Origin of the sequence: Enhygromyxa salina (assembly GCF_002994635.1) — a bacterium.
In the GTDB taxonomy this organism is placed as follows: Bacteria; Myxococcota_A; Polyangia; order Nannocystales; family Nannocystaceae; genus Plesiocystis; species Plesiocystis salina_B.
In genome coordinates this window covers 1-57671 of sequence record NZ_PVNL01000111.1, presented here as the reverse complement: position 1 = coordinate 57671, position 57671 = coordinate 1, and the positions used below count along the sequence as shown (strand labels likewise).

General features: G+C 66.6%; 46 protein-coding genes and 1 pseudogene. 18 read left to right on the top strand and 29 right to left on the bottom strand.

Going from position 1 to position 57671, the window contains the following annotated elements; all coding sequences use genetic code 11:
* Positions 1 to 57: 57 nt before the first annotated feature.
* Together ENSA7_RS27680 and ENSA7_RS27675 are read right to left on the bottom strand one after the other, a co-directional pair.
* On the bottom strand, positions 58 to 1305 hold the full coding sequence (locus tag ENSA7_RS27680; RefSeq protein ID WP_106092369.1) for an RNA polymerase sigma factor: 1248 nt from the start codon (positions 1303 to 1305) through the stop codon (positions 58 to 60).
* Positions 1306 to 1458: 153 nt separating this feature from the next.
* The gene (locus ENSA7_RS27675) at positions 1459 to 1851 is read right to left on the bottom strand and encodes a hypothetical protein (protein WP_106092368.1); all 393 of its coding nucleotides are present in this window, start codon (positions 1849 to 1851) and stop codon (positions 1459 to 1461) included.
* A gap of 120 nt (positions 1852 to 1971) precedes the next feature.
* Here ENSA7_RS27675 and ENSA7_RS27670 point away from each other — a divergent pair, with 120 nt between their 5' ends.
* Positions 1972 to 2418 (top strand): deoxycytidylate deaminase, encoded by a 447-nt coding sequence (locus tag ENSA7_RS27670; RefSeq protein ID WP_106092367.1) that lies wholly within the window; start codon positions 1972 to 1974, stop codon positions 2416 to 2418.
* An 11-nt stretch (positions 2419 to 2429) separates the two neighbouring features.
* Here ENSA7_RS27670 and ENSA7_RS27665 read toward each other — a convergent pair whose 3' ends face one another.
* From ENSA7_RS27665 to ENSA7_RS27655, 3 genes are read right to left on the bottom strand one after another with little or no spacing between them, the layout of a single operon-like run.
* Positions 2430 to 3371: a hypothetical protein gene (locus ENSA7_RS27665; protein ID WP_106092366.1), complete on the bottom strand. Its 942-nt coding sequence runs from the start codon at positions 3369 to 3371 to the stop codon at positions 2430 to 2432.
* Positions 3372 to 3407: 36 nt separating this feature from the next.
* Positions 3408 to 4790: a ferritin-like domain-containing protein gene (locus tag ENSA7_RS27660; RefSeq protein ID WP_146158205.1), complete on the bottom strand. Its 1383-nt coding sequence runs from the start codon at positions 4788 to 4790 to the stop codon at positions 3408 to 3410.
* Between the two features lie 57 nt (positions 4791 to 4847).
* Complete coding sequence (locus ENSA7_RS27655) at positions 4848 to 5441, bottom strand: DNA-3-methyladenine glycosylase (protein ID WP_106092364.1); 594 nt, start codon at positions 5439 to 5441, stop codon at positions 4848 to 4850.
* A 215-nt stretch (positions 5442 to 5656) separates the two neighbouring features.
* On the opposite strand from ENSA7_RS27655, the gene ENSA7_RS27645 reads away from it, so the two are divergent.
* The gene (locus ENSA7_RS27645; protein WP_181234179.1) at positions 5657 to 7231 is read left to right on the top strand and encodes an Ig-like domain-containing protein; all 1575 of its coding nucleotides are present in this window, start codon (positions 5657 to 5659) and stop codon (positions 7229 to 7231) included.
* A gap of 96 nt (positions 7232 to 7327) precedes the next feature.
* Here ENSA7_RS27645 and ENSA7_RS27640 read toward each other — a convergent pair whose 3' ends face one another.
* The gene (locus ENSA7_RS27640) at positions 7328 to 7951 is read right to left on the bottom strand and encodes a hypothetical protein (RefSeq protein ID WP_146158204.1); all 624 of its coding nucleotides are present in this window, start codon (positions 7949 to 7951) and stop codon (positions 7328 to 7330) included.
* Positions 7952 to 8050: 99 nt separating this feature from the next.
* Positions 8051 to 9736 (bottom strand): metallophosphoesterase family protein, encoded by a 1686-nt coding sequence (locus tag ENSA7_RS27635; protein WP_106092360.1) that lies wholly within the window; start codon positions 9734 to 9736, stop codon positions 8051 to 8053.
* A 221-nt stretch (positions 9737 to 9957) separates the two neighbouring features.
* Here ENSA7_RS27635 and ENSA7_RS27630 point away from each other — a divergent pair, with 221 nt between their 5' ends.
* From ENSA7_RS27630 to ENSA7_RS27615, 4 genes are read left to right on the top strand one after another with little or no spacing between them, the layout of a single operon-like run.
* Positions 9958 to 10728 (top strand): hypothetical protein, encoded by a 771-nt coding sequence (locus ENSA7_RS27630; RefSeq protein WP_106092359.1) that lies wholly within the window; start codon positions 9958 to 9960, stop codon positions 10726 to 10728.
* Positions 10729 to 10753: 25 nt separating this feature from the next.
* A complete protein-coding gene (locus ENSA7_RS27625) occupies positions 10754 to 12187 on the top strand; it encodes a GH3 auxin-responsive promoter family protein (RefSeq protein WP_146158203.1) in 1434 nt (477 codons plus the stop codon).
* Positions 12188 to 12190: 3 nt separating this feature from the next.
* On the top strand, positions 12191 to 12751 hold the full coding sequence (locus ENSA7_RS27620) for a TetR/AcrR family transcriptional regulator (RefSeq protein ID WP_106092357.1): 561 nt from the start codon (positions 12191 to 12193) through the stop codon (positions 12749 to 12751).
* A gap of 46 nt (positions 12752 to 12797) precedes the next feature.
* Positions 12798 to 13355 carry an ERG2 family protein gene (locus tag ENSA7_RS27615; protein ID WP_181234178.1) on the top strand — a complete coding sequence of 186 codons (558 nt, stop codon included), beginning with the start codon at positions 12798 to 12800 and terminating at the stop codon, positions 13353 to 13355.
* Between the two features lie 12 nt (positions 13356 to 13367).
* Here ENSA7_RS27615 and ENSA7_RS27610 read toward each other — a convergent pair whose 3' ends face one another.
* Positions 13368 to 15431 carry a choice-of-anchor L domain-containing protein gene (locus ENSA7_RS27610; RefSeq protein WP_181234177.1) on the bottom strand — a complete coding sequence of 688 codons (2064 nt, stop codon included), beginning with the start codon at positions 15429 to 15431 and terminating at the stop codon, positions 13368 to 13370.
* Positions 15432 to 15638: 207 nt separating this feature from the next.
* Between ENSA7_RS27610 and ENSA7_RS27600 the strand changes: the two genes are divergently transcribed.
* Together ENSA7_RS27600 and ENSA7_RS27595 are read left to right on the top strand one after the other, a co-directional pair.
* A complete protein-coding gene (locus ENSA7_RS27600; RefSeq protein ID WP_106092353.1) occupies positions 15639 to 16268 on the top strand; it encodes an adenylate kinase in 630 nt (209 codons plus the stop codon).
* 65 nt (positions 16269 to 16333) lie between these two features.
* Complete coding sequence (locus ENSA7_RS27595; RefSeq protein ID WP_106092352.1) at positions 16334 to 17353, top strand: pirin family protein; 1020 nt, start codon at positions 16334 to 16336, stop codon at positions 17351 to 17353.
* A gap of 270 nt (positions 17354 to 17623) precedes the next feature.
* Here ENSA7_RS27595 and ENSA7_RS42560 read toward each other — a convergent pair whose 3' ends face one another.
* The 14 genes from ENSA7_RS42560 to ENSA7_RS27535 all read right to left on the bottom strand — a co-directional run bounded on the left by ENSA7_RS42560 (position 17624) and on the right by ENSA7_RS27535 (position 38802).
* Positions 17624 to 18184: a hypothetical protein gene (locus ENSA7_RS42560; RefSeq protein ID WP_146158201.1), complete on the bottom strand. Its 561-nt coding sequence runs from the start codon at positions 18182 to 18184 to the stop codon at positions 17624 to 17626.
* Between the two features lie 105 nt (positions 18185 to 18289).
* Positions 18290 to 18790, bottom strand: coding sequence for a hypothetical protein (locus ENSA7_RS27585; protein WP_146158200.1), 501 nt, complete (start codon positions 18788 to 18790; stop codon positions 18290 to 18292).
* Between the two features lie 341 nt (positions 18791 to 19131).
* Positions 19132 to 20280 carry an RHS repeat protein gene (locus ENSA7_RS27580; protein ID WP_106092349.1) on the bottom strand — a complete coding sequence of 383 codons (1149 nt, stop codon included), beginning with the start codon at positions 20278 to 20280 and terminating at the stop codon, positions 19132 to 19134.
* A gap of 264 nt (positions 20281 to 20544) precedes the next feature.
* A complete protein-coding gene (locus ENSA7_RS46355; RefSeq protein ID WP_443655665.1) occupies positions 20545 to 20988 on the bottom strand; it encodes a DUF7919 family protein in 444 nt (147 codons plus the stop codon).
* A gap of 12 nt (positions 20989 to 21000) precedes the next feature.
* Complete coding sequence (locus ENSA7_RS27575) at positions 21001 to 23364, bottom strand: RHS repeat-associated core domain-containing protein (protein WP_244923930.1); 2364 nt, start codon at positions 23362 to 23364, stop codon at positions 21001 to 21003.
* Positions 23365 to 23891: 527 nt separating this feature from the next.
* Positions 23892 to 24650: an IS21-like element helper ATPase IstB gene (gene istB / locus ENSA7_RS44260; RefSeq protein ID WP_181234176.1), complete on the bottom strand. Its 759-nt coding sequence runs from the start codon at positions 24648 to 24650 to the stop codon at positions 23892 to 23894.
* On the bottom strand, positions 24647 to 26098 hold the full coding sequence (gene istA, locus ENSA7_RS27565) for an IS21 family transposase (RefSeq protein ID WP_146158199.1): 1452 nt from the start codon (positions 26096 to 26098) through the stop codon (positions 24647 to 24649). Before istA ends, istB begins: the two co-directional genes overlap by 4 nt.
* Positions 26099 to 26489: 391 nt before the next feature.
* Complete coding sequence (locus ENSA7_RS46200; protein ID WP_106092346.1) at positions 26490 to 26936, bottom strand: SitI3 family protein; 447 nt, start codon at positions 26934 to 26936, stop codon at positions 26490 to 26492.
* 8 nt (positions 26937 to 26944) lie between these two features.
* Positions 26945 to 32497: a toxin TcdB middle/C-terminal domain-containing protein gene (locus ENSA7_RS27555; protein ID WP_181234175.1), complete on the bottom strand. Its 5553-nt coding sequence runs from the start codon at positions 32495 to 32497 to the stop codon at positions 26945 to 26947.
* A 215-nt stretch (positions 32498 to 32712) separates the two neighbouring features.
* Positions 32713 to 33618, bottom strand: coding sequence for a formylglycine-generating enzyme family protein (locus ENSA7_RS46195; RefSeq protein WP_106092344.1), 906 nt, complete (start codon positions 33616 to 33618; stop codon positions 32713 to 32715).
* Positions 33619 to 33630: 12 nt separating this feature from the next.
* Positions 33631 to 36195 carry an RHS repeat-associated core domain-containing protein gene (locus tag ENSA7_RS27545; protein ID WP_181234173.1) on the bottom strand — a complete coding sequence of 855 codons (2565 nt, stop codon included), beginning with the start codon at positions 36193 to 36195 and terminating at the stop codon, positions 33631 to 33633.
* Positions 36196 to 36446: 251 nt separating this feature from the next.
* Positions 36447 to 36935: a hypothetical protein gene (locus ENSA7_RS42555; RefSeq protein ID WP_146158198.1), complete on the bottom strand. Its 489-nt coding sequence runs from the start codon at positions 36933 to 36935 to the stop codon at positions 36447 to 36449.
* 109 nt (positions 36936 to 37044) lie between these two features.
* Positions 37045 to 37488, bottom strand: coding sequence for a DUF7919 family protein (locus ENSA7_RS42550; RefSeq protein WP_146158197.1), 444 nt, complete (start codon positions 37486 to 37488; stop codon positions 37045 to 37047).
* A 318-nt stretch (positions 37489 to 37806) separates the two neighbouring features.
* Positions 37807 to 38802, bottom strand: coding sequence for a hypothetical protein (locus tag ENSA7_RS27535; protein WP_181234172.1), 996 nt, complete (start codon positions 38800 to 38802; stop codon positions 37807 to 37809).
* Between the two features lie 70 nt (positions 38803 to 38872).
* Between ENSA7_RS27535 and ENSA7_RS27530 the strand changes: the two genes are divergently transcribed.
* From ENSA7_RS27530 to ENSA7_RS27520, 3 genes are all read left to right on the top strand, one after another.
* Entirely contained in the window at positions 38873 to 39802 is a 930-nt protein-coding gene (locus ENSA7_RS27530) for a YkgJ family cysteine cluster protein (protein ID WP_181234171.1), read from the top strand.
* Between the two features lie 130 nt (positions 39803 to 39932).
* A complete protein-coding gene (locus ENSA7_RS27525; RefSeq protein WP_106092339.1) occupies positions 39933 to 41231 on the top strand; it encodes an ABC1 kinase family protein in 1299 nt (432 codons plus the stop codon).
* A 19-nt stretch (positions 41232 to 41250) separates the two neighbouring features.
* The gene (locus ENSA7_RS27520; protein WP_106092338.1) at positions 41251 to 41757 is read left to right on the top strand and encodes an FxsA family protein; all 507 of its coding nucleotides are present in this window, start codon (positions 41251 to 41253) and stop codon (positions 41755 to 41757) included.
* 58 nt (positions 41758 to 41815) lie between these two features.
* On the opposite strand, the gene ENSA7_RS44255 is transcribed toward ENSA7_RS27520, so the two are convergent.
* The 4 genes from ENSA7_RS44255 to ENSA7_RS27500 form a co-directional block, all read right to left on the bottom strand.
* The gene (locus tag ENSA7_RS44255) at positions 41816 to 42388 is read right to left on the bottom strand and encodes a hypothetical protein (RefSeq protein WP_181234170.1); all 573 of its coding nucleotides are present in this window, start codon (positions 42386 to 42388) and stop codon (positions 41816 to 41818) included.
* Between the two features lie 85 nt (positions 42389 to 42473).
* Positions 42474 to 43262, bottom strand: a complete 789-nt coding sequence (locus tag ENSA7_RS27510; RefSeq protein ID WP_106092336.1) for a hypothetical protein — start codon at positions 43260 to 43262, stop codon at positions 42474 to 42476.
* A 180-nt stretch (positions 43263 to 43442) separates the two neighbouring features.
* A complete protein-coding gene (locus ENSA7_RS27505) occupies positions 43443 to 45275 on the bottom strand; it encodes a hypothetical protein (RefSeq protein ID WP_106092335.1) in 1833 nt (610 codons plus the stop codon).
* Between the two features lie 48 nt (positions 45276 to 45323).
* On the bottom strand, positions 45324 to 46760 hold the full coding sequence (locus tag ENSA7_RS27500) for a hypothetical protein (protein ID WP_106092334.1): 1437 nt from the start codon (positions 46758 to 46760) through the stop codon (positions 45324 to 45326).
* Between the two features lie 87 nt (positions 46761 to 46847).
* On the opposite strand from ENSA7_RS27500, the gene ENSA7_RS27495 reads away from it, so the two are divergent.
* From ENSA7_RS27495 to ENSA7_RS45470, 3 genes and pseudogenes are all read left to right on the top strand, one after another.
* Positions 46848 to 48590, top strand: coding sequence for a carbon starvation CstA family protein (locus ENSA7_RS27495; protein WP_106092333.1), 1743 nt, complete (start codon positions 46848 to 46850; stop codon positions 48588 to 48590).
* 126 nt (positions 48591 to 48716) lie between these two features.
* Positions 48717 to 49061: pseudogene (locus ENSA7_RS46190) on the top strand (FHA domain-containing protein); the annotation flags it as partial.
* 603 nt (positions 49062 to 49664) lie between these two features.
* A complete protein-coding gene (locus ENSA7_RS45470) occupies positions 49665 to 50834 on the top strand; it encodes a DUF898 family protein (RefSeq protein ID WP_244923928.1) in 1170 nt (389 codons plus the stop codon).
* A 64-nt stretch (positions 50835 to 50898) separates the two neighbouring features.
* On the opposite strand, the gene ENSA7_RS27485 is transcribed toward ENSA7_RS45470, so the two are convergent.
* The gene (locus tag ENSA7_RS27485) at positions 50899 to 51795 is read right to left on the bottom strand and encodes a hypothetical protein (protein WP_106092331.1); all 897 of its coding nucleotides are present in this window, start codon (positions 51793 to 51795) and stop codon (positions 50899 to 50901) included.
* 83 nt (positions 51796 to 51878) lie between these two features.
* On the opposite strand from ENSA7_RS27485, the gene ENSA7_RS27480 reads away from it, so the two are divergent.
* Positions 51879 to 52634 carry a DUF8737 domain-containing protein gene (locus ENSA7_RS27480; RefSeq protein WP_106092330.1) on the top strand — a complete coding sequence of 252 codons (756 nt, stop codon included), beginning with the start codon at positions 51879 to 51881 and terminating at the stop codon, positions 52632 to 52634.
* An 8-nt stretch (positions 52635 to 52642) separates the two neighbouring features.
* Here ENSA7_RS27480 and ENSA7_RS27475 read toward each other — a convergent pair whose 3' ends face one another.
* Both ENSA7_RS27475 and ENSA7_RS27470 read right to left on the bottom strand, forming a co-directional pair.
* Positions 52643 to 53587, bottom strand: coding sequence for a hypothetical protein (locus ENSA7_RS27475; protein ID WP_146158194.1), 945 nt, complete (start codon positions 53585 to 53587; stop codon positions 52643 to 52645).
* A 148-nt stretch (positions 53588 to 53735) separates the two neighbouring features.
* Complete coding sequence (locus ENSA7_RS27470; RefSeq protein ID WP_106092328.1) at positions 53736 to 54398, bottom strand: hypothetical protein; 663 nt, start codon at positions 54396 to 54398, stop codon at positions 53736 to 53738.
* A gap of 121 nt (positions 54399 to 54519) precedes the next feature.
* Here ENSA7_RS27470 and ENSA7_RS27465 point away from each other — a divergent pair, with 121 nt between their 5' ends.
* The 3 genes from ENSA7_RS27465 to ENSA7_RS27455 are packed head-to-tail and all read left to right on the top strand — an operon-like array spanning position 54520 to position 57577.
* A complete protein-coding gene (locus ENSA7_RS27465) occupies positions 54520 to 55158 on the top strand; it encodes an RNA polymerase sigma factor (RefSeq protein WP_181234168.1) in 639 nt (212 codons plus the stop codon).
* A 1-nt stretch (position 55159) separates the two neighbouring features.
* Entirely contained in the window at positions 55160 to 56905 is a 1746-nt protein-coding gene (locus ENSA7_RS27460; protein WP_106092326.1) for a FecR domain-containing protein, read from the top strand.
* 51 nt (positions 56906 to 56956) lie between these two features.
* Positions 56957 to 57577, top strand: a complete 621-nt coding sequence (locus ENSA7_RS27455) for a DUF3093 family protein (RefSeq protein WP_106092325.1) — start codon at positions 56957 to 56959, stop codon at positions 57575 to 57577.
* The last annotated feature ends 94 nt before the right edge of the window (positions 57578 to 57671 follow it).

The window sequence follows — 57671 nt, the reverse complement described above, 5'->3', positions numbered from 1 at the left end:
GGCACCGGGCCCGAGCCGGTCGGGCCAGTTCACTGCCTGTCAGGCGGCCGTCAGCTATCAGGCCGCCGTCAGCTGGGCGCGCAGGCGGTGGCGGGCGCGGGTCAGCCGGACCGAGACGTTGCGCTCGGAGATACCCAGACGCTGGGCGATCTCCGCGTACGACAGCCCCGACAGATGCAGGCTCAGCGTCGACTCGAGCGAGTCGGGCAGCTCGGCGAGGGCCTGCTCGACCTGCGCGCGGGCGTCGGCCTCGAGCAGCCGCGCCTCGACGCCGCTGTCCGGATCTCGCAGGTTCACGAGCGCGTCCGCGTCAGTCGGCAGCCGGCCACGCCGACGCACGTAGCGATAGCAGCAGTAGCGGGCCACCTTGTTGGCGAAGGTGCTGAGCGAGGCCTCGCCACGAAACTTGGGCAACGACTGCCACAGCGCGAGCGCGATGTCCTGCTCGAGGTCCTCGCGCTCGGCCTGGCTGCGCGCGTAGCTGCCGGCCATGCGCGCGAGCCCGGCACCCTGCTCGTCGACCACCGCGGCGAACCGACGCCGACGCGCGGCCTCAGTGTCGTCAGTGTCCTCATCATCGGCGGGGTCGTCGGCGAGCGTGAAGGGCACGACCACGCCCGCTCCAGCGCCAGCTTGGTGACCGGTGGCTCGATACCCGCGGCTGGTGGCCCCGGCCAAGCGCTCGTCGATCGTCCACAACAGCCCGGCCAGCGTGCGAACGTGCTCGGCGACGTGACCCTGGGCCGTCAGCGCCTCGCGGACCGCCTCGACGTCGATGCCCAGCGCGGTGAGGCTCTCGCGGTCGCGCTCGCCCAGGCTCTGGGCGCTCTGCAGCCAGTCAAACACCTCGCGGCGGGTGTCGGTGAGCGGGGTGAAGTCGAGCGTGTCGCTGGTGAACGAGCGCCACCACGTCATGCGCACGGCCTCGAGCTCGGCCGCGTCGTCTGGCCAGTGGCGGGCTTCTTGGCTGCGCCGACGCAGCTCGAGCGCCAGCGTGCGGGTCTGCCGGGCAAGGCTCGCCAGCTGCGGCGACAGCCCGGTCAGCGTCAGCGGGCGCTCGGGATCCGCGACCGACATCCGGCGCGCCCACAGCATCGGCGCGCGGCCAACCAGCCAGCGCGTGGTCCCGATCAACATCCCGAGCCCGCGCAGCAGCGGCAGGCCCAGCAGCGCCAGCAAGGTCAGCCCGCCGATCACCACGAACACCGTGTTGCCGAGCAGCATGGACGTCAGCGGGAGCGGCTCCGTCAGCGGCGACGTGAACGCGAGCGGCTCGGTCAGGATGCGAGACAGGAACTCGGTCATCACGAACGCCAGTGTCGACGGACCCCGAAACCCTACATCGAGATCGAAAAAAAGCTGCTCGAGCCGCTCAGCTGGCCGTTGGACCCTAAATTCGGTAGATCTGAGCGAGCGGGCCAGCTGCCTGGCCCGCTCGCGGCTGAGACTCGGTGGCGCTCAGATGGTGGCGGTGGCCTGGCCGATCTTGGCGGACCCGCGTGCCCGATGCACCGCGGTCGCGGTCCAGATCGGGATCGCGCACATCAACGCCCAGGCGAGCGTGATCGGCACGATCGCTCCGCCGCGAGCGAACGCCTGATCAAACAGCTCGGGCTCGACCGTGCTCAGGGCCGCGCCCATCTCGATCAGCCCGAACACACAGCCGAGCACACCCAGGGCGACGCACAGCCCCGCGACCCGATCGGCGAGACTCAGCAGCTTGGGATCGTCGCTGCCCATGCGTCGGGCCCGCCCGTGAAGCAGCACCGACGTCAGCGCGACCACGGCCGCGAGGCTGATGAGGTGCATGAACAGGCCGCCGTTTTGGTAGAACACGGAGAAGTTACTCATCGCTGGGGCTCCTTTGGGTTCGGCGGTGCGTCGAGTCGCGCCGCTCACCTGCAACTGTGTCGGGCCCCGGTTGATCCCTACGCCTGGTCAGCAAAAACCTGATCGGCGACACTGGCGGCGATGAGCCTCAAGTGGGACCGACGGTTCTTGGCGCTTGCCCACCACATCTCGCAGTGGAGCAAGGATCCATCGACGCAGGTCGGCTGCGTGGTCGTGGGCCCCGATCGAGAGATCCGCAGCACCGGCTTCAACGGGCTGCCGCGCGGGATTGAAGACAGCATCGAGCGGCTCGGCACGCGCGAGCTCAAGTACCCGCTGATCTGTCACGCCGAAGAGAACGCGATCATGCACGCCGCCCGGATCGGCATCGCGCTCAAGGGCTGCACCGCGTTCGTGACCTGGCCGCCGTGCACCCGCTGCGCGCGATCGCTGATCCAGGCCGGCGTCACCGAGGTCGTGTTTCCAGGTCCGATCGAGATCCCCGAGCGCTGGGTCGACGACTTTCAGATCAGCAAGGCCATGTTCGGCGAGGCCGGCGTGATGGTCCGCGAAGTCGACACTCGCTGACCCTCGTTGGCCTACGAACCACAATCTAGCGGGTGAGCCTCGAGCACGACCTGCAAGCTCGCCTCGATCAGCGCCCGCGCGGTTGGAGTTGGTACGCTGAACCCCACGTGGATGTGTCCAGCCGCGACGTTGTGCGCGGCCTCGGCGTTGTAGAGCAGCCCGTGAAGCCCCAGGAAGCCCGACAAGAAGTTGCCGCTGGTGCCTTGATCGATCTGCACCGAGGTCGAGCCGAGCCCGAGCGCGGCGTCGCGGATCGCCTCGATGGGCAGCTGCGAGGGCAGCTGCTGGCCCTGGCGGTAGGTCGAGATCCCCGCCCAGCTGCGCGGCTCCACGCTGGCCTGGGTCGGTTGGGTCACCTCGCCGAACCGGTCGGAGGCCCAGTCGTCCGCCGGGTCCATGGTGCCACCGTCGTGCCCACCTTCGACCGCCTCGATCTCCCAGCCGATATCACCGCCGCGGCTGGTCGTGATCAGGATGACGGGCTCGTACTCGTCGACGATGCGCCAGAAGTCGGCCGAGGTGTCCTGATAGTCGACCTGTAGATCCGACTCTGGCGAGCCCACCGCGCCGGGGTCACCGAGCTGATCGTTGGTGGGGTCGCCATCGGGCGGGAACTCGGGGAAGAACGCGTAGACGTCGTAGCCGTGGCCCTGCCAGTTCTCGCCGGTCCAGCCGTCCGGGTTTTGCTCGGGGTTGCGACTCCACGGGCGGAGCATCTCGTTGGTCGGCGGCCAGTAGCCCATGATCACGACGTTGCGACGGCAGGTGTCTGCGTCGCCGTCTCCGTCTCCGTCTCCGGTGGTCTCGGTGGTCTGCGTGCTCTCGCCGTCGGTGCTTGTCGTGGCCTCGCTCGCGGCCGGGTCCGGTGAACCGCAGCTGGTCGCGCCGAGCAGGCCCAAGCTCGCGATCGAGAGGAAGACGCGTGAGAGGCCCTCGGTCCGCATGGTCCGCATGGTCCGCACTGTAGTCGCAAATCCGGTGCGTACCGATCAAGCTGACGCGCTCGGCTGCGAATCCGCGTGAGCAGCCAGCAGCGCGCGAGCGCAGGGCAGCACCAGGTCGCGCAGACCCTCGCGCTTCACACGACGACGCTCGTCGGCGGGCAGGCAGCCGGTCGCACGCAGCAGCGCGCGCTCGCTCGCGTCGAGCACCTCGATACGGCCGCTCGCCTCGAGCCTGAGCTCCACCGAGTCGAGCAGCGCCATCAAGCTCGCCGCAAACCCGGGCTCACGTCGCAGGCCCCACTGCACGAACCGCCAAGCCAGCGCGGCGTGCCGAGCTTCGTCGTCGGCGATCGCCTGCAGCGCGGCGGCGAGCTCGGGATCGTCACAGTGCTGGGCGACGGTGCCCAGCTCGAGCGCCGCCAGGGTCTCGCCGATGCAACCCTCGCGCACACAGGCGAGCAGCGTGTCGGTCAAGCTCGGGTCAGGCCGCGCCGCGCCGCGGGTATCGAGCGGACCAAACTCGAGCGTCTGCGCGCCGTGCTGACCGGCGAGCGCGAGCGCGAACTGGGCGTGGCGGACCTCGTCGGCCGCGGCCGCCAGCGCGTCCGCGACCAGCGACGCGGGGCATCCCAGCGCCTGCAGCCGCGCGGCGAACTGCGCGAAGCTGGCGATCGACGCGTGCTCCGCCCGAGCGCTAGCGGCCCAGCGCGCGGCGAGCTGCTCACGCACCCGCTCGGGCAGCCCCGCGCCGGCCGTCGCGGTCGGCCGAGCGAGCACGCGAAGCGCCGCCTGCCGCGAGACACCGCCAACCACGAACGGCCGGCCATCGGTGCCGCACTCTTCCTCGCCCTCGGCCAGCGTGCAGCACATGCCGTCGATCTCGTAGGGCCCGCAGTAGTCGACCGGCGCCTCGTAGATCATGTCGCCCTCGCAGTCCCACCACTCGGCGATGCAGTCGCCGTCTGGACAGATCTCCGCGCAGCTCTGCCCTGGCTGGGGCTCGACGCAGCCCCAGTAGAGGCCGCTCCAACAAATCCCATCTTCGAGCTCGATCGGGCACTCTGGATATTCGTCGAGGGTCGAGGTCTCGGTGTAGGTGACCGTGCACGCGCCGAGCGGCGGTAGATCCGGCTCGGGCGGAAGGTCGAACTTGACCGGCGGGGGCGGGGGCGGAGGCGGATCGGGATCGTCGGTTTCGGCGCCTTCGGTTCCGGTCGTGCCCGGTGTGGAACTGGTCGCCATGCCGGGATCGCTCGAGGTGCCATCGTCGAGGCTCGAGCCGCCGCCGCTAGGATCGGTGGTCACGCCACCGTCGTCGCCGTCGCTGATCACCGCCCCGCCGCAGGCCGGCAGCAGCAACGGCGAGACCAAGCCAAGGCTCGTGATGAGATACCGACGCAGCTGGTCTACGGGCGATCGCCTGGCCATGAGCCAGGTTATCGTATTGGGCCGCCGGGCGGCGGGTGCTCGCGCCAAAGCCCGATCTCACCCCGGACGCAGGCCCTGCGGGTGGCTGACCCACGGACTATTGGCGACCGCGAACCGCCACGGTCGCTCGAGGTCGGCCCGCGCGGCGAAGTCGATGCCAACCCGTGGGCCCATGAGCACGGCCGCGGGTGGCTCGCCCGGCAACACGCTCAAGCCGCCCGCGCGATACAGCGGATGACCCGACCAGCTGGTGTCGAGCTCGAGCGCCGCGCCGACCTTGCCCGGTCCCGCGAGCAAGGCGGCGCCCGACTTGCCCGCGCGACGGCGACGGATCTCATCGAGACCGGCGACCGGCTCACACGCGCGGATCAACACCGCCGACGCGCGACCAGGCTGCCCCGCCGAGATGTTGAGCATGTTGTGAATGCCGTAACAAAGATACACGTAGGCCCGTCCAGCGGGACCCCACATCGCGGCGTTGCGCTCGGTCTCGCCGAATCGGGCGTGGCTGGCGGTGTCCTCGGGGCCGGCGTAGGCCTCGACCTCCGTGATCGCGAGGATCACCCGGCCGCGCTTGATCCGGCAGCCGAGCAACCCACGCGCGAGCTCGTCGACGGGACGGGCAAAGAAGGACTGCGGGAGCGGGGGCATGGGACGGGATCAGCTACCACTGATCAGCTTCCACTGACCGACAGCGCCGGGATCCCGTCCCCACGTCTCAATTACCCTCAGAACTGAGCTCTGTGAGGAAGACCCGCCCCGAAGGTGCCCTCCTGTCGCATGGGGGCGAGCCCCGTGAGCCCAGCGGGAGGGCGGGGTCCGATGCCCTCAATTGACATCCACAGAGCGAATTGAGACGAACCCGAATGGACACCCGACTGATCGGCTTAATCACCGTGTTCTCGCTTGCTGGATGCTTCGCGGATCCAAACAGCGACTTCATGGACACGGGCACCTCGACGCAGACGACCGGGGATGGCGACGGCGACGGTGATCCGACCCAGGGCGACGGCGACGGTGATCCCACCCAGGGCGACGGCGACGGCGATCCCGCCGAGGGCGGCGACGACCCGCCATCGATCGAGAGCTTCGAGATCGACGGCTCCGGCTCGCCACCCAAGGTGCTGCAGTCCAAGGTCATCGAGCTCGTCGCGCACGCCAGCGATGATCTCGGCGTCGCGCAGGTCGAGTTCTTCGAGGACGGAGACAGCGTCGGGCTCGGCGCCGTCGATCCTCTCGATGCCACGCGCTTTGTCGCTCAGCGAGTCCTCAGCGGTGAAGGCGTTGACGGCGTCCATCAGTACACGGTGATCGTAACCGACACGACCGCCAACACGGCCGAGGCGGGCCCGATCCAGCTCGAGGTCGACGTCCCTGCCGCCGGAACCGTGATCTGGGAGCACACCATCGAGCAGAGCCCGTTGAGCGACGACCTGTTTGATTGCATGGTGACCGCCGACGGGGTCCTGGTGGTCGGCGGTGCGATCGGAAGTCAAGGAGCCGTTGGCTACGTCAACGCCGTGACGGGGAATCAGCAAGATGTCCGGCTGATCGGAGTCCCGAACATCGAGCAATGGCGCGTGTTTCGGATCGAGCCCGGACCTGCCAACCAGGGGGTCGTCGCGGGCCTGCAACAGTCGGCGCCCGGGCGGTTTGTCAGCGTCACCCGGCACAACGCGGCCGACAACCTCGTGTGGGACACGGGCCCGCTCAGGGAGTCGCAAGACATGTTTGCCCCGCTGATCGGGGCCATGGCGACCACCGGGGATGTCATCTATGTCAGCGTCGATCGCTACATGCTGCCCGCCGAGCTGATCATCTTGGACATGCAAGACGGCGACGAGCTGTGCGCGGCCTCGCCACCTGGTGTGACCAACATCGACGCCATGTTCGTGCTCACCGGCGGCGACGTCATCAGCTTGGGCCGCCAAAACGGCCAGCCGTGGGTCGCCCGCTACACCAACACATGCGAAGAAGTGTGGAGCCTGACCACCGACGCCGGTCAGTACACCAGCGGGTGGATGACCGAGAGCGGCACGGTGCTCGCGGCTGGGTGGGCGACCGTGCCCGATCCCGCCGGGCCGATGGACGGGATCCTGCGCGAGTTCAACGAGAACGGTGACCTCGGCGCGTCAACTCTGTTCGATCGCGCGAACGGGCGCGACCTGTGGAACGGTGTCGCCCAGACGCCAACCGGTAAGATCGTCTTGGCCGGTGAGTCGGGCGACACCGACTCGCAGACGCAAGCCGGGTTCTACGTCCGGGCTGAGCAACCGGCGGGGACCCTGGCCTGGGAGCACGGGCCTGTGCACGGATCCTCCAACAATCGCGACCGAGCCGCGGCGGTTTGCCTCGACCTCGCGGGCAACACCTTCGTGGTCGGCAACCTGTCGCAGAACGTCAGCAACCAGGACTGGCACATCGTGCGCTTCGCCCCCTGACCTTCTGATCGGGCTATTCAGCCACCGATCAACTTCCGAGCGCAGCCCGGCGACCAAGCCACTGACTAACGTCGCGGGGATCCCGGTCCCGATGTCTCACCAGTGCCGGCGGTCGGCGTCGGCGAAGATCTGATCAGGGTTGCCAAGATCCACGGGCGCCGGCGGCTCGGGGTCGAGCGTGGCGGCGTCGATGCCGAGCGGCGCGGGCGGATACTCGCCAGCGTCGCCCGCTCGCTCGGGCGCGTCGACCTCGAGCGGCAGCGGATCGGGGTCACACGGGATCGGGTTGGGCACTTGCAGCGAGAGCTCGCTGGCCTCGAGCAGCTCGATGAGCGCGTCGATCTCCTGATCGTCGAGGTCTTCGTCTTCGAGCAGTTCGTGGATCTCGGCGTCTTGTAGACCGTCGACTTCGAGTTGCTCGAAGGACTCGTCCATGCAGCCAGAGATCAGGAGGCACGCGAGCAAGGGAGCCAGGGTGCGGAGAATTTTCGATGAGCTGAGCATGATGTCGGTCTCGCCAGGTTGGCGGCGGTTGGTTGGCGCGCCGCTGTGCAAGGCCGGGACCAAGTTGAAGCCTCGTGCTCGAGAGATCGAGTTGTTAGGTTGCGTCCGCAGGCTTGTCGCGATCTGATCGACGACACCGTCGGGAAAATTTGTGAGCGGCTTCGCGGTCGCGATCGCGGGCTCCCGCCAGCTGCGAAGCTCAGCGAGAACGCTCACGAACAACACCCTCAGAACCGCGTTCTGTGAGGAAAACACGGCCACGAAGGTGGTCGCCACGCCCGGCGGGGGGCGAGCCCCGTAGCCACAGCCCCTGCCCTACTCGGTGAACTCGATCTCGGGCTCGCGCTCCCTGAACGCGTTGAGCTCGGGCGACTGGTAGCGGCCGTAGTCGATCGCCCACGGGGTCGCCTTCACCTCGCCGTTGGTCCGGGTAATCGTCAGCGCCATCGGCCGCACGTCGCGGTAGTTGGAGTCGGCCGGGATGTCGTCGTTGTCGATCCCGCCGGCCGAGAACACGGTCAGCAACCGAATATCGTCGTCGCGGTAGACCGACTTGAACCCGGCGTTGACCTTCTCGTGGCCGCGCAGCATCAGGTTGCAGCCGAGCCGGCTCATGAACGAGCGGAACTGCTTGCGGCCGAACGGGAACCGGGCGCTGGCCGCCTGCAGATCCTCGGGGATCACGTCGGCGCGGCTGGGGTCGCTCCACAGCATCTGGAACCGAATGTCGGGATCGTTGAGCGTGGACATGTCCTGCCAGCGCTCGCGGATCAGCGCGTCGCGGGGGATCCCGGCGTGGACGAACAACATGCGATCGTGGATCAACATGTTGGGCATCGAGTCGAAGAACTTGAGGTAGCGCTCGAACACCTCGTCGGGCACATGGTTGACCAGCGAGTTGATCGCCTCGGCCGGGCGCACGCCGCCGTAGACCCGGCCTTGATACTCGATGTAGTACTCGTGGTTGCCGCGCAGCACGTAGACGTGCTCGGGCACGGTCAGCAGCAGCTTGAGCACGGTCCGCAGGATCCCGTTGTACGAGAACCGCCCGCGGTCGATGTAGTCGCCGAGCAGCACCAGCTTGATCTCGGGGTTGTTGGCCGGATCGGCGCGGTAGCGCTTGACCTTCTCCATGAAGTCGGCCTGCATCAAGGCGCCCTTTAGGCACGAGTAGCAGCCGTGCAGATCGCCGAGCACGATCAGCTCGAAGTCGCGGTCGCTGGGCGGGACCACGTGGACGTGGCCATCGAGGAACCCGGGCGCGCCAAACTCGAAGTCGTCGACCGAGGCGGCGCCGCTGAGCTTGCCCGCACCCTGGGCGCGCAGGCCGTCCCAGTAGGCCTGCGCCTGATCGAGGACCGCGACGTCGGCGTCGATCTGCTTGCGGATCTTGCCGGGGTCGGCGGAGTAGTGGTGCTCGAAGCTGGTGAAGAAGGGATGGTTCTCGGTCCGCGGCTGCAGCTCGATTGGCTGCTGCAGCTCGACCTCGTCGCCGACCACGTCCTCGTCGCCGACCATGGGATCCTGATCGAGCAGGGCCGCGAGCTCGTTGCGAAACTTGACCTCTTCGGGGTGCACGACCCCGTCGGCGCCAATGAACTCGTCGACGACCCCGAGCAGGGCCTCGCGGTTGTCGGCGTCGAGATCCTTGAACATCTCGAACGCGCGCAGCTTGAGCTTGGACTTGACGAACTCGCCGACGTCCTCGCCGTCGGCCACGGCCTCGGTGAACAGCTCCTTGACCTCCCGATCGATCTGCTGAAACACCTCGACGTAGTGCTCGTGCTCGCGCTCGATCGCCTCGAACCGGGCCTCGGCGGACAGCTCGGCGCCGTGGCGCTCGTCGATCCGGGTGGTCACGACCTTGCGCAGGTACGCGCGCACGAACGCCTTCTCGCTGAGGTCGAATTCACTGTCGATGTAGCCGCAGGTGGTGAGGTAGAAGATGACGGCCTCAATCTGCTGCTCGGCAATAGCGGGATCCAAGGAGAGCTTGATCATCGGCGTGTTCCTGTGGGGGGACCGGCGCGCAGGGCTGTGACGGCGCCCGGCCTCGGGTGGGCCCGGCCGGAGCATAACCGCCAGATCGGCAGCGTGGGCCGCATCGAGAGCGCGTTGTGCGAGAACAGGCGGCCAGCCGGTCCCCACGCGCGCGGCGCAACCCCAGGACGACCCCAAACCTGGCGCGACGCCACCATCCAGATTGCGGTAGCCTCCGGACCGTGCGCTGCCACGCCTTCCAGCTCCCCTCGGAGGTGTACCGTGAGCTCGAGGCCCAGATCCTCGAGGCGTTGGCCAGCGCGAGCCTCGAGCAGCTTGGCTACCTGCTCGCCGATCACGACCTCGAGATCGAGCTGCTCAGCGGCGAGTGGCGGGTCTTGTTCGAGGTGAGCGAGGACATCGCGTATCAGGTCGTCGATCTGAACGAGCGCCGCACACGAATGGCGGTTTCGCCCGATGAGCTCGCGGAGTTCGTCGAGATGCTGCGCGATCCCGAGCGGCAGCGCGCGTGGACGCCGATCAGCTTTGGCCTGGCCGAGCTCGTCGACGCGCTGCCACAGGGGATGGACCTGGTTGGGTTGGTGGTCGTCGAGGAAGACGACGACTGGCTGTGGAGCGAGTCGACCCACGAGATCATCGCGATTCGCCCCGAGGTCTACGCGCTGATCGAGCCGCACATGCGCCAGCTCGTTGAGATCGGGGACTACGGCGCGCTCGCGCGCCTGGCTGGCGACCACTCCGAAGGCGCGATCGAGTTCTCCAACGAGCGCTGGTTTCAGCTCGGCCAGGGCATCGTGCAGCACGCTCCAGAGCTGATCCCGGTGATCGAGGCCACGCTCTCGCCGCCCGGGGTCTACACCAGCATCCGTGAGGCGCTGTCGCGGGTCGCGGATCCACGCACCCAGCCCAGCCTGGACGCGTGGCTGCGCGTGCACTCGGGCGGGCATCAGTACGGCCTGTTCTTTCGCGACATTCGTCGCGAAGTGGAGTAGTGGTGATGCCCAAGCGAGCGCAGCGGTGAGCGGGGGCCGAGGGGCCGCGTCGTTGCGTCGAGAGATCCGTGATCGGGCCCGGCGCGAGCGGCTAGCGACGACCCTACAAGCCCTCGGGGACACCGAGGCCGGCCGCGAATTCGGGCTGCTGCGGCTCGATAGCTTCGAGGACTTCCGGGCCACGGTGCCCCTGCTCGACCCGATCACCCACGCCGAGCAGGTCACGGCGCGGCTCGGGTTTGGGCTCGATGAGTTCGACGCCGAGACGCTCAGCGCAGCCAACGTCGAGCGGGCGGCCGTGCGCGCGGCCTGGGTCGAGCGGCTCGGCGGCGCGCGACCCCGGCGGATCGCGGTGCTGCACGCGGCGGCCGATGATCTCCTGGTCGAGCGGATGCGCCTCGATGATCTGCGGACCCTCGGTGACGCCGTCGAGCTGCTGCGGATCAACACCATGCCCCGCGATCCCGACCAGCTGATCGACGATCTCCGTCGGTTCCGCGCGGACCTGGTGTTGATGCCCAGCCTCGCAACCTGCGGGTGGCTCGAGCAGATCATTCGCCAGCCGCTCGAGCGCAAGCTGCCGCAGCTGCGCTGGCTGATGGCGGAGCACGATCTCGACGAGCGCGTGCGCAGCCGACTCCCGGTGATCAACGCGGGGTGGTTGCACGGGGCCGGGCGCGTGGGCCTGCCAGCCCGACAGGCACCGCACGATGCGTTCACGCTGGCGGTCCGCAGCAGCTTGATCGAGCTGCTGCCCCACGGCGATCCCGAGAATGATCGCCGGCAGCAGCTGGCCGAGCGCACGGTCCTGCCCGAGGCGGCGATCCTCGGCGAGCGCTACGAGCTGGTGCTGAGCTCACCGCTGGGATTTCTGCGGCTCCGCAGCGGGCTGCACGTGCGCGTGGTCGGGTTCACCAAGCCCGAGCTCGGCGTCGCGTCGGCGTACTCGTTGCCGTGTCCGCGGGTCGTGCGACTGCCCCCGCCGCCGGCCGACGCCGCGCTCGAGGGCGTGACGCTGACCGGCGCATGGTTGACGGCCAGCGTGCGCCAGGCGTTCCTGCCCGAGGATCCCGCGTTGATCGCCGCCGAGATCGCCGCCGATCCCGACGCCATGGACGTCTCGGGTCGCGCGTCGCGGACGGGGCTGGATCCCTTCATCGACACCGAGCTCGGCGCGAGTCGGGCGGGCTCGCGCCGCCGCGGGCCCAAGCCCCGCGCGCTGGTCGTGCGGCTCGAGGTCCAGGGCCAGGCCGCGCCCGCGTTCTCCATGCAGATCGCCGAGCGCATCGACCTGGATCTGCGCCGTCGCTCGGGCGCCTACGACTGGCTGCGGACCGCCGACGAGCTGTGGGAGCCGCGGGTCGTGATCGCCAAGTCGGGCACCGCTCGCAAGTCCCGCGAGCGACGGATCCGCTCACTGTGGGGATCGGTCGAGCGCCCAGTCGTGCAGATGGCCTGACCCATGCGCCAGCGAATCCTGGACCACGCCGAGGCGCAGCTGTTGAAGTACGGGTACAAGGCCCTGCGGGTCGACGACCTCGCGCGGGCGGCCGGGATCAGCAAGCGCACCCTCTACGAGCAGTTCCTCACCAAGCACGACATCGCCCACGACGCGCTCGCGGGGCGGCTCGATCGCCTGGCGCGGGCGATCGATCGGGCCAGCCGACGTCGGCCCCGAGACGAGCCCGCGCAGCTGCTCGAGATCGCCACGCTGATCTGGCAGGCCGACGGCGAGGCCCGGCCAAAATTTTTTGTGGAGCTCGAGCCCACGCCGCTGGCCGAGCTCGTCGACACGTTTCGCACGCGCAGCGCCGCCGCGGTGGATCGCGTGATCCGCTCGGGGATCAAGCATGGCCAGTTTCGGAAAGATCTCGATCCAGGCCTGGCTCGACGGGTGCTCCTCGCCGGCCTCGCGACGCTCGCCCCCCCCGAGCGACCCCCGCCCGGCGGCTCGCCCGAGCGACCCGATCAGGCGATCGCCGCGATCCTCGACGTGATCCTGCATGGGCTGAGCGCCGTGTGATCCGCCGCAACTCGTGGCCCGCGCGAATGTGCGACGCATGCCCGCGATGAGCTTCATCTTCGAGCCCGACGTCCTCGCCCGCATTGCCAAAGACGCGCTCGGCCAGCCGCTCGAGGTCATGGTCGAGCAGATCGCCGAGCAGCTCGAGCGCGAGTACCCCGGGCACATCCGCGATGATCGTGAGTGGGTGCTCAACAACGCCGGCGGGGCGATGGGCATGATGACCGTGCTGCACGCCTCGATCACCGAGTACGTGATCATCTTTGGCACCCCGATCGGGACCGAGGGGCACACGGGCAGGTTCTGGGCGGAGGACTACTTCTTCATCCTCGAGGGCGAGCAGTGGGCCTACTCCGAGGCGTCGCCGGTCAAGGAGATCTACCGACCGGGCGACCTGCATGTGCTCCCGCAGGGGGTCGCGCAGGGCTATCGCATGCCGGATCGCTGCTTCGCGCTCGAGTACGCCCGCGGCTTCATTCCGGCGATGCTGCCGTTCGGGCTGGCCGATACGATGTTCGGCACGCTCGACTGGCGCACGCTGGGGCGCACGCTGAGCAAGTATGGCGCCAGCTCGATCAAAGAGCTGATGCAGGGCAAGATCTGAGGTCCGACCAGCCTACCCAGGGGTGACGCCGGGCGACGCCGCCTGGACCGACCACTCCCAGCTGTCGAGCAGCACCAGCGAGTCCCACACGCTGTCGGCGGAGTCCCAGATCACAAACCGGATCTCCATGGTCTCGCCGGGCGTGACGTTGCCCGACATCGTCAGCCAGCCAGTGCCGCCGCCCGCGTCGTTGTTGTTGTTGCAGGCCGCCGCGGCGGCGTCGAAGCCCGTGCCGAGCAGCCCGAGCTCACTGACGCAGCCGTTGTAGGGCACGTTGGGTCCGCCCGCGCAGCCGATGTTGCCGTTGTCGCACTGGGTGAACAGGCCCGGCGCCGCCGACACCAGGTTCACGCCGACCGGCCAGGTGTTGTTGCCCTGGGCGTAGATCGCAATGTTCTTGTCGTTCGGGTTGCCGTTGTCGGTCGAGTTGACCAGCGTCACGAACATGTCGTTGAAGGCCGTGCACACGTACTCGGGGTACTCGGCCGAGAAGAAGTACATCTTGGTCGAGAACGAGTTGGCGTTGGTGGGCACGCGCACCCGGACCTTGAACATCACCGAGTCGAACGCGGTGGTGCTGCCGGGGCCTGGGCAGCCGGGCGCGTTGGGGAACTGACCGCCGTTGGCCGCGACCCAGTCGGCGGGCGCGGGCACGTCGGAGCCAGCGCCCATGTCCTGGCCGGTCTCGAACGCGAAGTAGCTGGGGTTGACCGCGCCGGGGTACGACGCGTAGCCGCTCGACATCACCGCGAGCCGCTGCCCCTTCTGCGGCAAGTTGTTGGTGCCGAACTGCGGGCGGATCGAGCGGGAGTTGGCGTTGGGTGAGCCGCTGTCGTTGGCCCGCCGCAAGAACGCGCTGATGACACCCCAGATCCGGTTGCTCAGCTGCGGGTTCTCGGTGGTGAACTGGCACAGATCAACGGCCCGGGCGTAGTCGAGCGCGTTGTTGGAGTTGCTGGCCAGCCCGTTGTCGCACAGCGGGATCGGGTTATCGATGACGCCGTCGCAGTCGTCGTCGACGTTGTTGCCCGCGACCTCGAACGCGCCGCGGTTGACGAGCGCGGGGGTCGAGCAGTCCGGGCTGACCTGGTCGCAGCAGTCGTTGTCGCACACGCCCCAGCCGTCGCCGTCGAGGTCGGGGTTCTCGTCGACCTGCCCGTTGCAGTTCTCGTCCATGCCGTTCGAGCAGATCTCGACCGCGGGGATGACCTGGCCGAGGCACGCGCCGTAGCCCGTGCCCATCATGTTGCAGGTCCGCGTGCCCGCGTGGCACAGGCCAACGCCCTCCGTGTTGCCCGGGAACCCGGTGTAGCAAGCGATCTCCTCACCTGGGACGCACGCGCACATGGCCTGGGTCTCGCAACCGTCCATGATGTTGCCGTTGCAGTCGTTCCAGTTGCCCTCGCAGTCGCCCATGTCACAGCCGCCCATGGTGCACAGGTCTTCGGCGTTGGGGAAGTCGGGGCAGAGGTTGTCACACTCGCCGCAGTTCTCGGGATCGTCGGCCAGGTTCTCACACTCGCCACCGCAGCAGGAGAACCCGTTCTGACACGGTTGCTGATCCGTACAGCCCGGGTTGCAGTCGCCGGCCTCGCAGACCGACCCGAGCGGGCAGTCCTGATCCTCGACGCAGCCCGTACACGTGTTGGAGTTGACGTCGCAGACCAGCGGGTCGGGGCAGTCTTCGTCCTCGATGCAGCCGACCACGCAGTCGTTGTCGGGGCTGCAGTACTGGCCGACGTCACAGATGTCGTTCTGGGGCGTGCACGGCCAGCACTCGCCCGCGTCGCAGATCGGGTTGTTCGCGTCGGGGCAGTCGGCGTCGGTCATGCACGGCGCGTCGCCGTCGCCATCGCCGTCTCCGTCGCCAGAGTCGCCGTCACCGGGATCCCCGTCGCCGTCGCCGGGATCCCCGTCACCGTCGCCGGAATTCCCATTGGTCTCACCGCTCTCGCCGCTGTTGCTGTCGCCGTCACCGTCGCCGTCGCCGTCGCCGGTGTTGGTCTCGCCGGCGCTGAAGCCCCCCGTGGCCGTCACGTCGTCGCCACTGCAAGCAGCCAGAGTCAACAGGGACACGCAGACAATTCCAAGGGTACGACGCTCCATGTCGGTATCCTAGGACAGTTCCGCCCTGCGCTTCCACAAGAATCGGCGAGCGCGTAGTTTCAGCTGGCTGCGCGCATGCGCCCGCGGTTGCGTGGCCTCGGGGCCGCGTGCGACTCTCGCCGACCTTTGGGCGCGCCCTCCTGCGCGACACCACAACAACCCACGAGTGACAAGCACATGCGAATGATCCTGGTTGGCCCCCCGGGGGCCGGAAAAGGCACACAAGCCGCCCGTCTGGTCGAGACTTACGCGATCCCGCATATCTCCACCGGCGACATGTTCCGCGCCGCGGTCAAGGCGGGCACCGAGCTGGGCAAGCGGGCCGACGAGTACATGCAGCAGGGCGCGCTGGTCCCGGACAGCCTGGTGATCGACATGGTGCTCGAGCGCATCCAGCAGCCGGACTGCGCCAGCGGGTTCATGCTCGACGGGTTTCCGCGGACCACCCCCCAGGCCCAGGCGCTCGACCAGGCCCTGTCGGCTGCCGGCATCGAGCTCGACGCCGTGGTCTTGATCGAGGTCCCCGACGAGCTGATCGAGGACCGCATCATCCACCGGCGCCAGGACCCCGAGACCGGCGCGATCTACCACCTGATCAACAACCCCCCGACCGACGAGGCCGTGCGCGCGCGCCTGGTCCACCGCAAGGACGACACGGCCGAGGCCTGCCGAGCGCGGCTGGAGAAGTACCACGCGGAGACCGCGCCAATCGTCCCCTTCTACGGCGCGAAGGGCCTGCTCAAGCGTGTCGATGGGGTCGGCTCGCCCGACGACGTCGAGGTCCGCATCAAGGCCGCCCTCGCCTGACCTCGCCCCCCGCATCAGGGAGGGGCGAGTTGGCGGCCGACACCGGATGAGCCACGCTGTCGCGCATGACCGAGTCCGCGGTGATCGGAGCGTTCGAGCTCGGCCCCCAGTGGCCGACCTTCGACCCCTTCTTGTTCTGCGTTCATCACGATGACCGCTACCCGGCCGGCGACGACCGGCTCGGGCCAAAGGCCAGCCTCGAGGGGCGCAAGATCGGCATGGACTTCGCCGGCAAAGACGGCTGGCGCATGTATCACGGCGACGTCGTGCCTGGGTTCCCGCAGCACCCCCACCGGGGGTTCGAGACCGTGACCCTCGCCCGGCGTGGGTACATCGATCACTCCGACTCGCTCGGCGCCAAGGCCCGATTCGGTCACGGCGACTGCCAGTGGATGACCGCCGGCCGCGGGATCGTCCACTCGGAGATGTTTCCGCTGATCAACCGGGACCAGCCCAACCCGACCGAGCTGTTTCAGATCTGGTTGAACCTGCCCAGCCAGGACAAGCTCGTCGATCCCTACTTTACGATGTTGTGGGAGCCGCTGATCCCCAAGCCCCGGTTTACCGACGCCAACGGCCGGGTCACCCAGGTCGCGGTCGTGGCTGGGCAGATCGGTGAGCACCGCGGGCCGCCGCCGCCGCCCAGCTCATGGGCGGCGCGACCGGACTCGGACGTCGCGATCTGGACCCTGCGGATGCAGCCGGGGGCGATTTGGACGCTGCCGGCCGCCGGCGCTGGGGTGAACCGTACGCTGTACTTCTTTGCCGGGGGGTCGATCCGTATTGATGGGGCGAACTTGGATCGGCACGCGGGGATTCGGGTGCGGCCGGAGGTCGAGCTGCTGCTGGAGAATGGCGACGCTGAGGCTGAGTTGCTGGTGCTGCAGGGCCGGCCGATCGACGAGCCGGTTGCCCAGCACGGGCCGTTTGTCATGAACACGCGCGAGGAGATCCAGCAGGCGATGGCGGACTTTCGTCGGGACGGCTACGGCGGCTGGCCGTGGGCCAGCGCCGACCCGGTGCACGGGCGCGAGCAGGGGCGGTTTGCGGTGCATGCGGATGGGCGTGAGGAGGTGGGGGGGTAGGTTGGCGAGGTTCTGTTTCGCTGTGGCTGCTAGCCTCCTGAGCAGAGCTTCAGGGATTCGAAGTGTCACAATGCGCTCCGCGACGTCTCGAGGCCCTTCGACGAACATTGAGGACGAGTCGTGCAGCCCAAACGTCACTGCTGGCAGATCATGGCCCTCGCAAGCGACCAGGACATCGTAGAACCATTGATCTGTGCCGGTTGCCAGCCGGATCAACTCTTGGATGTCCAAGGCGACGGTACCCGGGGTGATCCGCGCCCGCGGCTCACGCTAATCCGGCGATTCGCGGAAGTCCAAGTCCTGGCATACGAGCGAAACACCGCCTGCTCCCGCGAAGTCGAGATCTACCTCCCAATCTCCGTCCGCACCGCGCTTCACCTCGCCATCCCATGATAGCGCGTAGCCGCTATTGACGTCGAACTCGAGTTCAATCCGTAGCTTCCGGGCCCAACGACAGACTACGTTCAGCCTTCGGTCCGTTGGCGGTACAAGCAGGTGCAAGACGATATCTCGCCCCTCCTCGATCCAGGAGATGCCGGTTAGGCTGATGTCGCCCCAGTTCATCTGAGCGACTTCCTCATCCGTCGTATCACTGTTCATCCTCGTTCCTTTTGGCCTTGCTCGCAGGGCGCAGTCACGTTGCTGTGAGTCTGGGATCACCTGATGCATTCTCCCTCGGACAGCACGCTTTTGATAGGTCGTCTCGAGCAACGGCGCGGCGGCGATGGCCACGGTTGCGATCGTGTTCTGGTTGACGATTGCTGTCCAGCCGCAGAGAACGGCGCCCGGCGGAGTTCCTGCGTCTTTCGTCGGCGGAGCCCGACTGCTCATTTGTCCAAGTTGAACGAATGCAGAGGTACAAGACCTTCGGGCAGGGGTTTCCGAACACGGTCGTGGCCGAGCACACGCCTTTCGACAGCCAGGTTCGGGCAGGGATCAAGCCGGTTCCCTCACGAACAGCGCTCCTCCGGCCGACGCAACCGACCACGACGCCGTCGACTCTGGCTCGCCAGCGACGCTCAAGATCCAAGCGGTATCTCCGTCGTCGAGATTCGCCGAGGCCGTAAGAACGCGGCCATTCTGGAAGCGAATCGAAAGTGCACCGCTAGCAACATCGACGGATTCGACGTTCGCGCCCTCCGTCCACCGCAGATGTGCGAGCTCCCAAGCTTGCACGGGTTCGTCAGGCTCGATTGCGTTCGGCGGAGCAATGCGCGCGACGTGCTCGCGCCACTGATCGTCTTCGCCGAACCTCCACGTTCCATGAAGCACGAGCTCTACTTCCGCCGGAAGCTTCTTACCCGCAAACGTGCCCGGCGTTGAGCGAGAGAAGCGCAAAGTAAACTGAGTCGAGAACGAGAACGCGGCGAACCCTGAGCCCTCGAGGAGGGCTCGAGCAACTTGCTCGCCCGCTTCACTGTCTTCGATCGTCTTCATCGTCACTTCACCTTGCCTCGCTACACAGGATGCCGCCGCCTACTTCGAGTCTTCCGGCTGGTACGTGGAGAAAGGGCCCCGACAATGGGCATCACCAGATAGCTCACGACAATCGCGGAAAAACCGATGGCTCCGACGAGTAGAGGCGTTGCAAGTCGATCGCCGGGCTGCACGACCCATTCGAGCAAGACAGCCAACCCAAGTAGGACGACCTCGACCAAACGGCATGAGCGAAATTCCTGATTTGTCGCCGTCACGCCTCCGTTTCGCCAGGGTGAAGGCTGCGGCGATGTTCCAGAGCAACTTAGCCCCCAGTGGCGCGAGCGCTAGATATTCGAATATCAGCAGCATGTGTACTTCGGCGGACGATTCGCTGACAGAAGAGACCCTTGAACCCACTCGGCCGCGTTCGGCATCGGCTCCCGCGCTGCTGTCGGGCAGCAGCTGGGTCGAGGCCGCTGCGCCGCGCCCTGCGTCCCGTTGACCGGCGCGCCGTTGACACGCTTGCGGTACAGCTCGAAGCTGCCCAGGTAGATGCGCTCTTCGGTCGTCGCTCCCGCGTGCTCCACATACTTGCGGACCCGCTGCCCGCCCGCGTACTGGAAGTACACCTCCTGCGACCCCACCGTGCACTGATGCAGCTGGTCGAGCTCGTCCCATGCCATCGCCGACATGTGCGGCATCGCGGTGAAGTTGCCGTGCTCGTCGTGCGGGTAGGTGTGGCTGTACGTGGCCGTGTTCGTGTAGAGCGCCCCGGCCGAGTCCCCGGGGGCGCTGGTGCCCACGAGCCGGTTGCCGTCTTCGCGGTACTGGTACCGACGCGTCCAGCCCGTCCCGCTCGCCGGCGCGTGGACGACCGTCTCGAGGTTGCCCACGGCGTCGTACGTGTAGCTCTGCGTGTACCGCCGCAGCGCGTTGGGGTCGTTCGCCATCGGCACCGCGCTGCTGACTGGCAGCAGCTGCGTCGAGCTCCGCTGCGCCGTGCCCTGCGTGGCGTGCTCGCGGCCGGTCGCCTCGACCAGCCGGTAGAGCGCGTCGTAGGTGTAGCTGTTCGCGGCCTCGACGATCGCGTTTTGGAAATAGACCGTCTGCTGCGCGTCGTCGCGGATGTCCGTGACGTTGCCGACTGGATCGTGGTGATAGTGGAGACCCTGCAGCTTCTTGCTGTCGCTCGCGCGGGTGGTCTCGATCGCGCGCAGGCGGAAGTTCAGCGGGTCGTAGGTGTAGCTGGTCGTCGTCGAGTTGGCGGCGTGGGTGATCGACTCTCGCCGGCCGCGGACGTCGTACGTGATCTCCGCGACCACGGGCGTCGACGTGAGCGCGCCGCGGTGCTTGCAGTCGACGGTCTTCAGCGCGCCGCGCTGGTTGTAGGTGTAGGCGACCTCCGAGCCGTCGGGCGAGATCGCGGTGAGCACCCGGCCGAGCGCGTCGTGGGTGCTCGACGACGTGTACACGGTCGTCTCGAGCGAGGGCGCGGCGGCGGTCGCCATGGTTGCGATAGTGTTCTGGTTGGCGATCGCTGTCTAGTCGGCGAGACCGGCGCCCGGCGAGACTTCTGCGTAGGTCGTCGCTATCGCTGACCTTGGCTACCATCGGCGCGTGCTCGACAAGCCGACGACCGTCAAGCGGAGCGAGCGCCACCGCGCGACTGCTCATTTGTATAAGATGGACGAATATGAAGGTACACCTTTCGGCAGGCATCACTTGGCTCACGCGGATCCGCGACTTGTTTCTTGCCGACACCAACTCGGGCGTCAGCCATAGCGTTTGACCAGTTTTGAATAGCTCCCCCCAGGGGTGTTCCAGCGTGCAGGATCGCATGGAAGTGCGAGGAGCGCGTCTACGACTTCCCGAGGTGGCATGTATTGATGGTCCCTGATGTAGTGCAGGAGCAGGCTTGGCGCGATGTACACCGTCTCGCTGACCGTGGAGGGAATCCAAATCTCTGACATTCCGAGCAGCGTGCGCTTTCCGTCTATATCTGTGTAGATGTCCCTGTCCCCACAAAAGGGGCACCCATGTACGCCTCGCATCGCGTTGAGATGCAAAGGAATGGCTGACTCGATCCTCGCTATGGCCTGAGCAGGAATCGACCCCTTGAGGAAAGGTACGTCCCGGTCGACCCACCCCACGTTGAGAAGCGATGCCTTCGACTGGAGTTTGGTGTAGCTATACTTGCTGAGGTCACTATATCGCATGTAGAAGCCTCATCAAAGCCTCGTTACCCGGCATGCTGCCCAGTCGAGATCGCCCATGTTGGGTACAAGTAAATCCGATAGTGGGGTCGGAGTTGCCACTGTGATCGAGTTCTGTCGAATCTTCAAACCGTCCGGTGGCTTTAGCGTGTAGTTTGGGACCCGGTCGCCGGGGAAGAACTTATACCGGCGTAGGCCAAATCGGGATCCCCGTTCGACACGGCGCCCGGCACGGTCAGTCAGCGACTTCCCATGCTTGCTGTAGAACGTGAGTGAAGTCCCTTCGGGTACGGTGACATTGCCCGCGCCCAACCTCAACTCGCCATGGCCGGCGAACGCGCGCCCGGATCCACCTGGATAGAGGGCTTTGGCATATGCATGTCCCGCATTGGTGACCGCGGGGCGGACCGGCGACACAGCACCTCCCGCGGCCGAGGCCGCGGCGCCCCGTGAAGCCGCTGCTTCGCGCCCTGCGGTCCGGACCGCGGCCCGCTCTGCGGCAGCACCTCCCGCGACTGACTCGCCACGCGTTGCCTGCGCGACGGCACGTCGCGTTCGCGCCGCTCGGACGGTCGCGTTCGTAGCGCGAGTTGTGAGCCGAGCAGTCGCCGCGGCCGGATTCGCCACAATGCTCAGGCTGAGCGCGCCTTCGCCAACGTCGATCGCCGCGTCGGCTCCAGCCTCGACGTCGCCCTTCGCCGCGGCTTCCTGATAGTCGTCGATGGCGACAATTCCCTTGTCAATGGAACTGAGGAAGCCCTCCGCAAGTGAAGCGCCGATCTGCAGTCGACCCGACTCGGTCGAGATCGCGGACTGAAGTTCGTTAGCAAGAGTACCGACTGCTAGGCCGGCATCGTCGGCGTTGTCGTAGAGTTCTTTGCCAGCCTCGAGCGCCTCCACCGTGGCGTCAACGGCCCGCTCACGAAGCTCGATGGCGACCCCGAGGTGATACCCAAGACGATCGCGCCAGCTCCGTTCGGCTGGAGTGGTGTCGCCGGAGCCTGGGAACAAATGTCCGACAATGTCGGCTGGACTGAGGGGCTGTGTCTGGACGGTGATCTCGACGGGCGCGTCGGTCTCCGGGACCCAAATCGTCGGCTCATCTTCGTTCGTTCCTGCGACATCCGTCATCTGAACGGGCGAGCCGTTCACGTAGGCAAAGCGATTGATGCCGCCACTCAGACCGATAGGATCGCTCGCCGTCCACCGCCCCAACCACGGCGCATAATACCGCGCCGTGTGGTACCCAAGCCCCGTCTCTTCGTCCCGCTCCATCCCCGTGTAGCGGTACCGCTTCGCCGGTACGTCGATCTGGCTGTCGACCAGCCGATACGCGCTCGTGCCGTAGGGGTGGTACTCCTCGTACGAGATCACCGCCCCCGTCTCGCTGACCTCCGTCGCCGCTGAGCCGAGGTGGTTGCTCAGCTGAAACCGCCAGATCCCCGTCGGGCTCCCAACGACGTCGCCGTCGTCCACCGTGTGCGTCTCGACCAGCAAGATCCGCCCGGTGTCGTCGCTGACGTGCAGCGACTCCCACTCCTCCTTCAGCGTCCCGTTGACCAGCGCGCCGTTGACACGCTTGCGGTACAGCTCGAAGCTACCCAGGTAGATGCGCTCTTCGGTCGTCGCTCCCGCGTGCTCCACATACTTGCGGACCCGCTGCCCGCCCGCGAACTGGAAGTACACCTCCTGCGACCCCACCGTGCAGTGGTGCAGCTGGTCGAGCTCGTCCCACGCCATCGTCGACATGTGCGGCATCGCGGTGAAGTTGCCGTGCTCGTCGTGCGGGTAGGTGTGACTGTACGTTGCCGTGTTCGTGTAGAGCGCCCCGGCCGAGTCGCCGGGGGCGCTGGTGCCCACGAGCCGGTTGCCGTCTTCGCGGTACTGGTACCGCCGCGTCCAGCCCGTCCCGCTCGCCGGCGCGTGGACGACCGTCTCGAGGTTGCCCACGGCGTCGTAGGTGTAGCTCTGCGTGTACCGCCGCAGCGCGTTGGGGTCGTTCGCCATCGGCACCGCGCTGCTGTCCGGCAGCAGCTGCGTCGAGCTCCGCTGCGCCGTGCCCTGCGTGGCGTGCTCGCGGCCGGTCGCCTCGACCAGCCGGTAGAGCGCGTCGTAGGTGTAGCTGTTCGCTGCCTCGACGATCGCGTTCTGGAAATAGACCGTCTGCTGCGCGTCGTCGCGGATGTCCGTGACGTTGCCGACTGGATCATGGTGATAGTGGAGACCCTGCAGCTTCTTGCTGTCGCTCGCGCGGGTGGTCTCGATCGCGCGCAGGCGGAAGTTCAGCGGGTCGTAGCTGTAGCTGGTCGTCGTCGAGTTGGCGGCGTGGGTGATCGACTCTCGCCGGCCGCGGACGTCGTACGTGATCTCCGCGACCACGGGCGTGGACGTGAGCGCGCCGCGGTGCTTGCAGTCGACGGTCTTCAGCGCGCCGCGCTCGTTGTAGGCGTAGGCGACCTCGGAGCCGTCGGGCGAGATCGCGGTCAGGACCCGGCCGAGCGCGTCGTGGGTGCTCGACGACGTGTACACGGTCGTCTCGAGCGAGGGCGCGGCGGCGGTCGCCATGGTTGCGATAGTGTTCTGGTTGGCGATCGCTGTCCAGTCGGTTTTGGCGGTGGGGTCGAGCAGGAGTTGAAGCTCGGACGAGGTGGATTGGCCGCCGCCACTGTAGCTTCGGTAGGCGCGACCACGGTGGTTGGTGGTGTGTGGGCTGGCGAAAGCTTCGCCGTAAATTGTGCGCGAGAGCAGGATCTCGCTGCCGACCGCACGCTGGTGTTCGACGTCAATTAAATTTGCCGGTCAGCGACATTTACATTTGCCGGTGCGGGACTTGCTCACCTCGCCCACGGCGACCACGCGCGCGGGGTAGTTGTCGTTCGAGCCTGGTCGCAGCCCATCCATGATCGTCAGTCTTTCTTCTTGCTCTTGGCCTTCTCGGTCCGGTAGCTCGGCACGTCGAATTCCAGGACCACCGAGTGGTGGACCAGGCGATCGATCGCGGCCGAAGTCGCCATCTTGTTCTTGAAGATCCGATCCCATTCGCTGAAGACCAGGTTGCTCGTCAGCGCGGTCGACCGCCGCTCGTAGCGTTCGGCCAGCAGGGTGAAGAGCACCTCGGCTTCTTCGGGCGACTGGTTCACGTAGCCAATGTCGTCGAGGATCACGAGCTCGAAGTTGTCGAGCTTGCGCAGCTTCCTCGGCAGCACGAGATCCCGCTTGGCGGCGAGCAGCTCCTGGACCAGCGAGTAGGTCGGTGTCCAAAGCACAGAGCGGCCCTGAGACACGAGCACGTGACCGAGGGCCGCGAGCAGGTGGCTCTTGCCGACGCCCGGCAATCCGAAGCCGAGGACATTGATCGCCTCGTCAAGGAAGGCGCCGCTCTCGAGCTCCCGGATCTTGCGGAGCACTGGCTGGCCGAGCCGCTTTTCGTCGAAGGTCTCGAAGGTCTTGCCTTCGGGCAGCTTCGAGGCCCGACGCAGCCGCTGCACACGACGCTCGTGTCGGGCATCCTCCTCGAGACCGAGGACTTCGGCGATCGTCGCCAGCGCTTGGTCATGGCCGGCGGTGACCAAGCGTGGCACGAGTTCCTCAGCCGCGGCCGTCAGCTTGAAACTGCGCAGAAGCTCGCTGATCAGCTCGGCGTGGTTTGCGGTTCGCCTGCTCACGCGGCACCTCCGATTAGGGCGTCGTAGTCCTCGAGCGTCGGGCTCGGTATGTTGATCACCGGCAACTCCGACTCTCGCGGTCGTACCTGCGCCTCGACGGCGGCGTAGTCGAAGCGACCACCACGAGCTTCGAGCAGTCGCACGAGCGCGGCCTCGACATCGGCCTCCATGGTCTTCGCCGACAAGTGCAGGATCCGGACGTACTCGACGTCGGCACGATCTCCGTGCGCGGCCACCAGCGCGTCGTAGGCTCGACGGAAAGTCAGCGTCGGATACAGCTCTTCGCGGAAGCGGTAGTTCGCGAAGGCTCCGGGCTTGCGCACCAGCGACGCGATCACATGGCGAGAGTCGATCCTGTGATTGAGTTCTCCTCGCAGCCGCGGGAAGACCTCGACGAGCTCGTTGCGGTAGCGCAGCTCGATCGTGTTCGGGTACACCCGGATCTCGACCTGGTGGCCGATCAGTCGAGACGGCACCGAGTAGATCCGGCAGCGGACCCTGACCGTGCTCCAGCGTCGGACCTTCGGCGTCTCGACTGTGTAGGTCGGAACCGGCTGAATCGGGAGCGGATCGAGATGAGCGCGCTCTTCGAGCAGTCGGCCTTCGATGTGGCGGTTGTGGTCGTGCTCGAGCGTTCGTTGAACGAAGCACTCGTACTCGGCCGCGCTCTCGAAGTCTTTGCTGCCGCGGAGGATCAGCGCCTGTCGGATCAGGCTCTTGGTGCGCCGATGACGGACCTCCACCGCGCCATTCTCGTGCGCCTTCCTGACGTTGATCCGCCTGACCTTCTTGAAGCCCAAGTGATCACACACGTCACCGAAGCGCTTGTTGAGGCCGCGACCGCGGCCCTTCTGGAGGTCGTGAGTGGCCGCCGACATTTTGTCGAGGACCAGTTGCCGTGGCACGCCTCCGAGCGTCCACAGGGCTCGCTGTAGTCCCTCGACCAGCGCCTCGAAGCTCTCCGAGAACGCGACGCAGGCCCACGTCCACGTGCTCGCAATCAGCACGAACTCGAAGAGCAGGTGCATGAAGGGTTGACCACCGACCGTCACGCCGAGGCTGTTGCCGGAGGTGAAGTCGAGTCCCGCCTCCTTGCCCGGCGGATGCTCCTGCTCGAAGTAAACCCCCTTCTCGGGGCCGCGCAACGCTCGCCAGTCCCGGACGCGTCGCTGCATGGTTCGCAGTTGACCGATCGAGAATCGCTCTGGATCAGCGTCGACGAGCAGCTGCATCAGCGTCTTGGCTTCGAGCTCGGCGCCGGTGTCGGCTTCGAGCAGTGGTTCGATCTTGGCTTCCCAGACGCCCTCAAAGGGGTCCTTGCGAGTTCGCCAGTCACGTGGTGACGCCTCGGTTTGAGACGGCAGCGAGCCCCTCTGCCACTTGCGTGCCGTTCGCACGCTCATCCCGGCCGCTGCTGCGGCGGTCTCCTGTGTTTTGCCTTCGTTCATCTTGCTCCTGAGCAGCCGTACTTGTTCGTCCGTGACCACGCTGTGGGCTCCTGAGCCCCAGCGTCGCACGCGCGATTGGCTGGCCTGCACCGGCAGTTCTAGTTGTCGTCGACCGGCAAAAATAAATGTCGTCGATCACGCTGGACGTAGGCGTCGACGGGGCGACGCAGATCAGCGACGCGAGCGGAACGCCGAGGCGCAGGCGATCGGGATCGCTGATGTCGTGAACGACGGTGACCTCGGAAGCCACGCCCCGACCATCGTCGACATCAGCTAGAAGTCGATGCGGGCGTCGTCGCTGGGGGCGGACCACGATGAAACGTGATTCGTCGATCCCGCCCGAAATTACTCTCGGCGGGATTACTCTCGTGGATCGCTACCTCGAGCGGAGTTATTCGATTGGCCCGATGCGGTAGGAACGGCCTAGCGGCTGGAGACGCGCGGAAGTCCAAGGGCCGAAACCCTCCCGCAGAACCAAGTCGCTACCTCGCCGCCGCAGCACAACCGTCTCCCCATTAAACAGCAAAATCGCATCACTGGGATCGGCGGCCAACACTGCAGCAACACATCGGACCAGCGAGTCTTGCGAGTCAGCCAGCGCGAACTTGTCCAGACGAAAGGTCACTCGTGCTCGAGCGTTGAAAGAAAAATCCTCGCTAACGAACTGTCGAGTCACCTCATTGACGGCCGACACCGTGCCAAGCAGCTTCTCTCCCGAGAATGTGAGGGTGCCAGTAGGTGACATGTCGGATTCATCCCGGATACAGGCACACACGCTCTCCCGAAGGCGCGGGAGAGCGCACTCGGTGTCGATGTATAATGTGTACTCAATGGCCATCGGTTACCTCATGGCCAAAGTCGAGAGACGCTTCCATTCCGAACGACCAACACCTCCACGAGGCCGGGAATCGCCCAGGTTTGGAATTGTTTTGCCAAATCATCCAGTTTAACGGCGCTGTCGTCGAGGTTGAGGACCAGCCGATTGGCCTGCTCGTCCTCCACTTTGCCCAGGACAGTCGACCAAATGTTCCTTGAACTCGCGGTTGTGGGAGCGTAGTTATCATAGATTTCTCCGTTGATACGGTAATCGGGGTTCTTCGGCCCCGATACAGTAGGGTTCTGCACGACATCATAGCCCTTACTCGCCAAAACGTCCGCAGACTCGTTTTCGCGCGTGAGAGCAAGAATGTTCTCGGGTGAGTCGTTCGGGTTAATCGCAGTTCGCGATCCACGTGGCCCAGTTACAGCCGATGCACCATCCGCCGCTTCATCCGCGAAGCGGACATCCGCCACTTCATCCGCGAAGCGGACATTCGAGAAGTTGTCTAGATGTCGGACTACATCCTCCCCAGCAGCCAGCAGCCGCGGCCCCGTTTTGGCGGCTGCCATTATACCGAAGCCAATGCCTCCCGTGACTTCGATACCGGCAGGGAACAATAGTCCTTCGGCCAATTCAGCGGCTGCAGCTGGGTTTGAGTAGGCCCATCGAGCAGCACCAGCGACGTATGGCGCCGCCACTATTGTGCCGTAGACCCCCAGCGTGATCGCTCCTGCGATGTTTACGGCCCTTTCTGCGGTTGCAAACCTGGCAGCCACCGCCTCATCTGCTTGCAACCTCGCCCAGTCCTGTTCCAGCTCGGCCCTGCGGTCAGCGATGTCGCGTTCGCCTGCGTCGATGCCCGCGGCCGTATCGAGCAAGTCCCGGACGAGCACTCGATCTAAATTCGGCTCGGCAAGCCCTTTTGGACCCAACTCCCGGAGTGCCTGCTCATTAGCCGCATCAGCAGCCGCCACCTGGGCCTCGTCTCGCCTAAGCGCAGTCTCACGGCTCCTTAGACTGGCACGCCTATCATTGACGTGGACAACTTGAGCCTCTGGTTCTGCATCTGGGGGACTTGTTCCGGTAGGGTCCGCAAAACGTATTGGGTTGCAATTTGTGTACCCGTATCGATTGACTCCCGCCGATAGCCCGATCGGGTCCGACGCCGTCCATCGCCCCAGCCACGGCGCATAGTATCGCGCCGAGTGATACCCGAGCCCGGTCTCCTCGTCCCGCTCCATTCCCGTATAGCGGTACCGCTTGAGGGGCACGTCGATTTGGCTGTTCTGCAGTCGATACGCGCTGGTCCCGTAGGGGTGGTATTCCTCGTAAGAAATGATCGCCCCCGTCTCCGTCACCTCCGTCGCCGCCGAGCCCAGGTGGTTGCTCAGCTGAAACCGCCAGATCCCCGTCGGGCTCCCAACGACGTCGCCGTCGTCCACCGTGTGCGTCTCGACCAGCAAGATCCGCCCGGTGTCGTCGCTGACGTGCAGCGACTCCCACTCCTCCTTCAGCGTGCCGTTGACCAGCGCGCCGTTGACACGCTTGCGGTACAGCTCGAAGCTGCCCAGGTAGATGCGCTCTTCGGTCGTCGCTCCCGCGTGCTCCACATACTTGCGGACCCGCTGCCCGCCCGCGTACTGGAAGTACACCTCCTGCGACCCCACCGTGCACTGATGCAGCTGGTCGAGCTCGTCCCACGCCATCGCCGACATGTGCGGCATCGCGGTGAAGTTGCCGTGCTCGTCGTGCGGGTAGGTGTGGCTGTACGTGGCCGTGTTCGTGTAGAGCGCCCCGGCCGAGTCCCCGGGGGCGCTGGTGCCCACGAGCCGGTTGCCGTCGGTCCGGTACTGGTACCGCCGCGTCCAGCCCGTCCCGCTCGCCGGCGCGTGGACGACCGTCTCGAGGTTGCCCACGGCGTCGTAGGTGTAGCTCTGCGTGTACCGCCGCAGCGCGTTGGGGTCGTTCGCCATCGGCACCGCGCTGCTGTCCGGCAGCAGCTGCGTCGAACTCCGCTGCGCCGTGCCCTGCGTGGCGTGCTCGCGGCCGGTCGCCTCGACCAGCCGGTAGAGTGCGTCGTACGTGTAGCTGTTCGCTGCCTCGACGATCGCGTTTTGGAAATAGACCGTCTGCTGCGCGTCGTCGCGGATGTCCGTGACGTTGCCGACTGGATCGTGGTGATAGTGGAGACCCTGCAGCTTCTTGCTGTCGCTCGCGCGGGTGGTCTCGATCGCGCGCAGGCGGAAGTTCAGCGGGTCGTAGCTGTAGCTGGTCGTTGTGGAGTTGGCGGCGTGGGTGATCGACTCTCGCCGGCCGCGGACGTCGTACGTGATCTCCGCGACCACGGGCGTCGACGTGAGCGCGCCGCGGTGCTTGCAGTCGACGGTCTTCAGCGCGCCGCGCTGGTTGTAGGTGTACGCGACCTCCGAGCCGTCGGGCGTGATCGCGGTCAGGACCCGGCCGAGCGCGTCGTGGGTGCTCGACGACGTGTACACGGTCGTCTCGAGCGAGGGCGCGGCGGCGGTCGCCATGGTTGCGATAGTGTTCTGGTTGACCAGCACTGTCCAGTCGTTTTTTGCCGTGGGGTCGAGCAACAACTTGAGCTCGGCTGACGTCGGGAGTCCTTTGAAGTCGAACCCGGGCGTGGTCGCTTCGCCGCCGCCGTCGTAGGATCGGTACACACGGCCACGATGGTTGGTGGCCTGCGGGCTTCCGAGCGCTTCACCGTAGATCACCCGTGACAGCAAGATCTCGCTGCCGACCGCGGGCTGGACGTAACCGTCGACAGGCCGCCGCAGGGCATCGTAGGTCACGCGAGCGCACTGGTCCTTGGCATCCCACGCGCGCAGCGGCTCACCGAGGATCGTCGTCAGCGCCTGCCGATCCCCCGCGTCTGCGCTCGTGGTCTCGAGCACCTGACCCAAGATGCCATGCGTTCGCGCTTCGGCGATGTTGCCGCGAGCATCGCTGATCTGCGTGGGCAACCCGCGGATGTCGAGCTCGATCTTTGTCTCGAAGGTGGTCCCGCCGCCGAGATCTTCGATGCCCAAGAACGGCCGACCCAGGCTGTCGAACACCATCTTGCTCGGCGTCTCGCGGTGCTCGTACGCGAGCTCGGCGGCGCGGCGCTCCTTCTGCAGGTAGACGTCGCCGCCGACGTAGCCGATGCGCGCCGTGTACCAGTCGCTGTCAACGACGGTGTCGTTGGCGTCCCACTGCTCGGACTCCCACGGCGTGAAGACGACCTTGGAGAACGTCCCGTCGGGAAAGTCAGTGCGGGTGACCCGACCGATCGCGTCGTAGTGGATCAGCGGGCTGACACCGCGCTCGACGAGCTCGGCCTCGTCCTCATATTCGTGCGTGCTGGAATAGTAGGGCTCGTACTGACGCACGGGGTTGCCCTTGTTGTCGAGGATCGTTCGACCGTTGCCGATCCACCGCAAAACGGGGCTGGTGTCGACGAGCACCGGGTCGCCGTATTGATCGAGGACGAGCTCGCCATATTGGTCGCGCTCCGGCGCGAGGCCAGGTTCGGCCTGCGCCTTGACCATCAACGTCTGCCCGGCACCGCCAAAGTAGCTGTAGCTCTCAATCCAGTCGGTGTTTGGGTCACCGTGGGTCACCCGGACGCGGGACTTGTTGGACGTGGGATTGCCGCTGTCTCGGAACGAGAACAGGTCGTACTCGAAAGTCGAGGTCGGTTCGGCGAGGGTGTCGCCGTCGCTGTCGCCGACCTTGCCCATGATTGCAGATTTCACGACGACGCCGCGAGTGTCGAACGCGACCTGGCCCCGGTTGCCGTTTGGATCAGTGACCTCCCACGCCGTCAGCAAGCGATAGTCGTTTTGGACCGTGACCGCGTTGCCCAGCGGGTCGGTTGCCGAGACGGGCAGCAGCACATGGCTGTCGAAGGTCGAGGCGTAGGTGTTGCCGAATGGGTCGATGAAGGAGGTCGCCACGTAGAACTTGCTGGCGTCGAGCACGGCGCGACCCGACGTGAGCCACAGGCTGCCAGTCCCGGCGCTCTGGCCGGCCTCGTACACGTAGCCGCCTTCGTTCTGCATCAGCGTCAGCGTTGGCGGGTTTGTGAGGCTGCCGAATACGGCGTCGAACTGAACCTCGTCGAGCGCACGCGTGAGCGTGTCGTACGGCAGCGCCCGCACACCGATCTGCCCCTCGGAGAGCATGCCGCTGAGGTCATCCGCGTAGTAGCGGACGCGACTGTGACCGAGCAGGCGCTTCTCCACCGTGTTGGCCGGCGGCGCGTCGTCCTCGGTGTAGGCGACCTCGGTCGCGCCGTCGTAGGCGGTCTTCAGGTCCTCGAACCCGAGTAGACTCAACTCTGGGAGCACGACGCCCACGACCTCGAACGACTTCGACGCGAGCGGGACACCGAGGCGAAGGCGGTCGGGGTCAGTCGTGTCGTGGGTAACCGTAGCCTCCGATGCAACGACGTGGTGAGTCGTCTGCTCGCTGTGTGGCGTGGAGACGCGGCGCGGGTAGACCAGCGAAGCGGACTTGATCGCAGTCCCGAATTCATCAACCTCGAGCACGAAATCGTGGCCGATCCGAGGGTCGGCCGGGTCGCGGTCGTAGGTGTACCCGAGCGACTCCTTCGCGTGGACGTAGAACACAGCGTGGTCGTGCTCGCGCGGGCCACGACCTTGCAGCGCGAGGATCTGAAAGTTGGCCTCGCTGACCGTGTACGGGTGCGGCTCCTCGACCGGGTCCCCATCGAGCGCATAGACCTCACTACGCAGCGTCCGGCCACGAAGCGCCCGAGCAGCCTCGCGCAGCTCAGCGGGCGTCAGCCCCGAGGGCCACGCAGTGTCGGGCAGAGCGTGAGCGTTTGCGTCACCGTCGTAGTACTCGCTAGCAAAGATCCCCGACACGCGATCCCAGCTCACGAAGGCCCCCGTGTGCAGCCACGTCTTGGTGTAGACCGGCGGCTGATGGAGTTTCTCCTCGACCGTGTTCGAGGGCGCGTACTCGAACTCAAACAAGCTCGAGTTCCCGTCCGAGAACGCCTCGAACGACTCGGTGTCCCAGGTCTCGACCATGCCGAAGCCCCGGAACTCGCGCTCGTGCGCGTCGTGGTAGCCGTGGTGATACGCGTAGTAGCGAACGGCCTTTTGCTTGCTGATCTGATCGTGGCTCTCGACGCGATCGACCACCTGCACCGGGTACGGCAGGCAGGTCGCCCATGGTCGGCCCGCCAGGCGGTCGCGCAAGTAGAAAGTTGTGGACGAGGCGTAGCGCGTGCGGGTGACGAGGCCGCGGTTGTTGTCGACCTCGACCAGCAAGTTGGGCTTTTGTGGCCCGACCAGATCGATGTAGCGAAGCTGCAGACCGCGATTGGCCTCGAGCGCGGACGACCAGATCAGGCACGCGGTCCCGCGGCCTTCGAGGTCGATGACGTCGACGTTCGCGGCGGCGTGCCCGGGCGGGAAGCCGGCGAGCTCGTCAGCCGGCGCGAAGCCATTCCCAGCGCGGTTGTAGCGAAGCGTGCAGCCTGTGGCCCCGAGGTAGATCAGATCCGCGGGCCCGGTACCGTCGAGGTCGGCGAGCTTAACCTGCACGGGCGAGAACAGGTCGGGGCGATCGAGGACCCCGACCTTGGGTTTGCACCTTTGGGCAGAGAACACCGCGTGGCCACGGACTGCTCATTTGCCCAATCTGTACAAATATGAAGGTACAGGACCTTCGGGCAGGGATCACCCTCGGTACGCCCGGACAGGACTCGTAGGAAGCCAGCGAACATGACCGCCTCCGGACAGCGAACATTTTCGAACGACTACCAAGGCACAGAACCGTCTCGTGCGGGTACCACTAACCGAAAACCTATATTTCCTCCGCCGTACCTCTTATCGAGGGAAAATCGGCGTGTCGGCCGCGTCTCACATAGCTTCGTGTCCCAGTCACCGCCGCGCAACACTCGCTCGTCGGAACCTGTGCCGCGAGGATCTCGAATCACTCCGAGACTGTAAACCCGTGGCGCATCGTCGCACCACTCCAGCACGTTCCCAAGAAGGTCATAGACACCGAACCTATTTGGCTTCTTTCCTCGCACTGGATGGGTCCCACGAGGCCCATACCGCCTCTTGGAATTAGATGGCCCAGGCGCAACATACTCAACGCCGGCAAGGTCGAAGTCGGCGGCGCTATTTTCATGAACCCAAGCAGCCTCTTCAATGCAGCCATCCAAGTGCCCACATGTATACTCCCACTCCGCCTCAGTAGGCAAGCGACAAGAGAAGCCCGAGACGTGGGCCCTGAGTTTTCGAATGAACTCCTGGACCAGATCCCATGACACGCTTTCGACAGGCCGGTCCGGTGCCCGGAAGTGACTCGGTTCCCGCCCCATCACGGCTTTCCAGAGGCCCTGCGTACATGGAACATCCTCGACCCAAAACCCAGCTGAGAGTATGACTGTATGCGAAGGAACCTCCACTAAGTACGCCCGCTCCGTCCCATCATCATCAAGACCCATGGTGAAGGAACCAGGAGGAACCCAACGATACCGCGTCGACTCGGCGCAGATGACTATTTCAATCCACAAGCCGTAGCGGTCAGTCCCGCATGAGGAACAGGCCCATGCAACACAGTCCAGTGGGGAGGCGTCACCAGTACGGTCCTCGAGCCACCGTTTCAGGTGCTGTACGCAGTTTGCTCCGCGGAAGGTCTTCGTCTGATTCGTCATTACTCTTGCTCTTTATGGAGGCGGGGGCGGTTTGAGGAACCAGATCGCTCGGCCATCCGGATAAAACACACGTCGCAGACGTATGCCAATGCTTTCCACGTTTGTCCACCTGACCTCTGCCAAAGGCTTTGTGGCATTGCCTCCCCACCCTGGATTCAAAATTGGCTTGACGTAGTGGGGAGCTTCGTAGGTGTAAAACTTGACAACGCCTTGACCACCTGTCCCGGTGGCCTCGCCAGGGTATGCCCGAATCGCTTCGCCGTAGCCACGACTATTTGCTTCCGAAACCCTTAAAATCTGCGACTCTACAATCTCGTCGAGCCCACCTTTGTTGACTTGATGATAAAATAACCCATGTAGTTCTGCTGCGTCAACTGTGACCTCAACTTCTGCACCGACCGCCGCATCGATCTCGCCGGCGGCGGAGCTCCCCCCTGGTGGCAATGTGCTCGGCGCCGGTCGAACTGCACGGATGAGTGGCATGCCTTGCTGGAATGCAGTTTGCGTAGTAGAGGGTGCTCCGCCACGCAACTTCGAAAGCCCCCACCCAATACCTCGACCGGCAAAATAGCCAGCGCCACCGAGTGCACCACCAACCAGCCCTCCTCGGTTCGCACGCGCGAGCGCCTCTCCCGGTGACTGCCCGTCTAACAACGCTAGCCCGCCTTCGAGAGTCCAACCGGTTGTGGCGCCGCCGAGGATGGAACTGCCCAGTGCAGTGCCGATTAGGGGCAAGCCTAGTTTTAGCGCCAACCCACCGCTGAGGCCACCGGCCACAGTGGCACCGCCGCCAAGGCCGAAAGCTGCTATCATCTTGTTCGACGCAAGAATCTGTTGCGCTGCCGCAGCGGTTTCCCTGTTGTCGGCGATCTCCTGTACAGCATGCGCGTACTTCTTCCCCCACGCTTGCCCCGCGAAACTGGGCGTAAATGCCCACGCAAAGTGCCCTTCTTCCGCACGTTCTCCGGGTCGTGCGAAGATCGACTCGGTGGGAATGACCAGGTAGCGGTCATCCGTGCCCGCTATCAAGACCGGCGTGGCACCAGGCGCAATGAGAGAGCTATCACTCTTCCAGTCCTCGACCTGGTCAACTGAAATGTTGTCGCCCAACTGATGCGGTGATGTCCCCGCTTGATCGCTGAGAACGAGGGGACTCGACGCTGAGTATTCGAACTGATTGATGCCGCCACTCAGTCCGATCGGATCGCTGGCGGTCCACCGCCCCAACCACGGCGCATAATACCGCGCCGTGTGGTACCCAAGCCCCGTCTCTTCGTCCCGCTCCATCCCCGTGTAGCGGTACCGCTTCGCCGGTACGTCGATCTGACTGTCGACCAGCCGATACGCGCTCGTGCCATACGGGTGATACTCCTCGTACGAGATCACCGCCCCACTCTCGCTGACCTCCGTCGCCGCCGAGCCCAGGTGGTTGCTCAGCTGAAACCGCCAGATCCCCGTCGGGCTCCCAACGACGTCGCCGTCGTCCACCGTGTGCGTCTCGACGAGCAAGATCCGCCCGGTGTCGTCGCTGACGTGCAGCGACTCCCACTCCTCCTTCAGCGTCCCGTTGACCAGCGCGCCGTTGACCCGCTTGCGGTACAGCTCGAAGCTACCCAGGTAGATTCGCTCTTCGGTCGTCGCTCCCGCGTGCTCCACATACTTGCGGACCCGCTGCCCGCCCGCGTACTGGAAGTACACCTCCTGCGACCCCACCGTGCAGTGGTGCAGCTGGTCGAGTTCGTCCCACGCCATCGCCGACATGTGCGGCATCGCGGTGAAGTTGCCGTGCTCGTCGTGCGGGTAGGTGTGGCTGTACGTGGCCGTGTTCGTGTAGAGCGCCCCGGCCGAGTCCCCGGGGGCGCTGGTGCCCACGAGCCGGTTGCCGTCGGTCCGGTACTGGTACCGCCGCGTCCAGCCCGTCCCGCTCGCGGGCGCGTGGACGACCGTCTCGAGGTTGCCCACGGCGTCGTACGTGTAGCTCTGCGTGTACCGCCGCAGCGCGTTGGGGTCGTTCGCCATCGGCACCGCGCTGCTGTCTGGCAGCAGCTGCGTCGAGCTCCGCTGCGCCGTGCCCTGCGTGGCGTGCTCGCGGCCGGTCGCCTCGACCAGCCGGTAGAGCGCGTCGTAGGTGTAGCTGTTCGCGGCCTCGACGATCGCGTTCTGGAAATAGACCGTCTGCTGCGCGTCGTCGCGGATGTCCGTGACGTTGCCGACTGGATCGTGGTGATAGTGGAGACCCTGCAGCTTCTTGCTGTCGCTCGCGCGGGTGGTCTCGATCGAGCGCAGGCGGAAGTTCAGCGGGTCGTAGCTGTAGCTGGTCGTTGTGGAGTTGGCGGCGTGGGTGATCGACTCTCGCCGGCCGCGGACGTCGTACGTGATCTCCGCGACCACGGGCGTCGACGTGAGCGCGCCGCGGTGCTTGCAGTCGACGGTCTTCAGCGCGCCGCGCTGGTTGTAGGTGTACGCGACCTCCGAGCCGTCGGGCGAGATCGCGGTGAGGACCCGGCCGAGCGCGTCGTGGGTGCTCGACGACGTGTACACGGTCGTCTCGAGCGAGGGCGCGGCGGCGGTCGCCATGGTTGCGATAGTGTTCTGGTTGGCGATCGCTGTCCAGTCGGCGAGACCGGCGCCCGGCGAGCCTTCTACGTCAGCGTCGCTATCGCAGCCCGTTGGCCACCGTCGTAGCGCGAGCTCGACAACCCGACGACCGTCAAACGGAGAGACGGCCACCCGTCGACTGCTCATTTGTACAAGGTGGACAAATTAGAAGGTACAGGACCTTCGGGCGGGGTCATCAGCGGTAAGAGACCCCAACCGCGCAGATCTCCTCAGATCCCTTTGACCGCATCCACAGCATTTTGAAGAAACCTCAACCAGTCGACGATTGCCCCCGTTTTCCCCAAGACCGGCAGTTCGGCTTCCGTGCCAGAGGAAAGCCGAATACAGATGACTTCGGGAACAGGCTCTTTTGCAAGTCGGCCAAAGCTCTCGATACTCGAGTACTCCACGCACAAGCCAACAGTGAGATCTTCGTCCAGAACGCATACACTCGTCGACATAATCACCAGAGCCTTCGCACCACTCTCCGGCACGTTCTCGTACACGGCGAACGCGTCTGGAAACCCAGCCTCGAGTTGTTCCGTCCACCAAACAGGGTGTTGGCCGTGAGGAAACGAATAGTAGTTTGGCAGACCGCGCGTGTCTCCCGAACTCAACGCGCGAGGCCGCAGTGCTCGGTTTGCATGCATTTGAACTTTATTCATCACAAACTCCTCCACGGCCATGTCGTTGATGCCCGTGTCTACTCGGTTCAGCATGGTGTTGCCTTGACTAGTCGTTCAAGGTGGATGGATATGAGCGTACGGGATCCTCGACCAAATGTCACGCCGCCGCCACTTGTTTCTTCCCCAACCCCCAACCCGCGCGTCAGCCATAACGCTTGACTAGTTTTGCATAGCTCCCCCCAGGGGTGTTCCAGCGTGCAGGAGCACAGGGAAGTGCGAGGAGCGCACCCACGAAATCTCGAGGAGGCATGTATTGATGGGCCCTGATGTAGTGCAGGAGCAGGCTTGGCGCGATGTACACCGTCTCACTGACCGTGGAGGGAACCCAAACCTCTGACATTCCCAGCAGTATGCTCTTTCCGTCTATATCTGTGTAGACATCCCTGTCCCCACAGAAGGGGCACCCATGTACGCCTCGCATCGCGTTGAGGTGCAAAGGAATGGCTGATTCGATCCTAGCGATGGCCTGAGCAGGAATTACCCCTTTGAGAAAAGGTGCGTCCAGGTCGACCCACCCCACGTTGAGAAGCGATGCCTTCGACTGAAGTTTGGTGTAGCAGTACTTGCTGAGGTCACTATGTCGCATGTAGTATCCTCCTCGCAATCTCGTTATTCGGCATGCTGCTCAGTCGAGGTCGCCCATGTCGGGCACGAGCAAATCCAAGGGCTTCCACGGGGCGCTCATAGAACCCTGCGTCAGGCGTCGCCATCGCCGACCTTGGCCGCTATCGACGCGTGCTCGACGACGCGACGTTCGTCAAGCGGAGCGACCGCCGCCAAACTCAATTGACAGCGTCAAGAGTCCCTGAATATTGGGCTGTGGACGCTTCACCCCGCAGCCCTCCCTCGCCACGCCTCCACCCACCGAACCCGGCGCACGAAGGCATCGCCGCGCCTCGCCGCCTCAGCTCTCAGGCGCGGCGACGGGAGCCGCCTCCGGCGCAGGCGCAGGCTCGGGAACCGGACCCGTGCTGACCTCGTAGGTCGTCTCAATCTCATTATTCGTCGCAAACGAGATCGGCTGCCCCGGAATATCAATATTAATCTCGCTCTGGCTATACCCATTATACGAGACCGGCAGCTTCGACGCGAGGTTGAAGAACACCGTGTAGGAAGACTCCTCGAGGATCGAGACCATCGCCGTGGCCCCGCCCGCGTCGATCTCGGTCGCGCCGCTGCCCTCGACGGTGACGTCGAACTCCGCGACGTCACCTTCGACCCCCCGCAGCGTCCAGGTCACGTCGACCTCGACCGGGACCGAGCCAAACGGAAGCTCGCGCTCATCGGCCTTGGTCGGCAGCTCCACCTTGTTGCCGACTTCCAGGTCGACGGTCGGCAGATCCGGGAGCCCGAACAGACCAAAGTTCATGGGACCGTCGTCCTCGCCCTGGTTCTCGGCCATGGCCTTGGTCGCCTTCTCGTCCGCCTCACCCTTGAGGTCGATGATCGACCAGCTCTCGGACTTGGCGAGCTCGGCCCGCAGATCCATCGGCTCCTCGCCGGCCTCCTCGGCTTGCTTGCGCATGAACTCGGGATCGAGCTGACCCGAGCCCTTGTAGTCGAGCAGCTCGAGCACGCGACCGTGGACCTCGAGTCCCTCGCCTTGCGGCGTCGCCTCGATCACGCTGCGGACCGACAGCTCCGACTCGCCCTTACCCTGGGTGCTCGACAGCTCCATCTTGGTCTTGGTGGTGGCGATCAGCGTGAAGCCGTTGGCGTCGTAGACGTAGTCCTTGCCGCCCTCGGCCGCCTTGCCGCTGCCCCCGCCGTCGGCCTGGGCTCCGCCTGCGCCGCCGGGCTCGTTGGTTTTGTCCCCGTCGCAGGCGCTGCCGAACACGGCGAGGCCAAGCGCGAGCGCGACGGTGATCAAGGGACGAACGGGGGAACGGCGGGCCATCATGGGCCGCAAGCTACTTGCGCATTATGCGGGGTGCAAGCGCTGTCTTGGGTCTGCTACAAGCCTGCCCGCCGTGCTGAATTTCATAGCCGCGCTGTTCGGCCCTCGGGTCAAGCTCCCCCGTGATCGCGTCACGCGGATCGCGAGGCGCGCGCGCAAGCAGGCCAAGGAGCACGTCGACACGATGCAGCGCATCGTCGACGAGATCTCTGGACTTCCTGGTCTGGCCGACACGACCAAGACCAAGCGCTTGCCGCGGGGCTTCTATGATCGGGTCGACGACCTGCACACCGCCTACGATCGCTACGTGGAGACCGTCCGCGGTGAGCTCGGTCTCGCCGACGCCGCCGTGCCCGGCACGCCCGCGGGCAAGGGCGGCTGCTACGCGGCGCCATTTGGTGTCAGCGGGCCGGAGACGCTGGCGATCTATCGGGAGGTCCGAACCTGGAAGGACTTTCCGCAGGTCGCTCAGCGGCTCGGCGAGCTCGGCGAGCAACAGTTCAAGGACATCCAGGCCGGTCACACGGGCAAGGACCCCGAGAAGATCCGGATGACCAGCAAGGCCGCGGGTCGGGGTCGCCAGACCTTCGCCGAGCGCGGGCAGGCGTGTCCGTTCCTCGATGAGGGCAAGGGTCGCTGTCGGATCTGGGAGCGTCGGCCGATCAGCTGCCGCATGCACCACATCGTTGGCGACAGCGCGCTCGCGGATCCCCGCCACGAGCGACACGCCGACGTCGAGGTCGTCAACATTCGCCTGCCCGTGCGCCCGCAGGTCACCCTCTCGCAGATCGACAAGCGCATGGAGCTCGGCCTCTCGCCGTTCTTGTATGCGAGCGTGTTGCAGCTGCTTCAGCTGGGCGAGGGTGAGCTGCTGCAAGAGGTCGGCGAGGCGCCGCGGCGCATGCAGCAGGACGGGCGGGTGGTTCAAAAGGCCAACCGCAACGTCAAGCACGCGAAGAAGCACCAAAAGAAGAACAAGCAGCAGAAGAAGAAGCGCAAGTAGCAGGCGATTCCCCGCGCGGCGATTCAGCGCAGTCGTGGCTCTGGGTTGCGCGGCTTGCAGCGAGGGTGCACAGTGCTCAGACGTGGCTGCACCCCCGTCCCGCGGCAAGCGCTTCTTGAAGTTGGCTGGTATGACCGCCTCGGTCGCCGGCAACATGGCGCGGACGCGGGTCAAGGCGCTGTTCCAGTCCGAGGCCGACGCGGCGACCTCGCGCGAGGAATCCAATCGCGAGTCGGGCAACCGGATCGCGCAGACGCTCGGCGAGCTCAAGGGCGCGGTCATGAAGGTCGGGCAGATGGCGTCGATCGCCCAAGACGTGCTGCCCAAAGAGCTGTCCGACGCGCTCGGCAAGCTGCAGCGCGAGGCGCCGCCGATGGACTACGCGGTGATCGCCGAGCAGGTCGAGCGCGAGCTCGGCTCGGCGCCAGAGCTGCTGTTCTCACGCTTTGATCCGGAGCCGTTCGCGGCCGCCTCGATCGGGCAGGTCCACCGCGCGACCACCGACGACGGGCGCGATGTCGTGGTCAAGGTCCAGTACCCCGGTGTCGAGGACGCGGTCGACTCCGACCTGGCCCAGCTCAAGCTGGCCCTGCGCGCGAGCGGGATCGTCAACATCGGCCGCGAGGCGCTCAACGCCTCGTTCAAGGAGGTCCGCAAGCACCTCCACGAGGAGCTCGACTACACCAACGAGGCCGCCAACGTCCGCCTGTTTCGTGAGTTCCACCTGGGCCGCCACGACTTCATGGTCCTGCCCGAGGTCGTGGGTGAGCGCTCGAGCAAGCGGGTGCTGACGCTGACCTACGAAGGCGGCGATCAGCTCACGGATCTGAACGGCTTGGGCTACACCCAGGCCCAGCGCGATCAGCTGGGTCGCAACCTGTTCCACATGATGTGCAGTCAGGTGTTCGAGCTGGGCATCATCCACGCGGATCCCAACCCGGGTAACTTCGCGTTTCGGCCAGACGGCAAGCTGGTGCTCTACGATTTTGGCTGCGCCAAGCGGCTGCGGGTCGACATCATTGGCGCCTACAAAGATCTGATCGAGCAGGGTATCGCGCAGGAGTGGGACGCGGTCGACGACGCGCTGCTGCGTCTGGAGGTCCGGCGGCCAGACGGGCCCCGGCCCGACGATGGGTTCTACAAGAGCTGGCGTGACACCTTCGCCGATCCCTTCTTGGATGTGGCGATCTTCGACTACTCGCGCTCGACCGTGCACGACGAGGTGGTCAAGCTGATCCCGGGCTCGATCAAGCGGATGTCCTCGTTCCAGCCGGCGACCGAGCTGATCTTCTTGGATCGCACGGTGGTCGGTCACTACGGGAACATGCGGATCTTGGGGGCGCGGGTGCCGTCGTACACCTTCTTGAAGGGCTACCTCGACGCGTTCGCCGGCGAATTTGTTGCGCGGCCGGCAGACCCGGCGGCCTGAGTGCTAAGGAGATACCGCCGTGCTTGGTCGCCTGTTCTTGCTGTTCACCCTGGTCCCGCTGGTCGAGCTGTACCTGCTGGTCACCCTCGGCGGGCTCATGGGCGCGGGGCCGACGATCGCGCTGGTCGCCGTCACGGGGCTGCTGGGGTCGTGGCTGGCCCGCCGCGAGGGGCGTAAGGCGATCGCTAGCTATCGCGAGGCGCTGTCCAAGGGTCAGCTGCCAGAAGATGGGATCGTGTCGGGTCTGTTGATCCTGGCGGGCGGGGTCATGTTGATCACGCCGGGGATCCTCACCGATGTGTTTGGGCTGGCGATGATGGTGCCGCCGGTCCGCCGAAGCGTGGCGGAGCTGGTCAAGGCTCGGCTGCAAAAGCGCATCGAAGGGGGCGACATCCAGGTGATGCAGATCGGCGTTGGCGGGCTCGGCGGGCTCGGGGGCTCGGGGATGGGCGGCGGTGGTGGTCGTGGGCCGTTCGTCGACGCGGAGATCGTCGACGTCGACGCACGCGACTCTAGCGAAGACTGAGTCGCGAACGAGCGCCCCTGTTTTCAGAGGCGCCCGCCCGTCGTCCAAGATCCCCCCTCTATTGGAGGGGGTAGACGGTGCTGAAGAAGTCGTTGCCTGTCCCGGCGTGGCAACCGGTGCAGGTCATGTCGCCGTTGCCGTCGGCGATCACGCTGTCGTTCATGATCTCGTACCAGTACCAGCCGTTGCCCGCGTCGCTGTCGGCCTGGGTCTTGACCATGACGGCCCAGCCGATCCGGGCGTCGTTCGAGTACAGCTCCTTGATCGCAGCCGAGCCGATCGGGTGCGACGCGTTGCCGCCAGACAGGGAGTCGTCGAGGGCGGCGTTGATGAAGACCCGCACGTCGCCATGCGGGCTCGCGCCGGTCGCCGGGTGAACGGCGGACTCGGCGGGGAAGCCGGCGTACGCCTCGGACTCGAGGAACGGCAGCAGCTCGGCGGCGTTGGATGGGACATCGTCTCCATCGGCATCGCCATCGCCATCGCCGTCGCCGTCGCCGTCGCCGTCACCAGCGGTCTCGCCCGTAGTCTCACCGGTGCTGTCAGTGGCGGACTCGTCCCCGCCGGAGTCACAGCCGAATGAGACGACCGCGATCACGGCACACGCTTGAAGCAATTTGTAGTTCGTCATGAGTGATCGAGTCTGCGGTTTTTCGGGCCAAACAACCACCACAGTGACCGCCCCACCCCAGCGGATGGCTCAGATCCGCGCTCGCTCAGTGCACGCGGCCAAACACGACGTCCGTGCGATAGAACCCCGAGCTGTCCGACCCATGCCACGCATAGCCGATCGGCTGGCGGGCGTCGTCGGTCATGAACAAGATCGTCCCAATCCCAAACCCAGTCTCACCCTCCGCGCGGGTGTCGTCCTGGTGGCGATAGCGGGTCGAGTCGATCACCCGGACCACGTACGCATTCTCGATGTGGGCGACCGCGGCTGGCTTGGCGATCACCACCCCGATGTGGCCCGTGTTGCCGCCCTTGGGCCAGTTGGCGGGGCGCTTCCAGGCGAACAGGTCCCCGGGCTCGACGTCCTCGATGTCGGCGATCTGCTGCCACCCGCCACGCGCTCGCTGGGTCGGCGCCTTCTGGATGATGCGAACGTACGTGGCCGCCACGGGCCGCTCGCGATCCAGGGTCTCGAGCGCGGACTTGCTCACCTTGGCCAACGCCCAGTTGATCATGCCGGAGCAGTCGAAGTGGTAGAGCCCCTGCTTGGTCCGGACCTTGGTGCTGTGCTTATAGGTGGTGTCAGTGCGGGTGTCGTCGATGTGCTCGACCAGCTCGAACAGCTTCTTCGTGGCCCGGGTCGCGGGGGTGCCAGGCACCCACTGCGCGGCCGTCTTGCGCGCACCATCGACATAGACGAACGGCTCGGGCCCCGGCCGGACCAGGATCTTGGTCTGGGCCAGCGGTGCTGCATGAAAGCGCGCGGTGAGGTCGAGGTCCAGCTGACCGGAGGAGATCAGCGACTGAGTCAGCAGGGCGAGCTCGAGCAGCGGCATCAGGGATCCGAGACGATCAACCAGTCCAAACGCTTCGCTTTTTTTCTCCTATACCCCAGTCGAACCCGACGCGACCCGTGCTCGGCTTCGCCTCCGCGCGCGTCGCCACCCTCGCTTCGCTCGGGCTCGAGGTCGGGTCCGCCTGGGGAACGCTTCGCTTTTTCTCTTATACCCTCTGTGTTACTTGCACTGGGTGGGCGCCGCCATCGGGGTCGGGGTCCCGTCGCTGGCGGTGACGCCGATGTTGCCGATCGTCGACTCGCAGCCCCACTTCACGGTCGCTCCGGCACATCCCGCGCAGTCGACGTTCACGAGCGTGGCGTCGGCGGTGTCGCGCAGCTCGATCGCGGCGTCGTTGCCGGTGCCGCGCAGGTGCACGTGCTCGAACCGAGTCTTGACCGCGTGGGCGCCCAGCACGACGCCGCCCCAGGGCTGGACCTCGGGCGCGGGCGCGTCGGGCTCGCGCGCTGGTGGTGGGGTGGGCTCGAGGATGATCGGCGCCTCCTCGGTGCCGCGCAGCTCGAGCGTGCCCGCCTCGTAGTAGCCGACCCCCAGGATCACGCCAGGATCAAAGCCCAGGCGCGATCCTGGGGCGATCGACAAGGTCGCTCCCTTGTCGACGAACACGTCGCCGTGAACGATGATCGGAGCGGCCTGTGCGGCCCAGGTCGCGTCGGCCTCGACCTTGCCGCGCTCGAGGTGGATGTTGGCGCGGGCGTCGTAGCGGTTGTCGGGCCCGAGCGCCCCGAGCAGCGCGGGGGTCGTGCGGATCGCGACGGGCACGTCGATGAACGCGTTGTTGGCCAAGCTCTCGACCTTCACGCCAGTGCCGCGCAGCTCGACGCCGACCAGATCGCTGCGGAACGTGCACCCATCCAGGCTCAAGCTGGCGCTGCCTTCAGCCAAAATAACGCCCTCGTCGCGCGCGCCGCCATGGACCAGCTCGACGTTGCGGAGGGTCAGCTGGCCCTGATCTTGGACGTGCAACCCACCCCATCCGCCGGGCTGTTGTTGCTCGGCGGCGCGCAGGCTGATCGTCTGGTCGACCCCGTCGGGGACGCCGGTCGCGTCCAGGCTCCCGGCGCTGGCGCTGAAGCTGCCCGGCCCGAACCCGCCAATGACGATCCGGGCGTCGGGCAGGAAGTGGAGGCTGGTCCCCGGCGTGAGGCTGAGCTGGGCTGGGCGCATGGCCTCGCCTTCAACGCGGATCAAGCCTTCGATTCGGTAGGGGTTGGCCGGCCACTCGAGGGTCGCGTTCACCACCCCGGCCGTGATCGCAACCTGAGCCTTGGGCTCGAGCGTGAGGCTGTGCAGTCCGGCGGCGGCGGCCGGGGTCGCGCGGGCGACCACGCCGAGCCCAGACAGCTCGGCGCCGAGGACCTGGACGCCGCGCTCACCCGCGAGCTCGAGCGCGACGCCGGCGGAGCTGCGAACGGTCAGCCCTTGAACCTGGACCTGGGTGGCGACGATCCACAGCGCGGCCTGATCGGCCGTGCCCGCGCTGGCGATCTCCACGTGGCTCAGCGCCGAGCCGTCGGCCTGGGCGTAAAGGCGGACGCCCTGCCACCCGCCGCTGTCGCTGACCGAGTCGGCGACGAAGCGCACGGGCTGCTCGGGGGTGCCGTTGACCTTCAAGGTGCCAGGCTTGTCGCGCCCGACCTCGAGCACGGCGCCCGGCTCGAAGCGCAGCTGGACACCGGCCTCGACCTCGAGCGTCCCGCCGTCGATCCGGTACAGCCCGCGCACGTGCACGGGCGGACACGCGGCGGCGATCGTCCGGGCCTTGGTCTCGACGCCGGTCAGCAGCGCGGGACAGTCGGTGGCCTCGCCCTCGGGCGTGGGCTGGGCCTCCGCGGGTGGCTGAGCGTCTTGGCTGGTCTGGGCCTGCGCAGAGTCGTCCGCGCCGCCGTCGGATTTCTTGCGGGCCTTGGGCTCGTCGCCAAACAGGTAGCAGCCGCACACCAGGCCGAACAGAGCCGGGACAACAAACTTGGCGCCGCGCAGTCGACCCATGCCCGCGCTGGTACCACGGCGCGAGCGCTCGCAGCAACAGGCTCGAGTTCAGGAGGGCCGCAGTTTGGGCATGAGCAGGCCGTCGGGTAGGCGCCCGCGATCGCGCGCGTGGGTGATCGCCTCCATGGCGCGCTCGTCGACCACACAGCGCGACAGATCCAAGCTCGCGAGCGTGGCCAGGCGAGGGACGCTCGCAAGCACGTCGGCGAGCGCGAACGGGATCGGGTCGTTCGGCAGGCGCAGGGTCACCTCGGTCACCCCATCGAGCTCCGGGAGCCCGAGTAGATCCGCGAACGCGGCCGGGGAGATCCGCTCGGCGTACGCAAACTCCAAGGTGAGCGTGCGCAGCCGCGGCAAGCGACCGGGGACGAAGCGTCGGGACGAGCTGTCGCGCAGCCCGTTCATGTGCAGCTCGAGGTGCTCGAGGGTCGGCGAGTGCAGCTCGTGCAGCGGGGGTTGATCACTGTGCAAGATCAGCTTGTGGAGCCTGCGCAGGTGCGACCACAGCCGGGTCAGGGTCATCGTCGCGCGGGCGCTGCCAGCGTTGGCGACGTGGTCGCCGAGCTCGAGCTCGCGCAGACACGCGACGACCTCGGAGTTACACAGCGCGGGCTCGAGCTGCTGGCGACTCAGCAGCGCGCTCGTCACCCCGAGCGAGGTCATCCGCGCCGCGATCGGCAGCCGCAGCAGGTCGGTCAGGGTCTGCAGCGGAGCCAGGAACGCGCGCCCACGACCGACGCCGATGAACGCGGCGTCGATGAACCCCCGCGACCAGCGAACGACGACGGCGTCCGCGACCCGACGCAGCGGGCCGAACAGGTGGCTGGCGTGGCGCTCGAGGATGTCTCGCTCGCGCGCCTCGAGCTGGGCCAGGTTTGCGCCGCTGGCCTGCTCGCGGGCGTGCTGCAAGGCGATCAGCTGGCCGCGGGCGTCGCCGCGGGTCTGGAGTAGATCGCCGTAGATCAGGTGGGTGGCGACGTCGTCGGGGTTGTCGCGGAGCCTGGCCTCGAGCGCGAGGTCGCGCTCGCTCAGCGCCTCGACGATCTCGATCTCGCTCGCGGCCAGCTCCAGTCCGCGGGCCCGCCAGCGCTCGAGCTCGACGACGACGCGGCGCTCGGTCAGCCGCTCGTCGGCGAACAGCTGCGGCTCGCCCTCGACGAGCGCGCCGAGCTGCCCCTCGTCGATCGCCAGCTCGCCCGCGCCCGCCCGCAGGCGTTGGATGATCTGATCTGCCCGGGCCGGGCTGCGCGGATCGTAGGCATGGACGTGGCGCCAGATCGGCTCGACCTCGATCTCGGCCCCGACCGCCGCGAACCGCTCGGTCACGCGCCGGGCCTCGGCTGCGCTGACGTTGTCCAGGATCACGCCGCGGGTCCCGACCAGCTCCCTGGCTTCGCGCAGGCCGACGCCCGTGAACTTGCACACCAGCTCGAGCGCGGGCGCTGGGTTCTCGCTGCCGAGATAGCGGATCCGATAGGTCTCCATGCGGGGTGAGGGAGCACGCATACTACCGCCTGCGCTCGCTCGTTTGGCGGTTTGCTTGCAGGTGTGGCCGGGGGGACACTGCCGGCCATGGCCGCCGTCGTGACCGCGCTGGTACTGCTCACGTTTCTCGCGGCCTACCGGTTTTACGCCCGCTACATCGGCCGCAGCATCTACCAGGACGACGACCCCGAGTTCGTCACCCCCGCTCACGAGCTCGAGGACGGCAGCGACTTCGTCCCGACCAAGCGCCCGGTGTTGCTCGGCCACCACTTCACGTCGATCGCTGGCGCGGCGCCGATCATTGGACCCTGCGTCGCCGCGTACTGGGGCTGGCTGCCAGCGCTGCTGTGGGTCGTGTTCGGCACGATCTTCATGGGCGCCGTCCACGACTATGGCGCGCTGGTGGTGAGCGTGCGGGAGAAGGGCCGATCGATCGCCGACGTCGCCGCCAAGGTCGTCAGCGGCCGGGTCCGCCTGATGTTCCTGTGCTTCATCATGGTCCTGAGCTGGCTGGTGCTGGCGGTGTTCGCCATGGCGATCGCGGGGCTGTTCATGGCGGTCCCGACCTCGGTGCTACCGGTCAACATTGCGATCGTGGTCGCGGTGGTGATCGGGTGGTTGCTCTACAAGCGCCAGATGCCGCCGCTGATCCCCTCGCTGATCGCGTTGGTCGTGCTCTACGTGTTCGTGTGGGTCGGGACCAAGGTGCCGATCGACCTGACCGACGCGGGCCTCGACGCCCAGCAGGCCAACCTCGCCTGGCTCCTGGGGCTGTTCGTGTACTCGGCCATCGCCAGCTTGCTGCCGGTCTGGTTGTTGCTGCAGCCGCGCGACTACGTGAACAGCCACCAGCTGGTGGTGGGGCTCGGCTTGCTGTTCCTGGGCATATTCGTCGCCCACCCCGACTTCGACGCCCCGGCGATCCGCACGACCAACGGCGACGCGCCCTCGATGATCCCGTTCTTGTTCGTGACGATCGCGTGTGGAGCGATCTCGGGGTTTCACGGGCTGGTGTCGTCGGGGACCACCTCCAAGCAGCTCGACAAGCTCAGCGACGCGCGCCTGATCGGCTACGGCAGCATGCTCGGCGAGGGCGCGCTGGCGCTGGCCTCGACGATGGCCGCGGTCGCCGGGATCGGCCTGGTCGGCTTCTGCGCCCTGCCCGGCCAGGGCCCGGTCGAGGATCTGAGCTGGGCGGTCTACTACGACAGCTGGGCCCACGCGTCGGGCAACAAGGCGGCCGCGTTCGTGATCGGCGGCGCGGCGTTCTTGCAGGAGCTGGGGATCTCCACGCTGCTGGCCCAGACCCTGATGGCGGTGCTGGTGATCTCGTTCGCGTCGACGACCCTCGACACCGCCACGCGGATCGAGCGGTTCATCATCGCCGAGGTCGGCGACGCCCTGAAGATCAAGGTTCTGGCCAACCCCTACGTGGCGACCGTGATCGCGGTGGTGCCCGCGATCTTGCTGGCGACGCTGCGGGTGTCCGACGACAGCGGAGCCGTGCGCGAGGCTGCGTGGGCGCTGTGGCCGGTGTTTGGCGCCAGCAACCAAATGATCGCGTCGCTGACCTTGCTGGTGCTCGCGCTCTACTACTGGCAGCGACGCCGACCGGTGCTGCCGCTGGTGATCCCGATGCTGTTCGTGATGGGCGTGACGTGGCTGTCGCTGATCCTCCACCTGCTGGGGTTCTGGGCCGACCACGACTGGCTGCTGTTTGGGCTGACCGTGGTGCTCAGCGGCTTGATCCTGTGGATGAGCGTCGAGTCACTCGCGCTGTTCGTTCGCCTGGTTCGTGAGCGGCGAGCCGGAGCGGATGTGCCCAGTTGATCCAGGTGTGATCTCGCAGCGAGCCCACGAGCTGACCGCGGCCGCCCGCAGCTCTCGGGCCGGGCTTCGACCACGGCCGCCGTCGCACGGGCCTCCTGAACAGTTCGCGGGCCCCGCACGCAACCCATGAGACGGGGCTTGCGCAGGGTGGCCCCAGTTGGGATGCTCGCCGCTCATCACAGCGGAGGCCGTCCAGTGACGACCCACTACGTTCTCAAGATCCAATACGTCAACAAGCCCCCCGAGACCCGCAACATTGGTGCCCGAGTGACGAGCATCGGCCGCGAGGCTGGTGACATCGTGCTCGGTGATCCCCAGTCCTCTGGTCGCCACGCCGAGATTCACTTCGAGAATGGTGGTGTGCGCGTCAAGGACCTCGGAAGCACCAACGGCACCTTTTTTGGTGGCCAGCGAAGCCCAGAATTCGCCATGGAGCCCGGCCAGGGCTTCTCGATCGGTCAAACGGTCATGACGCTGATGTCCATCCAAGGGGCACAGCGTGCAGGCGCCGGAAAGACGATGATCGCAGTCGGCGGGATGCCGCGCGGCACCGGGGCGCCACCGCGTCCCCCGGGTGCGCCGCCTGGTCCGCCGGGGTTTGGTCCTCCGCCCGGCGCACCGCCCGGTCCTCCCGGGGCGCCACCCGGCGCGCCACCTCAAGCGGGATTCGGGGCGCCGCCGCCGTCCGGCGGGTTCGGGGCGCCGCCTCCCAGCGCGCCACCCCAAGCTGGTTTTGGGGCGCCGCCACCTGCCGGCGGGTTCGGGGCGCCGCCGCCCGGCGGTCCTCCGCCCGGCAGTCCTCCGCAGGGCGCTCCACCCCAGGGCGCCTACGGGGCCCCACCGCCCGGCGCGCCACCCCAAGGAGGCTTCGGCGGACCGCCGCAAGGTGCGCCTCCGCAAGGTGCGCCTCCGCAAGGTGCCTACGGCGCGCCACCGCCCGCAGGCGGATTTGGCGGGCCACCACCGGGAAGCCCGCCAAGCAGCTCGCCGCAGCCCGGCTTTGGCGGACCTCCGCCCGGCAGCCCGCCACCCGGGAGCCCGCCGCCTGGGGGCGGCGCCTACGGGGGCGCACCCATGGCGGCTGCGGCTGGCGGCGCGATGGCTGTCGGCGCGGCCGCAGGTCAGGCATTTGGGAGCCCGCCTCCGGGCGCGCCTCCGGCCTACGGCCAGCCGTCTGGCATGACCAACATGTCGGCCGGCGGCGAGGCGCGGGGTGACTTCGCGGGCACCGGTGGCGAGCTGCTCGGGCAGCTGTTCGTTGGCTACCTGCTGACCGTGATCACCTTCGGCATCTACATGCCGTGGTTCATGTGCAAGTTCGCCAACTTCATCGCGGAGCGGGTCACTTACGGCCCCACCGCGAAAGGCACGGTCCGCTTCAAGTTCGAGGGCGAGGGCGGCCAGCTGTTCGTGACCTTCCTGGTTGGCTACCTGCTGACCGTGATCACCTTCGGCATCTACGGCCCCTGGTTCATGTGCAAGCTGGCGAAGTTCTTCACGGACAACGCCACCGTCAGCGCCGACGACGGCAGCGTCTACAAGCCCCGGTTCGACGGCACCGGTGGCGACCTGTTCGTGACCTTCTTGGTCGGCTACCTGCTCACCGCGATCACCTTCGGCATCTACGGGCCCTGGTTCATGTGCAAGATGAACAAGTGGTTCTCGGAGAACACCAAGATCACCAAGAACGGTCAGGACGTCGGCGGCCTCGACTTCGTCGGCGAGGGTGGCGAGCTGCTCGTCACCTTCATCGTCGGCTACCTGCTGACCCTGGTGACCTTCGGGATCTACATGGCCTGGTTCCAGGTCAAGATGATCAAGTTCAACGCCGACAACACCAAGATCAACGTCGACGGGCACCGGCTCGGCATGCGCTTCACCGGTGAGGGCGGCGAGCTGTTCGTCATGTTCCTGGTCGGCTATCTGCTCACGATCGTCACCCTCGGCTTCTACATGTTCTGGTTCATGGCCAAGATGCTCAAGTGGCAGCTGTCCAACACCGTCGTGTTCGTCGAGGGCGGCGCACCCATGGGCGTGGGCATGGGCGGCGGCCAGGTCCAGCAGCTCGGCGGTCCGCCACAGGGTCAGATGCCCTACGGCCAGCCACCGCAGCCGCAGCTGGGTCAAGCGCCCGGCATGGGCCAGCAGCCCGGATACGGCGCGCCGCCGCAAGGTGGCGGCTACGGCGGCCCACCCCAAGGTGGCGGCTACGGCGGTCCACCCCAAGGTGGCGGATACGCCTGAACGAAAAACGGCCCGGATCTCCGGGCCGTTTTTTTGGGTTCGCCCTTTGTCACGCCGGCCTGCGTCACTTCGGCGGGTCGGGGACCGCGGGCAGGCTCGTCAGCGGTGACGTGATCCGGCGATACCCTGGCCACCAGCGATAGTGCTCGCAGTCGTGGCGACTGTAGAAGTCGATGATGTCCTCCCACTTGGCCTCGCCAGCGTCGATCTTGCGCGAGAACTCGACTGCAGGGACCTCGGCGCACATCTCCACGCCGCCGCCCGGAAAGTGTGAGCGACTGCTCAGGTTGTCGTGGCCGACCGCCTGCGGCGGGATCTTGCTGAGCCAGCGCGCGCCGATCTGCGACACCTCCATGACCCGCAGCTCCGTCAGCTCGACCTCGTGCTGTCCCGAACAGACCGAGATCTCCGCGAGCTCGCCGGGCTGCAGGACCATGGCGTTGTAGCGGGTCTGGGCGCGGATCTGGCAGTCGCCCGCCCGGCTGCGCATGCGCACGAAGTACGCCAGGGGCTCATGGCTGACGTTCTTGAACAGCGCGAAGGTGTGGACGTTCTTGGTCTGCATCCCCCGGCGCTCGACCTGGACCTCTTCGGCCTTCACCGAGATCTGCAGGCCCGCCTCGGTGATCGACGTGCCCAGCGGGATCGAGCGTGGGTCACCAGGGGACGCGACATGAAAGAAGGCGTTGGGCTGGAGCAGGCGCGTGGGCTCGACGGGCGCGAGCTCGTGAAGCGCGACGGTGTCGTCGATCGAGGTCTGATAGAACTCTTCGCTGTTCTGGTAGCTGGCCGTCTGGGCCAGGGCCTTGCGCTGAGCCTGGTCGGGGTCGATGCGCTTGGCCAGCGCGACGTCGACCGCGTCGCCGGTGTCCAGGGTCATGCGCGTGCTGACCCAACCGCCCAGCAGCACGACCATCACTAGACCCATGCCAGCGGCGGAGCGGGTGGCTGTCGCCTCCATCCGCGAGACCTTAGCAGCCTTGGACCCCCGACAGACACTGTTTTCAGCGCGGGTCCCCAGGTCTGCGGGTATAGCATCAGCGCATGGTCGAACAGGCGCTGAGTGTCCCCGGGAGCGCGAGTCTGGCCGGGCTGTGCATCGGCATCGCGGTGGTGGCGGCCGCCGGCGTGCCCGCGGCGCGGTGGTACGCGGGTGTTCGGGGCGACGAGCCAAGCCCGACACGGCGCGCGGCCACGCTGCGCACGGGCGTCGCCGTGGCGGTCTGGCTGAGCTTGACCGGGGCGCTCGCCGGGTCTGGAGCGCTGGCCAATTTCGAGAGCTTTCCCCCACCGGTGATGCCGGTCGTGCTCGCCAGCTTCGTCTTGACCTTCGTGCTGGCGTTCTCGCGGTTTGGCGAGCGCCTCGCCCGGGACCTGCCGCTGTCCCTGCTCGTCGGCTACCAGGGCTTTCGCGTGGTCGTGGAGATCATGCTGCACCGGGCCAGCGAGGAGGGCGTGATCGGGCAGCACATGACCTGGTCGGGCCTCAACTTCGACGTGGTCACCGGGCTCACGGGGCTCGGCCTGGGTCTATGGTTGTGGCGGCGCGAGCAGGGGCAGCCGCAGCCGCGCGCGCTGCTGTGGGTGTGGAACCTGCTCGGGCTCGGGCTGCTGGCCACGATCGTGGGGATCTCGATCCTCTCGATGCCCGGGCCGCTGCGGCAATTCGGCGGGCCGCCCAACGTGTGGATCGCCGACTTCCCGTTCGTGTGGTTGCCAACGATCATGGTCACCGCCGCGCTGTTCGGGCACCTGCTGGTGTTCCGTCGGCTCCTGGGCCCGATGAAGAAGGCCAGCTAGAGCGCCGATCAGTCAAAGATGTTCGCGGTCTCGCTTGCCTGCTTGGCGCGTGCGGCCCAACGCTGCAGCAGGTCGGGGTCGCTGCACGCCTGGATTTTGGCCCTGGATGCGGCGTCCACGGGGAGCTCACGAAGCTCGAGGATTGTGAACACGAGCTCAGCGAGGACCTCGCGCTTGCCTTCCAGCAGGCCCTCGCGCTTGCCCGCCAGCATGCCCTCGCGCTTGCCCGCCAGCATGCCCTCGCGCTTGCCGTCGTCTCGCCCGTCGTGATAGGCGATGCTGTTGAGTTCGAGTTCCGTGAGTTCGTGGCGTTCTTCCATCGTCAGGTCTCCGATCATGCGGTCGCGTTCGTGCTGTGGTACGGCGCTCAGGATGATCGCAGCGTAGCGCCACCGGCGTTCGTCCGCGAGCTCCCCAGCCACATCCCAGGCAATTTGCGCGATCTCGTAGTCACCGTTGATCGCGTGGAGCACCGCCGAGAGCACGACCAACGCGGGGCGCAGCCGGGCCAGCTCGAGATCGGTAATGCGCGGCATGTTTTCGTGGTCGAGAACCAGCAAACCTTCACGCATTGGGATCTCCAAACGCCCAAGTCCTCGCGACCAGCGCCCCACGGCCTTGGACAGCGGGACCACGAGAACCGCAGTATTTCGCTTCAGTTGCTCGGCGAGCAGGGCCCAGTAGACCCACAGGCGCCAGCGCTTGACCGAGTTGATGCGCTTTTGGACCTCGACGATCACCGCGATCCCGGCACGGCGATGTTCCGGTTGCTCGAGCTCGGCGGAGAGCGCGAGGTCCATCCGAAGCTCCCCGGTGTCTCCGGTGATCGGCAGATGACGATCGAGCTCCCCCTTGCGATCGGTGTATTGCGTCAGTGGCGGCAGCTCGATGCCAAACACTGACCGCAGCAGGTCAAACGCGAGCCTCGGGTCATCGCGGAACAGCGAGACCACCCCCTGGTGCAGTGTGCTTGGCATCGTGACGCATCACCAAGGCAAGCGACGTGCCACGGCGATTCGCCAATGATGTTGGGCGAGGCAAAAATTTTAGTGGCCTGGCAGCGGGACAGTGGCCCGCTGCCGGGCCGCCAACGCGTGCGAGTCAGCGCCCGTCATCGGTGGCCCAGCTGGGATCATCGGGCCGACGATCCCAGTGACCCGTCCGCGCGAACAGCAGCGCGTTGAGGCTGGGGAGGTCGAGGCCAGCGCGGGCGGCCAGCCACAGATACGCCCCACGCACCCGCAGCTTCGGCCCGACCACCTCGGGCAGTCGGTGCGGCTGTGGCCAACGTCGGGCCTGCTCGCTGCGCTCGTGATCGCGGATCCAGTCGGCGAAGGTCGCGGTCGTGAGCAGGGCGCCCCGCTCGAGCGCGCGGCGGAACGCGAGCTGATCGAGGATCAGCTCGTGCAGCTCGGCCCAGCACACGACCGCGAGCGTCGGCGTGGCCGGGCGCGGCTCGCCGCGGGTCCAGTCGGGTGCGCGAGCTTGGTCGGGCAGCGCGAGGCCAGCGACGGCCGCCGCGCGACGGACGGTCACCCGCTCCGGACCGACGAGCTCGCTCTCTCGCAGCCCACCCGGCCAGCGCGAAGATAGCTCGACGAGCAGCTGACGGTACGCGGGTCCGCGAGTCCCCCCGGCCAGCCTCGCCGCCGCGGCGACGGCGTCGTACTTGTCGATCATCGACTGCCACTGGCTCCGCGGGGGCGACTCCTCCCAAAACTCGGCGGGGGCGAAGCCCGGTACACGCTCGCGGATCATGAGCATGTCGAGTGTCTTACCAGATTGTCGGTTCACCTCTGCTACGCTTGCGGACGAGCTCAGAAAACTCATGACCCGTGGTGTCCGAGACATTGGCCCAGGCGAAGGGTCCTCATCATCAGCGCTCATGCTCGATTCCATCGAATTCCTGCCTGGCGAATCCTGCGTCGGCGTCACCACGCTGGGCGGAAGCTCCGAAGACGGCGCCAATTCGGAGCTCGCGGCCAGCGAGCGGCCGGCTCAGCGCGAGCTGCTCGAGTTGGCCCGCGCGGGCGATGAGCGAGCCCTGCGGCTCATCTACGAGCAGCACGAGAACCAGGTCCGCGGTCACCTGTTTCGCCTGCTCGGGCGCGACAGCGAACTCGACGATCTCGTGCAGATCGTGTTCTCCCGGGCGTTCGCGGCGATCGGCCGGTTCGAGGGCAAGGCCGCGATCTCGACCTGGCTGTACCGGATCACCGTCAACACCAGCCACAACCTGATCCGGCAGCGCTTTCGTCGCGAGCGGATGCAGCGCGCGGTTCAGTGGTTCGAGTTTGGCCGCGGCGCCGATCGGGTCGCGCCCAGCAAGGTCGAGGCACGTGACGAAGCCCAGCGGATCCTCGCCCACCTCGCGCCGGACCTGCGCCAGATCTTCGTGCTCTACCACCACGAGGGGCTGACCCTGCAAGAGATCTCGGAGATCATCGAGCGGCCGCTCTCGACCGTGGGCGATCGGCTGACGCGGGCCCGCAAGCAGCTGCGCGAGCTGGTGAGTCAGGACTGACATGTCGCAGGTTCACTACGGCTGCCACGAGTTCAGGGAGGACACCGAGCGGGTTCTCCAGGGTCGGGCTCACCCCGAGCTCGCGCGGCTGTACCACACCCACCTCGCGTGCTGTCGCGACTGCCAGCGCTACCACCATCGCCTCGAGGCCATCTACCGACGTCCGCGACCGGTCACGCCGCTCGACACCTTCGCCCGCGAGCGCGAGTTCGGAGCGATCCTCGAGCGCGCCAAGTCGCACGGCGAGCGCCACGGCCGGGCTCGTGCGCTGCGCCGGGCCAGCACCACGGTGGGCGTCGGCGGGCTCACGATCGCCGCCGTGATCTTGGCGCTCGCGCTGGTCGTCCCCAGCTTTGGCGCGCGACTGTTCCAGCCGCCCGCGGTCGCCCAGCTCGAGCTGCGATCCGACACCGGCTACACCAGCTACGGCGACGGCATCCGCATCCCGGTCGGTCACAGCCTCTCGCACCAGGCCCAAAAATTCGCGCGAGTGATCGGCTGGGAGTCGGGCTGGGACGCGGCGCGGGAGCCCGGCGGCCGGGTCGAGCTGACCGACGCCGAAGGCCGACCCACGACAGGCGACAGCCTCACCGTCGGCACCCGCATCGCGACCCGCGACACCGCCGTGCAGGTCGCGTTTGTCGGCCGCTTGATCGCCAACTTCCAGCCCCACACGATCGCGCGCTGGAACAGCGCCAGCCCGAGCCTGGTGGAGTTCGGGCTGCTCTCGGGCACGCTCGCGGTCCGCTACGATCGCCGCCCCGGTGATCCGATCTTGCAGGTCCGAACGCCACACGCGGTCGTGCGGGTGGTCGGCACGGTGTTCACCGTCACCGTCGAGGACGGCCGCACCTCGGTCTCGGTCCTGCGCGGAAAGGTCGTCGTCGTCGATCCCAGCAACGGTCGCCCGCTCGGTGAGGTCGAAGCCGGATTTCGGTTCGACGTTGGCGACTCGAGCTATCGAGACGTCGGGCGCCAGGAAGTCGCCGCCGCGCTGCCCCTGTCCGAGCTCGGCGAGCTGCTCGTCACGATCTCGGACGCCGGTGAGATGCGCGTGCAACCGCCCCCTCGCGAGCTCGGTCAGATCCCCCGGGCGTGGACGGTGCCTGGCCTGAGCAACGATCCTTCCCAGCGGATCCTCGACCGCGTGCTCGACCCCGACGCGCCGACCGCCTCGACCGCCCCGACCGCCCCGACCGCCTTGCTGGGCGGGGAGGTGGCTCCGGCCACGGGTCGCGCGGCAGCTCGGGCGGCGCATCGGGCCGAGCCCGCGCGGCACGCCCCGGCCGACGACAACGGCGAGGCCGCGACCCGCAAATTAATCAACAAGCAAATTCGCCGCGAGCGCGATCGCAAGTCCATGGTCGAAGCTCGGCTCGAGCGCTGTCGCGTGCTGCAGGCCGAGCCCGAGACCCGATTTCGCGCGGCGCGTTGCCTCGGCGACTTCATGAGCGAGCTCGGCGATCAGCCCGAGGCCGTCGAGGGGCTGCTGTTGCTGGGCACCTTGCGCATGGATTTCGCCCACGACTATCAGTCGGCGACGCGCAACTTCGAAGAGTTCCTGCGCCGAGCTCCCCAGCACCCGAAGGCCGAGCTCGCCCGCTACAAGCTGGTGCTCGCCGCGATCGAGGCCGGCTACATTCCTCACGCGCTGCAGCGTGGCTTGGCCTACCTGCGGCACTACCCCGACGGGCAGTATGTCGGCCGCATCCTGCAGCGCTTCCCGGAGCTCAAGTCCGAGATTTGATCGCGCGCGTGGTCGTTGACAGCGGCGGCCTGCGGGGTCGAAGCTGGGCGAGTGAGTGAGGGTGAGGAGCTCGTCGTCCGCGACGATGTCGAGTCGGAGTCGCTGCTCGTCAGCGCCGAGCGACGGGCTCCGGACGCCTACGAGGCCGAGTACATGCACGGCGAGGGCATGGTGCTCTACCGCGACAAGAGTCGGGCTCCGTGGCCGCTGCACGCGGTGTTTGGTGCGCTGAGCTTGGTGACGATCGGGTCGGCGTTCGCAGGCGCTGGCGCGTGGATCGGCACCGCGATCACCCTGCCGCTGCTCCTGGTGATGTGGCTGCTGTTCTCGGTCCTGCGCGTGACCGTGTCCGAGGGGCACGTCAACGTGCAGTACGGCCTGTTCGGACCGAAGATCCCGATCTCCTCGATCGCGTCGGTCGAAGCGGTCGAGTACGACTGGAAGCAGTGGGGCGGCTGGGGGATCCGCGTCAACATGAAGGGCGAGTGGATCTACAACATGCCCGGCGACCAAGGCCGCGCCGTTCGCATCGAGTGGACAGATCGCAAGGGCAAGTCGAAGGTCACCTACATCGGCAGCCTCGAGTCGGAGGACCTCGCGGGGCGTATCGCCCAAGCGCGCGCGCTCACAGCCGCCCACCAACCCGCGGCGCTCGAACCCGGCGGGGACTGAGCAGCCTGGATCTCCTCGCGCGAGCGCGTCCATGCGGACCCAGCGCTGCGATTGGGGGGCAGGGCTGGGTCCGCATGGACGCGCTCGCGCGAGG

What these genes read in the sequence shown, in the direction of transcription:
- ENSA7_RS27680 (WP_106092369.1), bottom strand. Translation starts at nt 1,305, where the DNA reads ATGACCGAGTTCCTGTCTCGCATCCTGACCGAGCCGCTCGCGTTCACG.
- ENSA7_RS27675 (WP_106092368.1), bottom strand. Translation starts at nt 1,851, where the DNA reads ATGAGTAACTTCTCCGTGTTCTACCAAAACGGCGGCCTGTTCATGCAC.
- ENSA7_RS27670 (WP_106092367.1), top strand. Translation starts at nt 1,972, where the DNA reads ATGAGCCTCAAGTGGGACCGACGGTTCTTGGCGCTTGCCCACCACATC.
- ENSA7_RS27665 (WP_106092366.1), bottom strand. Translation starts at nt 3,371, where the DNA reads ATGCGGACCATGCGGACCGAGGGCCTCTCACGCGTCTTCCTCTCGATC.
- ENSA7_RS27660 (WP_146158205.1), bottom strand. Translation starts at nt 4,790, where the DNA reads ATGGCCAGGCGATCGCCCGTAGACCAGCTGCGTCGGTATCTCATCACG.
- ENSA7_RS27655 (WP_106092364.1), bottom strand. Translation starts at nt 5,441, where the DNA reads ATGCCCCCGCTCCCGCAGTCCTTCTTTGCCCGTCCCGTCGACGAGCTC.
- ENSA7_RS27645 (WP_181234179.1), top strand. Translation starts at nt 5,657, where the DNA reads ATGGACACCCGACTGATCGGCTTAATCACCGTGTTCTCGCTTGCTGGA.
- ENSA7_RS27635 (WP_106092360.1), bottom strand. Translation starts at nt 9,736, where the DNA reads ATGATCAAGCTCTCCTTGGATCCCGCTATTGCCGAGCAGCAGATTGAG.
- ENSA7_RS27620 (WP_106092357.1), top strand. Translation starts at nt 12,191, where the DNA reads ATGCGCCAGCGAATCCTGGACCACGCCGAGGCGCAGCTGTTGAAGTAC.
- ENSA7_RS27615 (WP_181234178.1), top strand. Translation starts at nt 12,798, where the DNA reads ATGAGCTTCATCTTCGAGCCCGACGTCCTCGCCCGCATTGCCAAAGAC.
- ENSA7_RS27600 (WP_106092353.1), top strand. Translation starts at nt 15,639, where the DNA reads ATGCGAATGATCCTGGTTGGCCCCCCGGGGGCCGGAAAAGGCACACAA.
- ENSA7_RS27595 (WP_106092352.1), top strand. Translation starts at nt 16,334, where the DNA reads ATGACCGAGTCCGCGGTGATCGGAGCGTTCGAGCTCGGCCCCCAGTGG.
- ENSA7_RS42560 (WP_146158201.1), bottom strand. Translation starts at nt 18,184, where the DNA reads ATGAGCAGTCGGGCTCCGCCGACGAAAGACGCAGGAACTCCGCCGGGC.
- ENSA7_RS27585 (WP_146158200.1), bottom strand. Translation starts at nt 18,790, where the DNA reads ATGAAGACGATCGAAGACAGTGAAGCGGGCGAGCAAGTTGCTCGAGCC.
- ENSA7_RS27580 (WP_106092349.1), bottom strand. Translation starts at nt 20,280, where the DNA reads ATGGCGACCGCCGCCGCGCCCTCGCTCGAGACGACCGTGTACACGTCG.
- ENSA7_RS46355 (WP_443655665.1), bottom strand. Translation starts at nt 20,988, where the DNA reads ATGCGATATAGTGACCTCAGCAAGTATAGCTACACCAAACTCCAGTCG.
- istA (WP_146158199.1), bottom strand. Translation starts at nt 26,098, where the DNA reads ATGAACGAAGGCAAAACACAGGAGACCGCCGCAGCAGCGGCCGGGATG.
- ENSA7_RS46200 (WP_106092346.1), bottom strand. Translation starts at nt 26,936, where the DNA reads ATGGCCATTGAGTACACATTATACATCGACACCGAGTGCGCTCTCCCG.
- ENSA7_RS46195 (WP_106092344.1), bottom strand. Translation starts at nt 33,618, where the DNA reads ATGACGAATCAGACGAAGACCTTCCGCGGAGCAAACTGCGTACAGCAC.
- ENSA7_RS27545 (WP_181234173.1), bottom strand. Translation starts at nt 36,195, where the DNA reads ATGGCGACCGCCGCCGCGCCCTCGCTCGAGACGACCGTGTACACGTCG.
- ENSA7_RS42555 (WP_146158198.1), bottom strand. Translation starts at nt 36,935, where the DNA reads ATGCTGAACCGAGTAGACACGGGCATCAACGACATGGCCGTGGAGGAG.
- ENSA7_RS42550 (WP_146158197.1), bottom strand. Translation starts at nt 37,488, where the DNA reads ATGCGACATAGTGACCTCAGCAAGTACTGCTACACCAAACTTCAGTCG.
- ENSA7_RS27535 (WP_181234172.1), bottom strand. Translation starts at nt 38,802, where the DNA reads ATGATGGCCCGCCGTTCCCCCGTTCGTCCCTTGATCACCGTCGCGCTC.
- ENSA7_RS27525 (WP_106092339.1), top strand. Translation starts at nt 39,933, where the DNA reads ATGACCGCCTCGGTCGCCGGCAACATGGCGCGGACGCGGGTCAAGGCG.
- ENSA7_RS44255 (WP_181234170.1), bottom strand. Translation starts at nt 42,388, where the DNA reads ATGACGAACTACAAATTGCTTCAAGCGTGTGCCGTGATCGCGGTCGTC.
- ENSA7_RS27510 (WP_106092336.1), bottom strand. Translation starts at nt 43,262, where the DNA reads ATGCCGCTGCTCGAGCTCGCCCTGCTGACTCAGTCGCTGATCTCCTCC.
- ENSA7_RS27505 (WP_106092335.1), bottom strand. Translation starts at nt 45,275, where the DNA reads ATGGGTCGACTGCGCGGCGCCAAGTTTGTTGTCCCGGCTCTGTTCGGC.
- ENSA7_RS27500 (WP_106092334.1), bottom strand. Translation starts at nt 46,760, where the DNA reads ATGGAGACCTATCGGATCCGCTATCTCGGCAGCGAGAACCCAGCGCCC.
- ENSA7_RS27495 (WP_106092333.1), top strand. Translation starts at nt 46,848, where the DNA reads ATGGCCGCCGTCGTGACCGCGCTGGTACTGCTCACGTTTCTCGCGGCC.
- ENSA7_RS45470 (WP_244923928.1), top strand. Translation starts at nt 49,665, where the DNA reads ATGGCGGCTGCGGCTGGCGGCGCGATGGCTGTCGGCGCGGCCGCAGGT.
- ENSA7_RS27485 (WP_106092331.1), bottom strand. Translation starts at nt 51,795, where the DNA reads ATGGAGGCGACAGCCACCCGCTCCGCCGCTGGCATGGGTCTAGTGATG.
- ENSA7_RS27480 (WP_106092330.1), top strand. Translation starts at nt 51,879, where the DNA reads ATGGTCGAACAGGCGCTGAGTGTCCCCGGGAGCGCGAGTCTGGCCGGG.
- ENSA7_RS27470 (WP_106092328.1), bottom strand. Translation starts at nt 54,398, where the DNA reads ATGCTCATGATCCGCGAGCGTGTACCGGGCTTCGCCCCCGCCGAGTTT.
- ENSA7_RS27465 (WP_181234168.1), top strand. Translation starts at nt 54,520, where the DNA reads ATGCTCGATTCCATCGAATTCCTGCCTGGCGAATCCTGCGTCGGCGTC.
- ENSA7_RS27460 (WP_106092326.1), top strand. Translation starts at nt 55,160, where the DNA reads ATGTCGCAGGTTCACTACGGCTGCCACGAGTTCAGGGAGGACACCGAG.